48 protein-coding genes and 2 tRNA genes (2 of these 50 cut by a window edge) are annotated in these 57,671 nt (G+C 43.4%); 21 read left to right on the top strand and 29 right to left on the bottom strand.

Translation table 11 applies throughout. The features are described from left to right. Nucleotides 1-1,117, top strand: partial view of a DUF1887 family protein gene (locus BSR11_RS00425; RefSeq protein WP_072668554.1) — the 3' portion only. 44 nt of this gene lie to the left of the window's left edge; only the last 1,117 of its 1,161 coding nucleotides appear in the window; the start codon falls outside the window, past its left edge; it ends in the stop codon at nt 1,115-1,117. Nucleotides 1,118-1,263: 146 nt separating this feature from the next. Here BSR11_RS00425 and fadR read toward each other — a convergent pair whose 3' ends face one another. After that, complete coding sequence (fadR, locus tag BSR11_RS00430) at nt 1,264-2,103, bottom strand: fatty acid metabolism transcriptional regulator FadR (protein WP_072668555.1); 840 nt, start codon at nt 2,101-2,103, stop codon at nt 1,264-1,266. 339 nt (nt 2,104-2,442) lie between these two features. On the opposite strand from fadR, the gene nhaB reads away from it, so the two are divergent. Together nhaB and dsbB are read left to right on the top strand one after the other, a co-directional pair. Further along, on the top strand, nt 2,443-4,029 hold the full coding sequence (gene nhaB / locus BSR11_RS00435; RefSeq protein WP_072668556.1) for a Na(+)/H(+) antiporter NhaB: 1,587 nt from the start codon (nt 2,443-2,445) through the stop codon (nt 4,027-4,029). Nucleotides 4,030-4,126: 97 nt separating this feature from the next. Continuing rightward, a complete protein-coding gene (dsbB, locus tag BSR11_RS00440) occupies nt 4,127-4,645 on the top strand; it encodes a disulfide bond formation protein DsbB (RefSeq protein WP_040904492.1) in 519 nt (172 codons plus the stop codon). Nucleotides 4,646-4,694: 49 nt separating this feature from the next. Here the strand turns inward: dsbB and BSR11_RS00445 are convergent, their stop codons facing one another. After that, nucleotides 4,695-5,681: a carbohydrate porin gene (locus BSR11_RS00445; protein ID WP_072668557.1), complete on the bottom strand. Its 987-nt coding sequence runs from the start codon at nt 5,679-5,681 to the stop codon at nt 4,695-4,697. A 961-nt stretch (nt 5,682-6,642) separates the two neighbouring features. Between BSR11_RS00445 and cyoA the strand changes: the two genes are divergently transcribed. The 8 genes from cyoA to BSR11_RS00490 are packed head-to-tail and all read left to right on the top strand — an operon-like array spanning nt 6,643 to nt 13,175. Beyond that, a complete protein-coding gene (cyoA, locus tag BSR11_RS00455; protein WP_072668559.1) occupies nt 6,643-7,527 on the top strand; it encodes a ubiquinol oxidase subunit II in 885 nt (294 codons plus the stop codon). Further along, nucleotides 7,517-9,577, top strand: coding sequence for a cytochrome o ubiquinol oxidase subunit I (gene cyoB / locus BSR11_RS00460; protein ID WP_072668560.1), 2,061 nt, complete (start codon nt 7,517-7,519; stop codon nt 9,575-9,577). The genes cyoA and cyoB overlap by 11 nt, the downstream gene beginning before the upstream one ends. A gap of 16 nt (nt 9,578-9,593) precedes the next feature. After that, on the top strand, nt 9,594-10,202 hold the full coding sequence (gene cyoC / locus BSR11_RS00465) for a cytochrome o ubiquinol oxidase subunit III (protein WP_072668561.1): 609 nt from the start codon (nt 9,594-9,596) through the stop codon (nt 10,200-10,202). Further along, entirely contained in the window at nt 10,202-10,540 is a 339-nt protein-coding gene (gene cyoD / locus BSR11_RS00470; RefSeq protein ID WP_072668562.1) for a cytochrome o ubiquinol oxidase subunit IV, read from the top strand. Before cyoC ends, cyoD begins: the two co-directional genes overlap by 1 nt. A gap of 12 nt (nt 10,541-10,552) precedes the next feature. Beyond that, nucleotides 10,553-11,470 (top strand): heme o synthase, encoded by a 918-nt coding sequence (gene cyoE, locus BSR11_RS00475; protein WP_072668563.1) that lies wholly within the window; start codon nt 10,553-10,555, stop codon nt 11,468-11,470. Next, on the top strand, nt 11,467-12,093 hold the full coding sequence (locus BSR11_RS00480) for an SCO family protein (RefSeq protein ID WP_072668564.1): 627 nt from the start codon (nt 11,467-11,469) through the stop codon (nt 12,091-12,093). The genes cyoE and BSR11_RS00480 overlap by 4 nt, the downstream gene beginning before the upstream one ends. Before the next feature lie 2 nt (nt 12,094-12,095). After that, nucleotides 12,096-12,629 (top strand): copper chaperone PCu(A)C, encoded by a 534-nt coding sequence (locus tag BSR11_RS00485; RefSeq protein WP_072668565.1) that lies wholly within the window; start codon nt 12,096-12,098, stop codon nt 12,627-12,629. A gap of 18 nt (nt 12,630-12,647) precedes the next feature. Continuing rightward, nucleotides 12,648-13,175, top strand: a complete 528-nt coding sequence (locus tag BSR11_RS00490) for a hypothetical protein (RefSeq protein WP_240004025.1) — start codon at nt 12,648-12,650, stop codon at nt 13,173-13,175. 74 nt (nt 13,176-13,249) lie between these two features. Here BSR11_RS00490 and BSR11_RS00495 read toward each other — a convergent pair whose 3' ends face one another. Together BSR11_RS00495 and lrp are read right to left on the bottom strand one after the other, a co-directional pair. Next, complete coding sequence (locus BSR11_RS00495; RefSeq protein WP_072668566.1) at nt 13,250-16,066, bottom strand: DNA translocase FtsK; 2,817 nt, start codon at nt 16,064-16,066, stop codon at nt 13,250-13,252. 187 nt (nt 16,067-16,253) lie between these two features. Next, nucleotides 16,254-16,748: a leucine-responsive transcriptional regulator Lrp gene (gene lrp / locus BSR11_RS00500; protein ID WP_072668567.1), complete on the bottom strand. Its 495-nt coding sequence runs from the start codon at nt 16,746-16,748 to the stop codon at nt 16,254-16,256. A 155-nt stretch (nt 16,749-16,903) separates the two neighbouring features. Between lrp and ald the strand changes: the two genes are divergently transcribed. Next, entirely contained in the window at nt 16,904-18,028 is a 1,125-nt protein-coding gene (gene ald / locus BSR11_RS00505) for an alanine dehydrogenase (protein WP_072668568.1), read from the top strand. Between the two features lie 39 nt (nt 18,029-18,067). Here ald and BSR11_RS00510 read toward each other — a convergent pair whose 3' ends face one another. After that, nucleotides 18,068-19,324, bottom strand: a complete 1,257-nt coding sequence (locus BSR11_RS00510; RefSeq protein WP_072668569.1) for a methyltransferase — start codon at nt 19,322-19,324, stop codon at nt 18,068-18,070. 237 nt (nt 19,325-19,561) lie between these two features. On the opposite strand from BSR11_RS00510, the gene BSR11_RS00515 reads away from it, so the two are divergent. Together BSR11_RS00515 and miaE are read left to right on the top strand one after the other, a co-directional pair. Continuing rightward, the gene (locus tag BSR11_RS00515) at nt 19,562-20,326 is read left to right on the top strand and encodes a DNA repair protein (RefSeq protein ID WP_072668570.1); all 765 of its coding nucleotides are present in this window, start codon (nt 19,562-19,564) and stop codon (nt 20,324-20,326) included. Between the two features lie 217 nt (nt 20,327-20,543). Further along, the gene (gene miaE, locus BSR11_RS00520) at nt 20,544-21,317 is read left to right on the top strand and encodes a tRNA isopentenyl-2-thiomethyl-A-37 hydroxylase MiaE (protein WP_167363642.1); all 774 of its coding nucleotides are present in this window, start codon (nt 20,544-20,546) and stop codon (nt 21,315-21,317) included. A 17-nt stretch (nt 21,318-21,334) separates the two neighbouring features. Here miaE and pyrF read toward each other — a convergent pair whose 3' ends face one another. From pyrF to BSR11_RS00590, 14 genes are all read right to left on the bottom strand, one after another. Further along, on the bottom strand, nt 21,335-22,036 hold the full coding sequence (gene pyrF, locus BSR11_RS00525) for an orotidine-5'-phosphate decarboxylase (protein ID WP_072668571.1): 702 nt from the start codon (nt 22,034-22,036) through the stop codon (nt 21,335-21,337). A gap of 101 nt (nt 22,037-22,137) precedes the next feature. Then, a complete protein-coding gene (lapB, locus tag BSR11_RS00530) occupies nt 22,138-23,307 on the bottom strand; it encodes a lipopolysaccharide assembly protein LapB (RefSeq protein ID WP_072668572.1) in 1,170 nt (389 codons plus the stop codon). 3 nt (nt 23,308-23,310) lie between these two features. Further along, entirely contained in the window at nt 23,311-23,595 is a 285-nt protein-coding gene (locus BSR11_RS00535; RefSeq protein WP_072668573.1) for a LapA family protein, read from the bottom strand. A 158-nt stretch (nt 23,596-23,753) separates the two neighbouring features. Further along, complete coding sequence (gene ihfB / locus BSR11_RS00540; RefSeq protein ID WP_004395638.1) at nt 23,754-24,038, bottom strand: integration host factor subunit beta; 285 nt, start codon at nt 24,036-24,038, stop codon at nt 23,754-23,756. A 131-nt stretch (nt 24,039-24,169) separates the two neighbouring features. Next, complete coding sequence (rpsA, locus tag BSR11_RS00545) at nt 24,170-25,840, bottom strand: 30S ribosomal protein S1 (protein WP_072668574.1); 1,671 nt, start codon at nt 25,838-25,840, stop codon at nt 24,170-24,172. Nucleotides 25,841-25,944: 104 nt separating this feature from the next. Further along, entirely contained in the window at nt 25,945-26,625 is a 681-nt protein-coding gene (gene cmk, locus BSR11_RS00550; protein ID WP_040904501.1) for a (d)CMP kinase, read from the bottom strand. Nucleotides 26,626-26,782: 157 nt separating this feature from the next. Then, on the bottom strand, nt 26,783-27,076 hold the full coding sequence (locus BSR11_RS00555; RefSeq protein ID WP_072668575.1) for a ComEA family DNA-binding protein: 294 nt from the start codon (nt 27,074-27,076) through the stop codon (nt 26,783-26,785). 237 nt (nt 27,077-27,313) lie between these two features. Further along, entirely contained in the window at nt 27,314-29,173 is a 1,860-nt protein-coding gene (gene ppiD / locus BSR11_RS00560) for a peptidylprolyl isomerase (RefSeq protein WP_072668950.1), read from the bottom strand. A 153-nt stretch (nt 29,174-29,326) separates the two neighbouring features. Further along, the gene (hbs, locus tag BSR11_RS00565; RefSeq protein WP_004395643.1) at nt 29,327-29,599 is read right to left on the bottom strand and encodes a non-specific DNA-binding protein Hbs; all 273 of its coding nucleotides are present in this window, start codon (nt 29,597-29,599) and stop codon (nt 29,327-29,329) included. Nucleotides 29,600-29,793: 194 nt separating this feature from the next. Continuing rightward, on the bottom strand, nt 29,794-32,145 hold the full coding sequence (gene lon / locus BSR11_RS00570; RefSeq protein WP_072668576.1) for an endopeptidase La: 2,352 nt from the start codon (nt 32,143-32,145) through the stop codon (nt 29,794-29,796). A gap of 120 nt (nt 32,146-32,265) precedes the next feature. Continuing rightward, the gene (clpX, locus tag BSR11_RS00575; RefSeq protein ID WP_072668577.1) at nt 32,266-33,546 is read right to left on the bottom strand and encodes an ATP-dependent protease ATP-binding subunit ClpX; all 1,281 of its coding nucleotides are present in this window, start codon (nt 33,544-33,546) and stop codon (nt 32,266-32,268) included. Nucleotides 33,547-33,629: 83 nt separating this feature from the next. Continuing rightward, nucleotides 33,630-34,256, bottom strand: coding sequence for an ATP-dependent Clp endopeptidase proteolytic subunit ClpP (clpP, locus tag BSR11_RS00580; RefSeq protein ID WP_072668578.1), 627 nt, complete (start codon nt 34,254-34,256; stop codon nt 33,630-33,632). 111 nt (nt 34,257-34,367) lie between these two features. After that, the gene (gene tig, locus BSR11_RS00585) at nt 34,368-35,669 is read right to left on the bottom strand and encodes a trigger factor (protein WP_072668579.1); all 1,302 of its coding nucleotides are present in this window, start codon (nt 35,667-35,669) and stop codon (nt 34,368-34,370) included. Between the two features lie 576 nt (nt 35,670-36,245). Further along, the gene (locus tag BSR11_RS00590) at nt 36,246-37,715 is read right to left on the bottom strand and encodes a protein adenylyltransferase SelO (protein WP_072668580.1); all 1,470 of its coding nucleotides are present in this window, start codon (nt 37,713-37,715) and stop codon (nt 36,246-36,248) included. Nucleotides 37,716-38,045: 330 nt separating this feature from the next. Here BSR11_RS00590 and BSR11_RS00595 point away from each other — a divergent pair, with 330 nt between their 5' ends. Next, on the top strand, nt 38,046-39,413 hold the full coding sequence (locus tag BSR11_RS00595; protein WP_072668581.1) for an L-serine ammonia-lyase: 1,368 nt from the start codon (nt 38,046-38,048) through the stop codon (nt 39,411-39,413). Between the two features lie 79 nt (nt 39,414-39,492). Here BSR11_RS00595 and BSR11_RS00600 read toward each other — a convergent pair whose 3' ends face one another. Beyond that, the gene (locus tag BSR11_RS00600; RefSeq protein WP_072668582.1) at nt 39,493-40,266 is read right to left on the bottom strand and encodes a hypothetical protein; all 774 of its coding nucleotides are present in this window, start codon (nt 40,264-40,266) and stop codon (nt 39,493-39,495) included. Nucleotides 40,267-40,532: 266 nt separating this feature from the next. On the opposite strand from BSR11_RS00600, the gene BSR11_RS00605 reads away from it, so the two are divergent. The 3 genes from BSR11_RS00605 to BSR11_RS00615 all read left to right on the top strand — a co-directional run bounded on the left by BSR11_RS00605 (nt 40,533) and on the right by BSR11_RS00615 (nt 44,350). Continuing rightward, on the top strand, nt 40,533-42,065 hold the full coding sequence (locus tag BSR11_RS00605; RefSeq protein ID WP_072668583.1) for a bifunctional GNAT family N-acetyltransferase/carbon-nitrogen hydrolase family protein: 1,533 nt from the start codon (nt 40,533-40,535) through the stop codon (nt 42,063-42,065). A 176-nt stretch (nt 42,066-42,241) separates the two neighbouring features. After that, nucleotides 42,242-42,673, top strand: a complete 432-nt coding sequence (locus BSR11_RS00610; RefSeq protein WP_072668584.1) for an acyl-CoA thioesterase — start codon at nt 42,242-42,244, stop codon at nt 42,671-42,673. Between the two features lie 411 nt (nt 42,674-43,084). Beyond that, the gene (locus tag BSR11_RS00615) at nt 43,085-44,350 is read left to right on the top strand and encodes an SLC13 family permease (RefSeq protein WP_072668585.1); all 1,266 of its coding nucleotides are present in this window, start codon (nt 43,085-43,087) and stop codon (nt 44,348-44,350) included. 111 nt (nt 44,351-44,461) lie between these two features. On the opposite strand, the gene BSR11_RS00620 is transcribed toward BSR11_RS00615, so the two are convergent. Then, nucleotides 44,462-45,241, bottom strand: coding sequence for an EAL domain-containing protein (locus BSR11_RS00620; protein WP_072668586.1), 780 nt, complete (start codon nt 45,239-45,241; stop codon nt 44,462-44,464). A gap of 222 nt (nt 45,242-45,463) precedes the next feature. Between BSR11_RS00620 and BSR11_RS00625 the strand changes: the two genes are divergently transcribed. After that, nucleotides 45,464-47,020: a methyl-accepting chemotaxis protein gene (locus tag BSR11_RS00625; RefSeq protein WP_072668587.1), complete on the top strand. Its 1,557-nt coding sequence runs from the start codon at nt 45,464-45,466 to the stop codon at nt 47,018-47,020. Between the two features lie 43 nt (nt 47,021-47,063). Here BSR11_RS00625 and BSR11_RS00630 read toward each other — a convergent pair. Continuing rightward, nucleotides 47,064-47,140 (bottom strand) — tRNA-Arg (locus tag BSR11_RS00630). Between the two features lie 329 nt (nt 47,141-47,469). On the opposite strand from BSR11_RS00630, the gene folD reads away from it, so the two are divergent. Continuing rightward, a complete protein-coding gene (gene folD / locus BSR11_RS00635) occupies nt 47,470-48,342 on the top strand; it encodes a bifunctional methylenetetrahydrofolate dehydrogenase/methenyltetrahydrofolate cyclohydrolase FolD (RefSeq protein WP_072668588.1) in 873 nt (290 codons plus the stop codon). 90 nt (nt 48,343-48,432) lie between these two features. Here the strand turns inward: folD and BSR11_RS00640 are convergent, their stop codons facing one another. From BSR11_RS00640 to uvrB, 5 genes are all read right to left on the bottom strand, one after another. Next, on the bottom strand, nt 48,433-49,635 hold the full coding sequence (locus BSR11_RS00640; RefSeq protein WP_072668589.1) for a NupC/NupG family nucleoside CNT transporter: 1,203 nt from the start codon (nt 49,633-49,635) through the stop codon (nt 48,433-48,435). 301 nt (nt 49,636-49,936) lie between these two features. After that, entirely contained in the window at nt 49,937-50,890 is a 954-nt protein-coding gene (locus tag BSR11_RS00645) for a LysR family transcriptional regulator (protein WP_072668590.1), read from the bottom strand. A 51-nt stretch (nt 50,891-50,941) separates the two neighbouring features. After that, entirely contained in the window at nt 50,942-51,289 is a 348-nt protein-coding gene (gene luxU / locus BSR11_RS00650) for a quorum-sensing phosphorelay protein LuxU (protein ID WP_072668591.1), read from the bottom strand. 7 nt (nt 51,290-51,296) lie between these two features. Continuing rightward, a complete protein-coding gene (gene luxO / locus BSR11_RS00655) occupies nt 51,297-52,658 on the bottom strand; it encodes a quorum-sensing sigma-54 dependent transcriptional regulator LuxO (RefSeq protein ID WP_072668951.1) in 1,362 nt (453 codons plus the stop codon). Between the two features lie 144 nt (nt 52,659-52,802). Beyond that, nucleotides 52,803-54,833 (bottom strand): excinuclease ABC subunit UvrB, encoded by a 2,031-nt coding sequence (uvrB, locus tag BSR11_RS00660; RefSeq protein ID WP_072668592.1) that lies wholly within the window; start codon nt 54,831-54,833, stop codon nt 52,803-52,805. Nucleotides 54,834-55,314: 481 nt separating this feature from the next. On the opposite strand from uvrB, the gene BSR11_RS00665 reads away from it, so the two are divergent. Next, nucleotides 55,315-55,390: transfer RNA gene (locus tag BSR11_RS00665), tRNA-Asn, on the top strand. 101 nt (nt 55,391-55,491) lie between these two features. On the opposite strand, the gene BSR11_RS00670 is transcribed toward BSR11_RS00665, so the two are convergent. Together BSR11_RS00670 and BSR11_RS00675 are read right to left on the bottom strand one after the other, a co-directional pair. Continuing rightward, nucleotides 55,492-56,730 carry a dicarboxylate/amino acid:cation symporter gene (locus BSR11_RS00670; RefSeq protein ID WP_139299774.1) on the bottom strand — a complete coding sequence of 413 codons (1,239 nt, stop codon included), beginning with the start codon at nt 56,728-56,730 and terminating at the stop codon, nt 55,492-55,494. A gap of 253 nt (nt 56,731-56,983) precedes the next feature. Next, nucleotides 56,984-57,671: the 3' portion of a DsbA family protein gene (locus BSR11_RS00675; RefSeq protein WP_072668593.1), read on the bottom strand. 29 nt of this gene lie beyond the right edge of the window; 688 of the gene's 717 nt are visible here — the last part of the coding sequence; its start codon lies off the right edge, out of view — the gene reads right to left on this strand; the stop codon is at nt 56,984-56,986.

Raw genomic sequence — 57,671 nt, forward strand, 5'->3', positions numbered from 1 at the left:
AGTCACTCCCCTACTCGACAATCGCACTATCAGTCGTCACATTGTATTTATTGGTGATGACTCTCAGCGCAGCCTATTTTCTCGCTTAAGTTCTGTGCTAGATCGGCGTAAGATCACGTCAGAATTTTTTGAAATCCCTGCTGGCGCTGAAATTGCCAAAATAAAAGCCGCGATTCGACAACTGGCTGAAAAGCTCAAAAGCCGCAAAGAGGAAGTTAAACTGAATGCCAGTTGCGGACTTCGTCATCGCTTATTAGCGGTATACGAGGTATTTCGCACTCATCACTGGCCTATTTTTGTCGTTGAACCAAGTAGCGATCGACTTTGCTGGCTTTATCCAGATGACGCTGGCGATACGCAACTGCAAGACAATATTACCATTGCTGATTATCTGACTATTTTCGGTGCCCGAGGTGAGTTTAGTGAGTATCACTTGTCCCCTCAGCTTGATCAAAAACTCCATGCACTAGGACAGCGCTGGGCAAGTCATGCACTGGAACTCGGTCCTGGATTAGCTACGCTCAATTATCTGGCAACCACTTGCCGAAAAGAGCAACGCTTAGAGGTTGAATTATCCGAAAAACAACAAGGTTATCGAGAGTTGAACTTATTGATCGATGATTTGGTTGACAGCGGGATTGCCACTTATCAACAAGGAGTATTGACCTTTGCGAACGAAGATGCGCGCCGCTTTGCCAATGGCGAGTGGTTAGAAACCTTAGTCCACAGTACAGTAAAACAGATCCAAAACGACCTACCGACCATTCAAGACTGCTCTCTTAATGTACAAGTCTATCGTCAGCTTGGTGAGCGAGAGGTTCGTAATGAGCTGGACGTCGCCACCGTAGTCAACAACAAACTGCACATCATTGAATGCAAAACGAAAGGCATGCGCGATGATGGTGATGACACCCTTTATAAACTGGAATCTTTGCGTGATTTACTTGGCGGCTTACAAGCGAGAGCAATGTTGGTGAGTTTTCGTCCGTTACGCCATAATGATATTACTCGAGCAGAGGATTTAGGCTTGGCTCTTATCGGCCCAGATGAATTAAAAGACCTGAAAACTCATCTTACTCGCTGGTTTAAAGCCGCAGGTGGTGGAGAAGCGGTGTAACCATATTATCGATGATGATCAGCAAGCGTGAGATAATGAACCGTCAGGTACATCAACGCTCAGAAAGATGAGTACTCCTCGTTCAATAGCACATCATGAACGATTGAACGATTGAACGATTGAACGAGGAAAAGGATAGCTAATAGCTAGTGATCATCTTCGGTAAAGTTCGATGGCAACGTCATCTTCATTTGATTCCAAATCTGCGCACTCGCAATACCATAGTGGCGGATCACATGAGGTAATTGCTCAAAGTTTTCAGTCTGACACACATCCAGCAACTCACGATAAAACGCAAGGGCCAGTTGACGAGCCTCAGGATTAGAGAAATAGTAGCTACCAACACGGTCATACAGCTTCTTAACCCCATTAAAGATCAAGCCATAAATTTGATTACCCGAATGGAAGGCTAAACGTTGAAAAAGCATGTAATCATAGAAGTTGAACGTTTTAGCGATCAAGGCATCTTGGCGTTTTTCTTCATCTTTCTCACTATCTTCTTTGACGTGCTGTTTTATTTTTTCAGCATAAGGCGAAGAAGCAATAAACGCATCCCAACTCTCAGCATTCAGCAGTGCTTCAGTGCACTCAATCACATTACTGATGGTTCTTGCCGAGCTCTCTTGATTGTTTTTAAATGCGTAACGCATAAAAATTGGACTAATATTCGTCCGAGCGGCTAACAGATCCTCAACGATACTGGTGGCATTTTCCGCATCCAATGTCATCAAGGTATCTAATATATGCAAACCTGAGGTTTCCATAAATTGATTCACTTTGGTCGGCTTGCCATGTTGAATGGTTAACCATCCATCACGAGCCAAACGCTGTAATACTTCACGTAAAGTGGTTCGAGTAACGCCGATAAGTTCTGATAATTCACGTTCTGCGGGTAAAATTGACCCAGGAGCAAAGCGGCCATTCCAAATGCTTTCGATGATGTATTTTTCTGCAAAACCCGCTGGGCTTTTTGCCTTGATAACCATTAACTACTTATCCAGTGTCTGTTGATTTACGTCGAATAGCACTCATCATACCACCAGTTGTCATTCAGCGGAAACAAACCCTCAGTAAAGTTATGTGAGCTTTTTGTTGGAGTGATTACTCTATTTTTGGCGAGATTTTACTCGTCTCATCATATAACTACGATTTTTTCAATGTAACTTACCAAAAACAAAGCGTTAAAAGCCGTGCTACTATATTTACTCTCCCATCCCCATCCTCTACTCTTATCCGTCTCTATCCTCAACGACTGAGGAAGCCAGTAGCAGAGCTGCGGCTCATCTCATGTCATCAAGGTCGCTAACTAACTGAGAGAAATAACCATGCCGATGTCACTCGGAAGTGCCTTTATCAAAAACTTCTTAGGCAAAGCGCCTGATTGGTACAAAGTTGCCATTATTACCTTCCTTATTATCAATCCTATCGTTTTCTTTTTCATCGATCCTTTTGTTGCCGGATGGTTGTTAGTCGCGGAATTCATTTTCACTTTAGCTATGGCGCTGAAGTGTTATCCTCTCCAGCCCGGTGGATTACTAGCGATTGAAGCGATTGCGATAGGCATGACCAGCCCAGAACAGGTCAAACACGAGTTGGTCGCTAATATTGAGGTGCTACTTTTATTAATGTTTATGGTCGCAGGGATCTATTTTATGAAGAACTTGCTCCTATTCATTTTTACCAAAATCTTACTCGGCATCCGCTCCAAAATACTATTATCTGTCGCCTTTTGCCTGACTGCCGCCTTTCTTTCCGCTTTCCTTGATGCGTTAACCGTCATTGCCGTGATCATCAGTGTCGCGGTCGGGTTCTATGCCATTTATCATAAAGTGGCTTCTGGGCAGCCCATTCTCGCTACACACGATCATACTCACGATGGACAAATCTCAGAATTGACTCGCGATGACTTAGAAGATTATCGCGCCTTTCTCCGTTCATTATTAATGCACGCCGGTGTTGGTACTGCCTTAGGGGGCGTGATGACCATGGTTGGTGAGCCGCAAAATCTTATTATTGCTGATCACGCGGGTTGGCTATTTGGTGAGTTTTTCATCCGTATGGCGCCTATCACCGTTCCTGTCTTGCTTTGCGGTATTTTAACCTGCGTGATAATAGAAAAATTTCAGGTATTCGGCTACGGCGCTCCTCTGCCCGTCAATGTGCGACAAATACTCATGGATTTTGATAGTCAAGCTCGTCAAAACAGAACTAAGCAAGATATCGCTAAACTTTGGGTGCAAGCCTTGATCGCCGTTTGGCTGATTATAGGTTTAGCTTTACACCTTGCTGCGGTTGGTTTGATCGGTTTATCGGTGATCATTCTCGCCACCAGCTTTTCAGGTATCGTTGAAGAGCATGCAATGGGTAAAGCCTTTGAAGAAGCGCTACCCTTTACCGCGTTATTGGCGGTTTTTTTCTCGATTGTCGCCGTGATCATTGATCAGCAATTGTTTACACCTATTATCGATGCGGTGCTGCATATTGATGACAAAGGAAGTCAACTGGCTCTGTTTTATGTTGCCAATGGCTTGCTATCAATGGTTTCTGATAACGTATTTGTCGGTACGGTTTACATTAGCGAGGTTCAAGCAGCGTTGACTCACGGTATTATCTCAAGAGATCAATTCGATCTACTGGCCGTCGCTATTAATACTGGGACTAACCTACCTTCCGTAGCGACACCCAATGGCCAAGCCGCTTTCTTATTTTTACTCACTTCAGCGCTAGCACCATTAATTCGTTTATCGTATGGGCGCATGGTGTTGATGGCGCTACCCTATACTATTGTCATGACCTTAGTCGGGTTAGTCGGTGTGATTGTCTTCCTAGAACCAATGACTGGCTACTTTTATGATATTGGTTGGATCACTCACCATAGTCTCAAAGCCGGAGCCATACTCAGCGGCCATTAAAAATTGTATTGAATAAGAAACCAATCCAAGCTAAAAAGCTCTAATCGACGACGAAATGACTATTTCGTCGTCATGTTAATTTAGCAAGGACAGTCATGTGAACTTTATCTTTCAACTTCAACGCTTTTCCCGCTCTCGTCTATCATGGGCTTTACTGCTTGGCTTAGTGATTTTTTTTGAACTTTGCGCACTTTACTTCCAGCATGTTATGCTGCTTGCTCCCTGCGTAATGTGTATCTATGAACGTATCGCTATGCTCGGCATTGTCGGTGCCGCAGGTATCGGCTTAATTAACCCACAACGCGCTCTGTTAAGATGGCTTGGTTTTGCCGGTTGGGGTTACAGCGCTTATCAAGGCTTAAGACTGTCGATCCAACATGTGGATTATCAGTTGAATCCTTCCCCGTTCAACACCTGCGATCTGTTTGTTACTTTTCCAAGCTGGGCACCACTCAATCAATGGATGCCATGGATGTTTGAAGCCTATGGTGATTGTAGCCAAATCTCTTGGCAATTATTCAGCCTATCGATGCCGCAATGGTTAATAGTGATTTTTGCTGGTAATTTACTCGCGTTAAGCCTGATGGTGGCTGTGCAGTTTGTAAAACAGAAATAATAAAAATGCCCACCATCAGGTGGGCAAAATCAGCAGTGCGATTAATTACTTAGAAGAAATATTTGAAACGAACGCGAACACCTACATCTTGATCATCGGCAGCATTGTCAACTTTCGAGAAGTAAGAGCCCAAATAGATAGAGAAATCTTGTACATCCATTACGTTAGCAATTTCATAAGATGCCCAAGTTGTATTCATTTTCTCTTTGCTGCCAGTGTCTGCTTGTGAATAGATATGACCTAAACCAAAGCGCTTATACTGAATCACTGCACCAATGGAAGTATCTTCTTTGGTACCAGTGACATCAAAATCACGGTAGGCGTAACTCAAATCAAGGCTAAAGTCTTGTACTGAGTAGTTAACCGTTGCGCCGTAACCAAGATAATCATTAGCTGCATCGGCTTTATCTGCCGTTAAGTTTGCTTCCAATGCTGCAGCAAAACGTAAGTTATCTGTAGCTTGGAAAGCGACCACTGGGCGAACAAAGACTGCGTTTTTGTCAGCGCCATCATTTTGTTTAAACAGCGAGCCTAATTCAAAATAAAGACTATCGATCGATTTTGCATAGCTCACTTGACCATAGTCACCACGGCCACGAGCGTCTTTCATACGGTAGGGTTCAGCATCCGCAGCAAAATCCAGCATGGTATCTTGACCAACAGGGAACATATCAAAGCCTTCAAAGCGACCAATTTTTAATTCCCAGTCGGCTTGGCGACCAATAGCGAAGAAAGCATCATCCAGATCCACATCACCACTGGATTTTAGTAGCGGCTGAACTTGCACTCTTAGATAGTGATCATTGGCGACTTCACGTTCTGCAGCAATCTGCACCAAAATACGGCCACTTTGACTAAAGTCTTGAGTGCCTTGATTGTTTCTATCTTTATCGACGAAGTTAAGATCATACTCAACATCACCGCCAATCGTAAATAAACCCTGTTCATTTTCAACGCTGATCCCTGCATTCGCAGCCAGTGCAGCAGAGACCAAAACAGAAGCAAGCGAAAGTTTACCAAAGGTATTAAATTTCATTATTATCTCCATTGGCCTTAAGGCCATTGTGTTGATTTTATTAGTTTAGTGCTGTCCTTTGCTTTACCCAGACCCCAAGTGTGCGATTAGGGGGTACATCGTTTTCATGTGGTTATCGTTTTGAAGTCCGAGGTCAGTGACCACTGTGCATAAGAATCCCTTCGTGCCGCTGACGAGCTGAGTGTACATTTACCAAATACATAGAAACCATGAATCTGATCACAATGAAAACCGTTCCCAATTAATAAATTATGAATAATTTCCGTTTCGTCACGCTTATCAAATTAATTTGGATACGAAATTAATTACTGGCATGATTTTTAATGTTAATTTTTTTACTGAAAAAATCAATTAAGCTTAAGAATGTTATTGATTTGATAAGATAGGCAGAAATAGGCGAAGAGAAAATAATGAATGATGTAGACGAGAATGATATCGCTTATGTGTGCATGATAGTGTTGGATGCTAAATAATAGTCCCCTTCTCTCTGTCTGAAAATAATCTTACTTCTACCTCGAAATGATTAAGCTTGTCGTCAATTAAACCACACCATTATTGGGCCGGTTACCGCTAACTGACCAAAGTGACCATGGTAAACCGCCCTCAGCCAGCAATAAAAATTGCGCGCCATAGTAATGTGAAAAATAAATATAAAAATCCCCATGATCGAACCACACCCAGTATTCGTAAACCAGCTTAACTGACAACGAATTAATCGTTTTGGCACTTTTATTTGTTGACAAAATGAAAAACCGCAGTGAATCCGGTAGCTTTGTTGTGACGTAGAATGCCAAATGGCTACTTAGTTGTAACATAAGTGTATAATGTGTTGCAGACTGCTTTGTTTTCTTTAGAATAATGTGCCGAAGCAAACTAGTTGATAAATAATCCCTCATCACTGACTTAGTTTTGAAGTTTATTTATCCATTACATAAGACTCTATGGTTTCCTGGGAGGAAAAATGAAAACCAAAAGTAACATTAAAGTTACTTTGATATTGTTAGGGGTTGCGGTTTTAGGTCTTATTGGCGCCATCTTCAGCACTAATATGGTGTTGTTTGATCCTAAAGGCCCGATTGGTGAAGCACAAAAATCACTGATCATTACCGCCGTATTACTCATGGCAATTATCATTATCCCGGTCTTGTTTATGGCAATTTACTTTCCTTATAAGTATCGTCATAACAACACCAAGGCTGAGTACAAACCCAAGTGGGAACATTCAACGAAGATTGAAATCATCGTTTGGACGATTCCATGCTTGATCATTCTCGCGTTGGGCCGCATCACTTATCTTACTGCTTTTTCACTCGATCCGAGGCAAGCAATAGAGTCAGATAAGCCGCCATTGACCATTCAGGTCGTCGCGATGAACTGGAAATGGCTATTCATCTACCCAGAGAAAGGAATCGCCACCATCAACGAAATTTCATTTCCCGTTGATCGCCCAGTGCAGTTTCTCGTGACTTCAGATACGACGATGAACTCTTTCTTTATCCCGCAATTAGGTAGTCAAATCTATGCGATGGCAGGGATGGAAAACCGTTTGAGTTTAATGGCCTCTGAAGAGGGCGTTTATCGTGGTGTGTCAGCAAACTACAGTGGCTTAGGTTTTTCCAATATGCATTTTAAAGCTCATGCCGTCACTGATGAGCAGTTTGAGCAATGGGTTAACCAAGTGAAAAGCTCAGGCAACGTGCTTGATGATGCTAGCTACCAAGCGCTAGTGGATAATTCCCACGAGCAGATTCGAACTCAGCACCCGATTACCTACTTCTCTACGGTTAATCCTCTGCAATTTAAAGACATCATTGAGAAATATTCAGGAGTCCAAAATGGCTTATAAAGGCGATGTTTATGCCGAGCCGAATGCAGTCTTCGGTAAACTGAACTGGGATGTAATCCCGTATCATGATCCGGTTATTCTACCCGTCATGCTTGCGGTTGTTCTCGGCGGTTTAGCACTGCTCGGTTATATTACTTACGCAAAAAAATGGGCTTACTTATGGCACGAATGGTTTACTTCTGTCGACCATAAGAAGATTGGTCTGATGTACATCATCGTTGCTGGTGTGATGATGTTTCGTGGATTTGCGGATGCCGTCATGATGCGTTCGCATCAAGCAGCAGAAAGCGTCGGTCTTGGATACCTTCCACCAGAACATTATGACCAAGTCTTTACCGCTCACGGCGTGATCATGATTTTCTTTGTTGCGATGCCCTTTATCGTCGGCTTAATGAATATCATTGTTCCACTGCAGATCGGTGCTCGAGATGTTGCCTTTCCTTTCCTTAACTCCTTGAGTTTTTGGTTGTTTGTCTCTGGGGCAATTCTTGTCAATATCTCATTGTTTGTCGGTGAATTTGCGGCAACAGGTTGGTTGGCTTATCCCCCCCTTTCTGGCAGTGAATATAACCCTTGGGTCGGGGTCGACTACTGGCTATGGGCTCTGCAGATCTCCGGGATAGGTACCTTGTTAACTGGGGTAAACTTCATCGCGACGATATTACGTATGCGAGCGCCTGGAATGAAGCTGATGCAGATGCCGGTATTTACTTGGACATCGCTGTGTGCGAACGCTTTGATTGTCGTGGCATTCCCGATTCTAACCGTCACCATTACCCTACTTACCCTTGACCGTTATATCGGTACTCACTTCTTTACGAGTGATATGGGTGGTAACCCAATGATGTACGTAAACTTGATTTGGGCCTGGGGTCACCCTGAAGTTTATATCTTGATCTTACCTGCATTTGGTATTTTCTCAGAAGTAGTAGCGACGTTTTCACGCAAACGTCTTTTCGGTTACACCTCGTTAGTCCTTGCTACCGCCGTAATCATGCTGCTCTCTTTTGTCGTTTGGTTACACCATTTCTTCACTATGGGTGCTGGTGCGAGCGTCAATGCCTTCTTTGGTATAGCGACCATGATTATTTCCATTCCAACCGGGGTGAAAATATTCAACTGGCTATTTACCATGTACAAAGGGCGGGTCGAGTTTTCAGCCAGTATGTGGTGGACTTTCTCATTCCTTATCACCTTCACTATCGGTGGTATGACGGGAGTTATGCTGGCCGTTCCTGCGGCTAACTTTGTCCTACACAATAGCTTATTTGTTATCGCTCACTTCCATAACGTGATTATTGGTGGTGCGCTGTTCGGCTACTTTGCAGGTTTAACCTACTGGTTCCCGAAAGCAACCGGCTTTAAGCTCAACGAAAAATGGGGCAAAATCTCTTGTGTCCTATGGAGTGTCGGCTTCTTCGTTGCCTTTATGCCTGTCTATGTATTGGGCTTTAACGGCATGACTCGTCGTTTATCGAGCATAGAAAACCCAGAATGGGCACCACTGTTGTGGATTGCTGCTGCGGGTGTTGGTCTCGTCGCTCTTGGTGTGGCTGCGCAAGTATGGCAAATTTTCATCAGTATCCGTGATCGCAAAGATAATTTAGACACCACAGGTGATCCTTGGAATGGCCGTACTCTTGAGTGGGCAACCTCGTCACCACCGCCGTTCTATAACTTTGCAACATTACCAAAAATTCACGATCGTGATGAGCATCACTACCGTAAAGAACATGGTATGGCATACGTGAAACCTGAGCGTTACAAACAGATCCACATGCCAAAAAATACTTGGGCTGGCGTTGTTATCAGTGCCTTCTCATTGGTGTTCGGATTCGCTTTTGTTTGGCATATCTGGTGGATGGTGATTGTTGGCTTCGTGGGTATGATTGGTGCGTGGATTGCTTACAGCTTCGACCGCAACAAAGATTACTATGTGCCAGTATCGGAAGTTGAAGCGATTGAAACTCCGCATCTAGAACGCGTTTATCAAGACCATCCGCATTTCAACTCTCAACCAGAGCTTTCTGGCTCTAAACAAATGGTATGAGGATTGAGGAGTAATAATGAGCACAAATACTCAAATTAATGACTTGCATGATGATCATGATCATCATGATACCGCCGGTGACGATCTCTTTGGTTTTTGGGTTTACATCCTAAGTGACTGTTTGTTATTCGGTACTCTATTCGCTGTTTTTGCTGTTTTTTCGAACAGCTTTGCTGGAATGGTTGAACCGAGCGCTCTGTTTGACCTTTGGTTTGTTGCTGGTACAACAGCTTTACTATTGCTAAGTAGCTTGACCTTCGGGATGGCAATGCTGAAACAAAATGCCCATGATATGAAAGGCATGGCGACTTGGTTAGGCATTACTTTCGCGCTAGGCTTTGGCTTCTTGATCATGGAGCTCTATGAGTTCCATCATCTTAGCCTTGCTGGAGCGACCTTTAGCACGAGTGCGTATTGGTCATCCTTCTACGCACTCGTAGCCACTCACGGTCTACACGTGTTTGCCGGTTTAATTTGGATGATCGTGTTATTTTTCCATTTTAAACGTGATGGTTTTACCACGGCGAACAAGACTCGCTTAGCACTACTCAGCTTGTTCTGGCACTTCTTAGATATTATCTGGATCTGCGTATTCAGCGTGGTGTACTTAATGGGGGTAATGTAATGGAACACTCTTACGAACAGAACCATGGTGGTCAAGCGCACGGTAGCGTGAAAGAGTACTTACTGGGTTTCTTGTATTCGGTACTCCTGACCTTAATCCCATTTGCGATGGTGATGGCAGATATTGGATCGCCAACCACCAAAGTTGTGGTCATTATGATCTGTGCTGTGGCACAGATCCTAGTACAACTTGTGTTCTTTCTACATATGAACACCTCATCAGAGCAAGCTTGGAATGTGATTACCGCCGTCTTTTCTGTGGTAATTGTCGCTATCGTCTTAGTTGGCTCGATGTGGATCATGCAGCATCTTAACCACAATATGCTGATGGGACACTAACTGGAAGTAATGATGTTCAAGCACTATTTACAACTTACTAAACCAGGCATCATCCGCGGCAACCTTGTTGCCGCGGCGGGTGGTTTCTTTCTGGCCTCACAAGGCCAGATAGACTGGCAACTTTTTATTGCTGTTTGCCTTGGCACCAGTCTGGTCGTGGCTTCTGGCTGTGTCTTTAATAACTATATTGACATAGATATTGATGCAAAAATGCAGCGCACACGTAACCGTGAACTTGTACAAAAAATCGTGCCTGTTTCACACGCGCTGATGCAAGCTTGCTTACTGGGGCTGGCTGGTTTTGCAATTTTGTATTTTTTCACTTCAATACTTGCCTTTGCCTTTGGTCTCCTTGGCTTTGTCGTTTATGTCGGTTTTTACAGCCTTTATTATAAACGCCACTCTGTGCATGGTACTTTGATTGGTGGTTTATCTGGTGCTTGCCCTCCTGTTATTGGTTACTTTGCCGTCACTCATCAGCTCGATATTGGTGGCGCTATTTTATTTTTAACCTTCTGTATTTGGCAAATCCCCCATTCTTATGCGATTGCCATCTATCGATTTAATGATTACAAGGCAGCCAACATTCCCGTCCTTCCTATTCAAGAAGGTATTGCTAAAGCACGTTATCATATCATTGGCTATATTATTGCCTTTGCTGTGGCATGCTGGGCATTAACGTACCACGGTTATGCTGGAAGCTGGTTCGCTTTAGGTATGGGATTAATTAGCCTTTATTGGTTATATATCGCTAAGGTTGGCTTTCAAAAAATGCCAACTGAGCAATGGGGTAAACAATTAATGTTGTTGTCTATTGCTTGCATCATGCTGTTCTGCTTATTAATTTCAGTAGATTTTACCCATGTAACAGCGCATAACGATATCCAAGCCGCCCTGCCAACATTCAGTTTAGAAGGCCTATTTTCATGAGTTCAAAAGCGATTAAATATACCTTGATGACTGGGGCGATTTTTATCGCCATTGTTATTGGTTTGTATATTAACTATTCAACGGTTCCGATTGGAGAGCGCCCGGTACAACCTAATCAAATTGGCGGCAACTTTAGTCTTCATACCGCATTAGGTGATATTAATTTAGAGGATTATCAAGGAAAAGTCGTGGTACTTTACTTCGGTTATCTGAGCTGTGCCGAGGTATGCCCTGCATCAATGGGCGTCATGTCAGCGGCTTTTCGCATGCTGCCTGATGAGGTCGGTGATAATGTACAAGGGCTATTCATCAGCGTCGATCCCTCGCGTGATGATCTAACATCGTTGCACCAATTCGCACAGCATTTTGATCCTAGAATCAAAGGGGCAACAGGCAGTGCAGAAGACATTAATAAAATTACTAACCAATACGGTGTCTACTATGACATGGTTAATATGCAAAATTCAGCATTAAGTTACACCGTTGATCATGTCTCTCGATTTTTTGTGATTGCGCCTACAGGACAGTTTGTTACGTCGATGAGCTACAGCACAACACCGACAGAACTGGCTGCTCGTATCGAACGCACACTACAACGCTACCAAGAAACTAAACAAGGTTAATTATGAATCGTATTGTCCAACTTCTTATTGGAGTTCTATTGCTACTCGTATTAGCAACCATTGTTCGACATTTTACTGCTGACAGTGATTCTTCTGAGCATCACCATGCTCATCATCCTCTAAAAGATGAGCAACTGATCACTATCGGTGAAGGCTTATTGATCGCAGAGCCTAAAGCCAAAGCCACAATTCCTGGAACCAAAGTCAGTGCAGGCTATCTATCGCTGGTTAACCATTCTGATTCTGATATGGTTTTCGTTGCGGCACGTAGTGATGCGGCTGCACACACTGAGTTACATCATATGGTGATGGAAAACAGTCGTATGTCAATGCGCCAAGTTGACAGCATTACGGTACCAGCACATGGCCAGTTTGATCTGACTCCAGGTGGATACCATATTATGTTTATGGATATTGTCGCCCCCTTCGTTGCTGGACAAACCATTACTGTCGAATTGATTGATGAGGCACAACGTGCTTATCCTATAGAGCTACTAGTGGTGGATATGAGCAGTAATCACTCTCACGCCCACTAACCATCTCGGGAGAAAACAGTGCTTACCACTGCAAAAAAACTATCTGTTATTGCTCTAGCCAGTGCCATCTCTTACAGCGTAATGGCTGAGTCACCCACAAGACCGAGCACCTCAATGGATATTATTGCTGGGCAGCAAACACTGCCTTGCGAGAGCATGCTCACTGAGTTTGCGGCAGAAGTACTAAAACTCAATCCCCACCGGATGTTAGAGCAGATAACCCCTATCAGCGGTGATCAGTTATTTCATGCTTTTACCGTCACTGATTACCGAGATAGAGCAAGTCATATCACTTTTCATGCGGTAGAAAATGCAGCAGGACAATGTCAAGCAACCGCGATCGAAAGTTACTTGTTACAAACCAATTGTGCAGATGCAAGACACGAAGCGTTCAGTAAATGGACATTTCAAGGTAAATTGAATCAAGAAACAATGGTCCTCACTAGCGATCGTATTGTAGGTAAACAAGCTTTTCTGACTGATCAGAGCCCCGCCGTTTGCTTGGTGACGACCCGCTATCAAGTGATAAAACCAGCCAGTCACTAACCTTCTGTTTCTGCTTATAAAAAGGCCCTGTATGATTACAGGGCCTTTTTCTGTTCATGCATGTGATGGGTAGGCTAATCGCGACTGGGTGAAGGAGCCAACACCTCACGGTTACCATTATGACCTGGCGCACTGACAATACCTTGAGCCTCAAGCTGTTCAACAATCCTTGCCGCCCGATTATAGCCAATTTTAAATCGACGCTGGACTCCTGAGACCGAACCACGACGAGTTTCTACTACGTGTTCGACAACTTGATCGAATAGCGGATCCATGTCCTCATCATCGTCCATTTTCTCCCCCGGTAGCAGCGACTCTGGACCTTGATCTCCCGCGATAATATCACTGATATAGTTAGGCTTACCGCGAGCTTTCCAGTTGTTGACCACCGCATGCACATCATCATCTGACGCAAAAGCACCATGGACACGAATCGTATGACTTGAACCAGGGGGAAGATAGAGCATATCTCCCATTCCAAGTAACGATTCTGCACCACTTTGATCAAGAATAGTTCGAGAATCCGTTTTAGTTGATACGGTAAACGCTACTCGGGTTGGAATATTCGCTTTAATTAATCCGGTGATCACGTCCACTGAGGGGCGTTGAGTAGCAAGAATAAGGTGTATACCTGCCGCTCGCGCTTTTTGTGCTAAGCGAGCGATCAGCTCTTCTACTTTTTTACCAACCACCATCATTAAGTCTGCAAACTCATCCACGACAACAACAATATAAGGCAGTTTTTCTAAACGTGGGGGAGCGGTATCTATACTATCCCCTTCTCTCCAAAGTGGATCGTGGATCGGATGCCCAGCTTCCGCCGCCATTTTCAGTTTATCGTTAAATCCCTTAATGTTACGCACACCAAGTACCGACATTAATTTATAACGACGCTCCATCTCACCAACACACCAACGCAATGCATTAGAGGCATCTTTCATATCGGTCACGACCTCAGACAATAAATGCGGGATGCCTTCATATACCGATAACTCAAGCATTTTAGGGTCAATCATGATGAATCGGACATCTTCTGGGGTCGATTTGTAAAGCATACTGAGGATCATCACGTTCACCCCAACTGATTTACCGGAACCCGTGGTTCCTGCCACCAACACGTGTGGCATTTTGGCAAGATCCACGACAACAGCTTCACCAGCAATATCTTGTCCAAGAACCATGGTGGTCGGCGATTTCGCCTCTTTAAATTGTGTACTACTGACAACATCGGACAAAAACACCGTTTGCCGACTCATATTCGGCAGCTCTAGACCAACATAAGGTTTACCAGGGATCACCTCTACCACTCGTACAGCCATTGCAGATAAGGAACGAGCTAAATCCATCGATAAACTCGATATTCGGCTTACTTTAACTCCGGGGGCTAAATCTAATTCAAAGCGCGTGATAACTGGTCCAGGAAAAATCCCCACAACTTGAGCTTGGATTTTATAATCAGCCAATTTTGATTCGACTAGGCGAGCGATCTCTTCTAGTGCTTCTCGATCTATAAAGTTTTCACGCTTTTCAGGGTGGTACAGTAACTCCAAGGTTGGCATGGGTTCCGTGGGCTTTGGCAAATTGACGCTTTGCTGCATCAAAAATGGATTTTGAGTCGCCGCCATATTAGCTTGAGCATCAGACACCATCGCTTGAAATGCCTGTACATCATCATCAAAGGGTGATGGCTCATCATCCTCAGCACTTATTTCTATCGCCTGATCCAATGTATCGCTCGGCCCCGACGATGGGGTATGACTTAATGAGGGAGACTGCATCTCTTCTTCAACAATATCTAAACGAGAGATTGCAGGTTGAATAGCAGGCTCATCCCATTCTGTTTCCTCTAACGTTTGAGGATTAAAGATAGGCTCATCATCGGTCAACGCTTCACTCTGCACAGGTTCTATCTGTTCGGCTGGCTGATCATGATGATGTTGTTGATGGGGGAGATGGAAATCCGATGCTTCGGCAAAGTCATCGTATTGACGAGCCTGCTGCTCTAATTCTTCTATCGTGGCATCCAGCGAGACTTTTCGCTCAGGTTTCTCTGTGTTTTGGTTATCCGGAATGTGGATATTGAAACGTCGTGGGGTTTTCTCTTCTGCTATCGACTGGTGTTCAACCGTCTTATTAGTCGTATCAACCACACTCTCGGAAAGCGGATTGCCCGATGACGTACTTTCCAGCGTCATATCAGGTGATATCGGCTCAAGACGCTGGGGCTGAATTAACTCATCTTTGTCGCCACGGATACGGTTCATCAGCCATTGACAACCACGAATGCAATTACTACCAAGCCACTCGACGATCGTTAACCAAGAGATCCCTGTTAATAACGTTAGTCCTGCTCCCCATAAGAAGAGTAGCACTAAGGTGGTACCGAGTAAGTTTAAGGTAGGGAGGGCCAAACTGGTTAGGACGTCACCAATGACACCACCGGAAGAAAAATACCAAATATCATCAAAATTGATATCAGCTAAGCCACAACTGGTCAGGATCAAAATAACCAAACCGAGTAAACGGGTCCCCCACAGCATCAAATCGATACTTTCTTGCTCACCACGGCGACGTAATGTTACCCATGCCATGGCGGTAAAAATAATCGGTAATAGATAAGCTAGCGATCCAAAGACAAAAAAGAGTGTATCCGCGACCCAAGCGCCAACCATTCCTCCTGCATTTTGAATATCAGAGCCCCAAGCGGTTTGTGACCAAGAAGGATCCGCTGGATGAAAGGTCAGTAAAGCCACCGCAAGTAACACGGAACAGAGAACCGCTAAAATAAGCCCACACTCCTTTAAACGCTGCTTACCATTTAAACGAGAAGGCGGTAACTGCTCGGTGGTTTTGATGATCGTTTCGACTTTATTGTTACTGTGTTTGAACATATACCAACTTGACTATGATGATAATGGCCAATATGAACAATACTATAACTCATATTGGAGAGGAGAAAACAGTCTGAGCGGCCATCGCCGCTCAGACTGTTAGTAGATTTAACCATATCAAGGTAAAAAACCCAATGCATCAACGTCAGAATGTGGTAAGAAGTCTCTTCTTCACACCCTTATAGGTTTAGCGCGTTTTTATTACCAGTTGGTTAGTTTGTTTCACTTCTTCCATGACCACGTAGGTGCGCGTATCGTTAACGCCAGGCAATCGTAACAGAGTATCACCCAGAAGCTTACGATAAGCTCCCATATCGGATACTCGTGTTTTCAACAAATAATCGAAGTCCCCTGAAACGAGATGGCACTCTTGTATATCATCGAGTTTTTGCACTGCGACATTAAATTGCTCAAATACATCTGGCGCGCCACGATTAAGAGTTATCTCAACAAACACGAGCAATGAAGCATCAAGATACTGGGGGTTTAACAGGGCTGTATACCCTGTAATGTACCCTTGACGTTCAAGCCGTCTCACCCGCTCCAAACAGGGGGTCGGTGAAAGACCAACCCGTTTGGATAATTCTACATTCGAAATACGACCATCTTTTTGCAACTCATTTAAGATATTGCGATCAATACGGTCAAGATCCTTGGAGGGCCTTTTATAGTTCTCTGCCATTTTTTATTCCACCTTATTACTTCCTTGCAAAAAAATATATTACAACTTCTTCATATTCAGCATCAAACTTTATATACACACAACTATACTAGTCATAAACTCGACACAAAATTCCAACAAAAAACCAACATGAATGAGTCATGTAAGGAGTTAGAATGATTATTGGTGTACCTAAAGAGATCAAAAACCACGAATATCGCGTGGGCATGACTCCTGCCAGTGTAAGAGAGCTCACCTCACATGGCCACCAAGTGATTGTCGAAACCGAAGCAGGATCCGGTATCGGCTTTTCAGACGATGATTATATCGCTGCAGGGGCATCCATTGTTCCTAATGCAGCAAACGTATACTCGCAAGCCGAAATGATCGTTAAGGTCAAAGAACCTCAAGCCACAGAACGCGCTATGCTTAAAGAAGGGCAAATTTTATTTGCCTATTTACACCTTGCCCCAGATTTTCCACAAACTGAAGCACTTATCAAGAGTAATGCTATCTGTATTGCCTATGAAACTGTAACAGATAGTATGGGTCGATTACCACTATTAGCACCAATGTCAGAGGTCGCTGGCAGAATGTCAATCCAAGCCGGGGCTCGTATGTTAGAAAAGTCCCACGCAGGAATGGGAATGCTCCTAGGTGGTGTGCCCGGTGTCGCGCCAGCCAATGTATTGATATTGGGTGGTGGGGTTGTTGGCGCTAGCGCAGCAAGAATCGCCATAGGTTTACGGGCTAATGTCACCCTCCTTGACCGTAACCTAGACACTTTGCGCAAATTAGATGAAGAGTTCCAAGGGCGAGCAACTTTACTCTACTCCACTGCAGAAGTTATTGAACAGCAAATTATTCATGCCGACCTAGTGATTGGTGCTGTTTTGATCCCTGGAGCCAGCGCACCAAAACTGGTCAATGAACAGCACATCAAACGCATGAAACCCGGAGCGGTGGTCGTTGATGTCGCCATCGATCAAGGGGGATGCTTTGCTACTTCTCATCCAACTACCCACGATCAACCCAGTTATGTTCTACATGACGTCGTTCACTACTGTGTCGCGAATATGCCAGGAGCCGTGGCGCGAACCTCTACTTTTGCACTTAATAATGCCACCCTTCCCTACATTGTCAAACTCGCTAATCTTGGTTATCAACGAGCGCTGATCGAGGACGCAGGATTACGAGCTGGACTGAATATCATTAAAGGACAAGTAACTTGTAAAAAAGTCGCAGACAACTTTCACTTACCTTATATCCAAGCCATAGAGGCACTAAACCCTGCAGATTGAGCTTCAAGTTTCCTAAACTAACTAACACAACGGTAGTGTCTACTTGATACTACCACTTTCATCAACCACAGATACCTGCTTGGCATGAATGAGTAAATTTCTTGGCGTCACCTCTCGCGAACAAAATTCACTGACTGACACTTGATAGCCTTGCTCTTCTAAGAACAAAGCCTTATCGCAAACGAGCCACATTTCTAATAAGCGTTTAAAGCCTTGTTGAACAAGGCTCAATTTTTCCATACACCAATAACGCACTAGCCCTTGCTGTTCATAGTTGTCAAAATTAATCTTATCTAACGCTAACAAAAAGCCTTTTTGTTCTGCAGCCCAGAGACAAAACGCTTTAAAACCTTCAGAGAGCTGTGATTTTTTAATGCTCGGTGTCGGTTGATAGTCCATTAAACCTAATTCCGCTTTAAGTAACTCATCCCAGCCTAAACGGTAGCTCATCTCCTGTTGACGATGACGTTTCACTCGTTCACCTCCAGTAACCGTCTCTTGAACTGGGATACGTAACTCTTGACGGGTGAGATGTAAACTAGACTGTTTCCCTAAACTCGATAGTGGCTGGTAGTGCTCCGCTTCGATAAGGTGATAACAGCAAGGCGCAACACTCATTGCACGCACCGAAGCTTGCGCAGCGTATTGCATTAGCCGTACATGTAAATCGCCACAAGCGTGTAAAGCAACTGCATGTTGACAAGGTTTAAACAACTTTTGGCTACTCGGTTTAAAAGCATCGCCTTGCACAAACATCATCGCTAATTGGCGTTGATCCGCTTCAGCTTGTCCTTGCAGACATAAAGCCTCTTGATATTCAAAACTGAGCACTGGACTATCAGAATACGTTGCTAAAAAACGCCCCAGATAACCTTTACCCGCACACCACTCTAACCATGATTCACCTTGATGCTGGCGGATCAACTTCTGGCCTAACCGCTTAATTTGCTCAATTTTTCGCCCAGGCACTCCGCTATAAAGTGCATGACTCTCCTGAGTATTCTCTTTCACAGATAATGATAAACACACAGGTTGCAGTGTAATATGATCGTGAACCGAAGTTATCATCTCAGCTAACCCTTGGATATATTGCGACAAATGATAAAACAAATCGTCCGGTTGCTGTTTAAGTTGCACAATTTGCTCTGGCGATAAAGAATTTAGCCAGTCATCTAGATCAGAGTTGATATGCTGCCAATGCTCGACGTCATCGGCACTGCAGTGAAAAGGCTCAAAACGCCAAAATGACTCCGTTTGAATAAGAAAAGTGTTTAGCTGAGTAAAAAGAGTCTGCATTACGCCCCCGAATAAAGCGCTATTTTAGGGTCAAGTCGATTAGTAAGAAAGAAGACCGTTGGCCAAAAAAGCGTACTATACTGCCAATATATCGCCTATTCTCATCTAAAATGACGGCTCGGTTACACTTTTTTATGCATAACACATAAATAATTAAGATTGTCTATTTGTTGGTGATGTCGATACAGGTAGGATAGTGTATCCTTTATTATCGGGCTCTAAAAAGATACGGATTTTATGAATATAGGTTTACTTATCGCTCTCGGAGTCGTGCTTCTTGTTTTGATCTTAGGCTACAACATTATGTTGCAGTATCGATTGAAAATAGAAACGGCCAAGAAACAAGAATCTGCACGTTATCTGACGATTATTGATGCTACCGAAGATTTGATCGGTAACGCTCATCATATGCCATTTAGCAAAGATCTGCTGGTTTGTTTAAATAACCGCATTCTTGATGCTCTACAGAATATGCTTGATTTGGATCCCAAGAATAAACAATTGGCACAGCGTGTCGAAAATATGCAAGCACAAATTAAACACCTAAAAGAAAATCATCCTGGTGGAGAAAGTACCCCATTCAAGGTTCCAAGTAGTGATAAGCAAGCCATCGTTATGCTCAAACTGGTCAAACGGCTTAGAGATACCATACGCAGCGAACACAACAAAGGACGTTTTGATACGCAAGCTTTTGTGGCAGAAAATGCTCGGCTGGAAACCATTCAAATTCGAATTAACATTGAGAACGTGATTAAACGTGCCAATGATTCTATTGTTCGTGGGCAACCAGGCACCGCACTACAGCTCCTGCGCAAAGGAATTGATGTGCTAAATACCAAAAACGACAGCTATTCCACTCAAGCAAGAGAAAAGCTACAAACCATGCATGATGATATTGAACAACGCCGCCAAACTAAGAGCGCTGCTGATATCCAACAAATGGAAGAAAAAGAGCGCAATAGCGATATGGAAGCATTATTTGGTGAAAAGAAAAAGTGGTAACTACCTTCACTCGATACTTTTTCTACTTCAATTCTCGCCGCTGCTCAAATGCCACATAAAAAGCAGCCTCATTAAAAGCCTTTTACCCCGAAAAGGTAGTCAGATAGAGCATTATCATCGTTCCCCATGAATATCGACCAATGATATGATTGGGGTTCCACGTCAAGTTCATCTTATCACCACTAACCCGACTGATCATTTAGGCCGATACTTTTTAATGACTATGATACAGACAGCCATTCAACCATTACTCGCTCCCATTGAGCAATTCCTACTCTGCCCAACACCCGATTCATGGATAGATCAAGCCAAAAAACCTGAAAATTTAAACGTTATTTTACGAGATCATTTATTGTGTGAGCTAAAGGCTGCGCAAAGCGCCATCTTTTTACTCAAACGCTATGTGCTCACTGACGAGGCAGCTCAACAACTGACCGCCTTAATTCAACCTTATGAACGCTTTGCTTATCAATGCCAAGGCGATGTACTCGCCTTGAAAGGAACCGGCCAGTTATCAAAATCTATTCGTGCGAGAAACGACTGTGCCTATGGCGAAGAAATGATTGATAAAATGGTTTTATTGATCAAAGAAGAGTTGCATCATTTTTATCAAGTAGCTGAAATTATTGAACGACAAGATTTAGAATATCATCCAATCAATGCAAGTCGTTATGCCAAAGGCATGCTTAAACACGTTAAAACGTTCGAACCAGATGCCTTGATTGATAAATTGATCATCGGTGCGTTTATCGAGGCTCGCTCTTGCGAACGCTTTGCTAAGTTAGCTCCTCATTTACCTGAAGATATTGGGCGATTCTATCTCTCTTTATTACGATCTGAAGCTCGACACTATCAAGATTACCTAGCATTAGCGGAACAAATTGCAGCGAATGATATCCGTCAACGTATCAACGACTTTGCAACGATTGAAGCTGAGCTTATACAGAGCCCAGATAATGATTTTAAATTTCATAGCGGTGCGCCTATTTAGTAGGCGCACTCTCAATACTAAACAGGCATTAAGGAGGCATTAATCTCAGCGAGAACTTGATCAGGATTATTAGCTTGTGTGATAGGTCGTCCAATCACTAAATAGTCCGAGCCCGCTTCTAGCGCTTCAACAGGCGTCATAATCCGTTTTTGGTCACCAACATCAGCTCCAACCGGACGAATCCCCGGTGTAACCAACTTAAACGATGAGCCTAAATGCTGTTTTAATGCAGAGGCTTCTTGAGCAGAGCAGACCACCCCATCTAAGCCCGCATTTTTAGTTAAGGTCGCTAAACGTAGCACATGCTGCTCTGGCGCAAGGTTAATCCCTATCCCTGCCAGATCGACCTGCTCCATACTGGTTAGTACCGTCACCGCTATCAGTAACGGACGCTCGTTACCATAAGGTTCGAGTATTTCACGAGCGGCCAACATCATTCGCTCACCGCCACTAGCATGGACATTTACCATCCATACGCCGAGCTCTGCCGCTGCGCGAACCGCTTTCGCACAAGTATTCGGAATATCATGGAACTTTAAATCAAGAAAGACAGAGAAATCACGGCGATGCAATTCACGTATGAACTCTGGGCCAAAGAGGGTAAACATTTCCTTGCCTACTTTCAATCGACAACTCGATGGGTCAATTTTATCAACAAAGGCAAGCGCCTCTGAATGGGTATCATAATCCAAGGCAACAATGACTTTTTGGTCGTTCATTTTTACTCCTAATAGTGACCTATCGTTTTTACACTTAACCTTTATTCCATTTGATGCAGACCGCTACACCACCCATTTATCGCTAAACACCAATAAGAGAACTACTCACCATCCAAACCACGAATTGGCTTAATTGTTCCCCATCCCTTACATGATGGACAATGCCAATACAGCGAGTGAGTGGAAAATCCACAATGGCGACAACGATAGTGCGGTTTCGCTTTTAGCTGTTCTCCAACCAATTTTTGTAAGGTAGAAAGACTGGCTTTCGCTCTGCCTTCTTCCGCTTCAGCAATGTGATAACCAATTAAGCGATAAAAACCTTTCATGGTTGGATTTTTGACTAATTGACGAGTTAACAGCTCTTGAGCGCTGGCCACACCATCATGTTGAGCAACCAACTGCGCAAGCATTAATTCTGCAGAAACTCCAGCATTGTTATCAATACATTGGCGCAAAAACTCAACCAGAGCATCTTCTTGACCAAGGTGATGATAACATTCAGCCAAGGTTGGTAATACTTCACCAATGAAGTCAATATCTTGGTTTAGCACACGCTCTAAGTGACTGATCGTCTGCTGATATTGCTGATTAGCGAGACACAGCTTACCCAGTGCAATACTGGCGCGGACACATTTAGGATCTTCATGTAATGCACGTTTAAAAAACTGCATCGCTTTATTATCTTGGCCGTCTGATTGCTCTAGCATTGCCAACTCACACCAAAAATGAGCGATGCTATTTTTCATCCGCTTGCGCCCCAACTTCACTAACGCTTGTGCAGACTCAATCGCTTTATGCCATTCGCGTGTTTGTTGGTAAATCGCCGTTAATTGTTGCAAAGCAGATTCCCGGTGCTCAGGTTCATCAATCAATTGTTCAAATATTTTTTCTGCTCGATCGAGAAAGCCTGCCACCATATAGTCTTTGGCAAGTTGTTGTAGTGCTAGATTTTTTTGATCAATCGTTAAGCCTGATCGAGAAATAAGATTCTGGTGGATACGAATGGCGCGATCAACTTCACCACGGGAGCGAAACAGATTACCTAACGCGAGATGAGTATCAATCGTTTCATTATCAACTTGAAGTAATTCAATAAAATGGTCAACGGCTTTATCAGATTGATCAGAAAGTAATAAGTTCAACCCCGTAACGTATTGACGGGAGATTTGGTGAGAGTGCTTCTGCTTGTCTTGCTGAGCGCTACGATTACCCATATACCATCCGTAAGCGGCAGCAATGGGCAAGAGCAAGAAGAGAAGTTCTAACATTAATTATTCCAGATTAGCTTTTGGCTTGATTGGTGTTTGTGGCACAACTTGCTTGGCTATTTTACGATTAAGCTTACGTATCTCAAGCTTAGCTTTAAGGTATAAACTACCAAATAGAACCCAAGCCACTAAAAAACCTGTCACAAATACGCCACCCAATAAGGTTGATAAGTGAAACTCACCTTGGGCAAGCAGATAGTTAAACGTCACGATCGCTTGATTTTGAGCACCTAACGCTAACGCGATAAGAAATAAGGCCAATAACACGATAATTTTTATTATTTTCATAATACCTATCCTATTTAGGTTCATATTCACCAATTCGCTTGCTGATTATGCAGTAAATTCGTCTGACAAACCATGCTCAATCTAATAATCCAGCGACTTTTGAGACACAAAAAAGCGGCATACTGAAAAAGCATGCCGCTGATGTACTGGTCGTATTACTAAATGTTCTGATTAACCCGCTCACGTAATTCTTTACCCGGCTTAAAGTGAGGTACATATTTTCCCTCTAACTCTACCTTTTCGCCAGTCTTCGGATTACGCCCAATGCGAGGCTCACGATAGTGTAAAGAGAAACTACCGAAACCACGAATTTCGATTCTCTCTCCGTCTTCTAACGTTTTTGACATGTGTTCAAGAACATCTTTTACGGCATCTTCAATTTCTTTGGCTGACAGATGCGTTTGTACTGCACACAGCCTTTCTATCAATTCAGACTTAGTCATAGTTTCCCTCATTGAGTTTTTACCTTGATTATAGTCAGTAATAGCAGTTCCAACAAACACTTGCTTAATTTTGTAGAGAAAAGGCAAAAAAAAGGAACCTATACAGGTTCCTTTCTATTTACGAATTTAACTTATTCGCCTTTAGCAGCTTTGAAAGCGTCAGCCATTGCATTACCAAAAGCAGCTTCGTCTTGCTTGTTGATAGTTGCCATTGCTTCTTGCTCATCAGCTTCATCTTTCGCTTTGATAGATAGGTTGATTACGCGGTTTTTACGGTCAACACCAGTAAATTTCGCTTCAACTTTATCACCAACGCTTAGAAGAAGAGAGGCATCTTCAATGCGGTCACGAGCAATTTCAGAAGCGCGGATATAACCTTCTACGCCATCTTCAAGAGTGATCGTTGCGCCTTTAGCATCAACGGCTGTTACTGTACCGTTAACTAGAGTGCCTTTCTTGTTGTCTGCAACGTAAGCATTGAATGGGTCATTTTCCATTTGCTTAACGCCTAGAGAGATGCGCTCACGCTCTGCATCTACAGCTAGAACAACTGCTGAGATCTCATCGCCTTTCTTGTAATCACGTACCGCTTCTTCTCCAGGAACGTTCCAAGAGATGTCAGATAGGTGAACAAGACCGTCGATACCACCGTCAAGACCGATAAAGATACCGAAATCAGTGATAGACTTGATCTTACCAGTTACTTTGTCGCCTTTAGCTTGCGCTTCAGCGAATGACTGCCAAGGGTTAGCTTTACACTGTTTTAGACCTAGAGAGATACGACGACGCTCTTCATCGATATCAAGAACCATCACATCTACTTCGTCGCCAACATTAACAACTTTAGATGGGTGGATGTTCTTGTTAGTCCAATCCATTTCTGAAACGTGTACTAGACCTTCAACGCCTTCTTCGATTTCTACGAAGCAGCCGTAATCTGTTAGGTTAGTAACACGACCAGTTAGTCGGTGACCTTCTGGGTAACGCTTAGCGATAGCTACCCATGGATCTTCGCCTAGCTGTTTTAGACCTAGTGATACACGAGTGCGGTCACGGTCAAACTTAAGAACTTTAACTAGGATTTCGTCACCAACGTTAACGATCTCTGATGGGTGCTTAACACGTTTCCACGCCATATCTGTGATATGTAGTAGACCATCAACACCGCCAAGATCAACGAATGCACCGTAATCAGTAAGGTTCTTAACGATACCTTTAACTTCAGTACCTTCTTGTAGAGTTTCAAGAAGTTCGTCACGCTCAACACTGCTTTCTGATTCGATAACAGCACGACGAGAAACAACAACGTTGTTACGCTTCTGGTCTAGCTTGATAACTTTGAACTCTAGCTCTTTGTTTTCTAGGTGAGCAGTATCACGGATAGGACGTACGTCAACTAGAGAGCCTGGAAGGAATGCACGAATACCGTTCAATTCAACAGTGAAGCCACCTTTAACTTTACCATTGATGATACCGATAACCGTTTCAGCTTCTTCGTAAGCTTTCTCAAGAACGATCCAAGCTTCGTGACGCTTAGCTTTCTCACGAGAAAGTTGAGTTTCACCGAAACCGTCTTCAACAGCGTCAAGTGCTACGTCAACTTCTGAACCAACTTCTACTTCTAGTTCGCCCGTAGCGTTTTTGAACTGTTCTGCTGGAATAGCAGACTCAGACTTAAGGCCAGCATCAACAAGTACATAGCCATTTTCAATCGCAACTACAGTACCTTTAACGATAGTACCTTGTTGAAATTGGGTTTCGTTTAGAAACTCTTCAAAGAGTTGAGCAAAAGATTCAGTCATGTATTTAATCTTCAATAATTAAACGTCCACGGGTATCCTACCGCATGGGGTTGTTAAAATCGCCAGTCATCATCCTTGCGACCAACGTTCTTAGCTAACGTGGTTTATTCCGCTAACTTCGATTCGATGTATTGTAATGCTTGAGCCACAACCTCGTCGATAGACAAAGTCGTTGAATCTAATAATAGCGAACCTTCCGCTGGACGCAGTGGCGCCACTGAACGATTCCGATCTCTATCGTCACGTTCTTGAATTTCGCTTAAAAGGGCGTCAAATTTAACATCAAGGCCCTTCAGTTGCAACTGCTTATAGCGTCTACGCGCACGCTCTTCTGCACTTGCATCAAGAAAAATTTTCACCGCAGCTTCAGGAAAGACCACCGTTCCCATATCTCGCCCATCAGCCACTAAGCCTTTACCTTGCTCGAACGCACGCTGTCTACGCAATAATGCCTCACGGACACGAGGCAAAGCGGCAATTTTTGAGGCGGCCATACCCGTTTCTTCTTTACGTAAGGCCTTAGAAACGTCTTCACCTTCTAAAATTACTTTAACCAAGTCGCCTTCAGCAATGAACTCAACATCAAGGTGTGTGGCTAGAGGAACTAGTGCCTCTTCAGAATCAGGATCAACGCCATGATGAATTGCGGCTAAGGCGAGCACACGATAGATTGCCCCCGAATCCAGCAGTTGAAAACCGAGCTTTTTCGCCAACAACATACACAGAGTGCCTTTACCAGCACCACTGGGTCCATCCACGGTTATTACCGTTGTTTGCAAGGACATGCTTTACTCCATTCGTTTGGTTCACGACTCATCGCGTGATTGGTCAACGCTGAATTATATACTGAACTGGCAATAAGATGCGAGTTTCAGACTAGGAGTTCCCCTCATAAAAAACTCAGGACTTAGCCTGAGTTTTATCCTCTAAAGGTTATTCACTTCATAACAAAATACGTTTATCGTTTCTTGTCACAATTGCTGGCCCAATCCCCTTTACTTTGGTTAGGTCTTCTTTTGTTAAAAACTGACCATTTATTTCACGATATTCAACAATCGCCTGAGCTTTTTGCAAACCAATGCCTTGTAACAACGTCGCGATCTCTTCTGCAGAGGCGGTATTAACATTCACTGTGATCTCAAAGCCCTGATTGATGCTAACTGTTTCTTTGCTCATTGCTTGGCTAACGGGCAGACTTAAGCCCAACAACAGAGCAAGGAAATAATTCTTAACCATTGTTTCCTTCCTTATTTAAGTATTTATCACATCTCTATACCACCAGATAGCACAGGGTTCACCAGGCAAATAAACCTAGTTTTAGTGAACAACAACCTTGTGCTCTCTTATAGTACAGGGGTTAGACAAGACGATAATAAAGGATCAGTGGTATCGACTATTTGAGGGAAATAGGAAAATAAAATGGGCTGCAAATGCAGCCCAAAATGATAAACATGTTATTTACATAACAAGGAATTATTGCTCTAAACCATAATATTGGATTTTCGTATTTTGACGTAATACACCCAAAATACCTTCAACATTTTGTTGTAACCCAATGCGAGATAACTGAGCGCCAATTTGCTGATTTAACTGTGGGTCAACCTCTGTCGTTACAGCGGCCAGAGCGATAACAACAACATTGCCTTGTGCATCTTTGCCATGTGCATAAACATGGTGCTCACCTTCTGGCTTCGGCATAGAAAAGACGATTTCAGCCAATGGAGAACTTCTATCCATACGCTGAACCTCACTAAAGGCTAATTGATGAGCGTCTAATAAACTATTATCGCCAGCGTTTAAAGCAGTCACTAAATCATTCGCCAACTGCAGTGCTTGCTGTTCCGCTTTTAAACGCGATAACGTGGCAACGATTTGCTCACGTACCTCAGCTAATGGCAAAATAATTTCTGGTCGGGTTTGCTCAACACGGACAACCACAACATGTTCAGGGGCAATTTCAATCGCATCCGAGTTCAGTTGATCTTCTTTCACTTCTGGCTGGCGCAGCGCTTGTATAACCGCAGGAGCACTCAATACATCAGGTAATTCTGCAACCGAAGTAAAATCCGTGTGTTGAATAACTACGCCAATGGCCTTAGCGGCTTCATCTAGCGAGTCTGGTGACTCAAAAGCGATACGTTCTAGCTCAGTTTGTAGTTGATAAAACTGATCAACCGCTTGCTGATCTTGTAGCTCCGCTTTTATCTCAGCAGCAACTTGCTCATAAGGCTTAATCACCGGAGCCTTGAGTTCATCAAGTTTAATAATATGGTAGCCGAAATCCGATTTTACCAGTCCGCTAATTTCACCGACTTGTTGAAGAGCAAAAGCGGCACTTTCAAAAGCAGCGTCCATCGTATCACGTTCAATCCAACCTAGCTCACCACCTTCTTGTGAGCTACCAATGTCTTGTGATTTCTCTTTCGCCAATTGAGCAAAGTCCGCCCCATTGTGCAATTGTTCTAAAATCGCTTGAGCTGCTTGTTCATCATCCCCTTGGATCATGATATGGCTCACTTTACGCTGTTCTTTAGAAGCATATTTATCTTGATGTGCAGCATAGAATGCTTTGCTCTGCTCATCAGTGATAGTGATAGCTTCTTTCAACTGCTGAGCTGACAACTCGATATAAGAAAGTCTCATCTGTTCCGGACGAGTATATCGATCATCATTTTGTTGATAATATTGCTCAATCTCTTGATCCGTTAGCTGAACCTCTTTTGCGAAATCGGCAGTCGGTAGCGTGATGGTCCGTACCTCCCTCGTTTGAGCCACTAAAGCACTCAGCGCTTCGACTTCACCAGGCAAAGTAAACTCGCTGGTCTGTAAAGCCGCAACCAATTGATCACGAACCAAACTACGACGCATATATTCCGCAAATGCATCAGGGGTAAACCCTGCGCGACGCAGAGCCGATTGATAAATATTTTGATCAAATTGACCAGCCGACTGAAACTCTGGCATGGCAATAATGGCTTGACGAACTTGATTATCACTCACACGTAAACCGAGCGACTGTGCATGCTGTTCAATTAAAATATCATTGATCATGCTATCAAGCACTGAACGTCGTAGTGAAGCGACATAAGTAGGGTCTGCTAGTAATGTAGAAAAGTAATCGCCGAGTTGTGACTGCATGCGATTACGTTCATTTTGATACGCCTGTTCAAATTCGCCACGACTGATCTCTGTCTTGCCGACTTTAGCTGCTGCATTATTGCCACCGCCAACGATATAGTTACCCACGCCTGCAAAGATAAACGATAGGATGATGAGTCCTAGGATAATTTTCACCGCGATGCTGTTCACGCCTTCGCGTAATCGTTCCATCATAGTTGTACTGCTCTCCAGGTTTGAAGCTAGACGCTTCAGCCAAAAATTGAATAGCGCGATAATATCAGAAAAAGAAATGCGCATCAGTAGGATGCGCATAATTTCAAAAGGTTCGAATTATTTTTGCGTTAAAACGGCAAAAAACACCTTGTATTAGTTACAAGCGTCTTTTAAAGCTTTGCCAGCCTTAAACGCGGGTACTTTAGCTTCAGCAATTTGGATCTCTTCACCCGTTTTAGGGTTACGACCAGTACGAGCAGCGCGTGAGCGGACAGAGAAAGTACCGAAACCCACTAATGCTACTTGATCACCAGATTGAAGTGTATCAGTCACTGCTTCAATAAATGCATCCAATGCGCGACCTGCAGATGCTTTTGAGATATCCGCATTTTCTGCGATTTTTTCTACTAGTTGTGTCTTATTCACTGTAATTCCCCTTTGGTCACCAAGTTATTGTTTTGTTCGGTGCCGATTTCGTTCCATTAAGATTAAAAACAGGCTTAATGCCTTATTACAACAGGGCTTAAGCCATAGTTGGTAACGTTAGCTCCCAAAAAAAACGCTGACAAGCCTTTTTCGACCTATCAGCGTAATCTTTTAGTTATTTTTGCTACACATCACTATTTTACAACAGCAAAACTAACCCCGGCAGGGTCGTTCTCTAGAGCAAGCTGTAATACTTCATCGATCCACTGGACAGGGATCACTTGCAGATCCGCGATGACATTATCTGGGATCTCTTCCAAATCACGTTCATTGTCTTTTGGAATTAACACCATTTTTATGCCGCCACGATGCGCGGCTAACAACTTCTCTTTTAAGCCGCCGATAGGAAGAACTTCACCACGCAAAGTGATTTCTCCTGTCATTGCAACTTCAGCTTTAACAGGGTTACCTGTTAAACTAGATACCAGTGCGGTACACATTGCAATACCCGCACTTGGCCCATCCTTCGGAGTGGCGCCTTCAGGAACATGGACATGGATATCTTTTTTCTCGTAGAAATCGCTATTGATGCCTAATTTATCGGCTCGAGAACGAACAACGGTCATGGCGGCCTGAATCGATTCTTGCATTACATCGCCAAGCGAGCCTGTTTGAGTTAACTTACCCTTACCAGGCATCGATTGAGTCTCAATCGTCAGTAAGTCACCACCAACTTCTGTCCACGCTAATCCTGTCACCTGACCAATACGGTTGCTATCATCGGCTTTACCGTAATCAAACCGCTGTACCCCTAAAAACTCTTTTAAGTTTTCTTGGTTAACCGTAACGGTTTTCACCGAGGCATTAAGCAAGATCTTTTTCACCGCTTTACGACAAATTGTCGAAATTTCGCGTTCAAGTCCACGTACACCAGCTTCACGTGTGTAATAACGTATGATGCCGATGATGGCTGAATCCTCGATGATGATCTCGCTGGGTTTTAATCCATTACGCTCAATTTGCTTATTCACCAAATGGCGCTTAGCAATATTGAGTTTTTCATCTTCGGTATAGCCAGACAAACGAATCACTTCCATACGATCCAACAAGGGGCCAGGAATGTTCATCGAGTTTGATGTCGCCACAAACATTACGTCAGATAAGTCGTAATCCACTTCCAAATAATGATCATTAAACGAATTGTTCTGCTCTGGATCTAAGACTTCTAATAGCGCAGAAGCGGGATCGCCGCGCATATCTGAAGACATTTTATCAATCTCATCCAACAGGAAGAGTGGGTTTTTCACCCCAACCTTAGCCATTTTCTGGATTAATTTACCCGGCAGTGAACCAATGTAAGTACGACGGTGACCACGAATCTCCGCTTCATCACGTACTCCACCTAATGCCATACGCACATACTGGCGTCCCGTTGCAGATGCAATAGAACGACCTAATGACGTTTTACCAACCCCTGGAGGTCCAACCAAACATAGGATAGGACCTTTGAGTTTATTGATCCGAGTTTGCACCGCAAGATACTCTAAGATGCGCTCTTTAACCCGTTTTAAGCCGTAATGATCAGCATTAAGAATCTCTTCCGCTTTGGCGAGATCTTTTTTAACCTTAGAACGTTTAGTCCAAGGCACGCTGACCATCCAATCGATATAACTACGCACCACTGTGGCTTCTGCAGACATCGGTGACATCATTTTGAGTTTGTGTAGCTCTTGCTGGGTTTTATCGCGAGCTTCTTTAGGCATTTTTGAATCATCGATTTTCTTTTGCAGAGTTTCGAATTCATCAGGTGTGTCATCCATCTCACCGAGCTCTTTTTGAATGGCTTTCATTTGCTCATTCAAGTAGTACTCACGCTGAGATTTCTCCATCTGCTTTTTCACTCGAGTGCGAATACGCTTCTCAACCTGTAACAGATCGATCTCTGACTCCATTTGCCCCATTAAAAACTCTAAACGCTCAGAGATGTCTAAAATTTCTAATACTTTTTGCTTATCCACCAATTTTAAAGGCATGTGGGCCGCGATGGTATCAGCTAAGCGAGCCGCTTCATCAATCCCATTCAACGAAGTAAGTACTTCAGGTGGGATTTTCTTATTCAGTTTGATAAAACCTTCAAATTGATTGATCGCACTGCGAACAATCACTTCTTGTTCTTTTTCATCCAACTCTGATGTCAGCAGATACTCAGCCTCTGCTGAGAAGAAATCACCCTCATGAAATTGATTGATTTTTGCGCGCTGCTGACCTTCAACTAACACCTTGACCGTACCGTCTGGCAGTTTTAATAGTTGAAGAATGGTCGCTACCGTTCCCACTGTAAATAGATCGGAAACTTTAGGCTCATCGGTTTCAGCTTGTTTTTGAGCAACCAAGAGCACTTGTTTGTTGTTATCCATCGCTGCTTCTAAACATTGGATGGATTTTTCACGGCCAACAAACAGAGGAATGACCATATGTGGGTATACCACCACATCGCGCAGAGGTAGTACTGGGATCTCGATACGCTCGGAACGTTCCAAGTTCATATTATTCTCTCTTCCGCTTTTATGTATATCGGAGTATATGGGGCCTAACTAACTGGATTCAATGACGGAATTAAAAAAAGGAGGTATGACTACCTCCTTTTAAAAATGGTTGAACACTTTTTACTCAGCGCCTGCAGCCTGACTCTCATTTCCAGAGTAAATAAGTAGCGGCTCTGACTCACCATTAATCACTGACTCATCAATGACGACTTTTTCAACATCTGACATTGAAGGAAGTTCATACATGGTTTCTAACAGTACATTTTCAAGAATTGAACGTAAACCACGTGCACCCGTTTTACGTTTCATCGCTTTAGCCGCGATAGCCCGTAAAGCATCTTCACGAAATTCAAGTTCTGTTTTCTCCAGCTCAAAAAGAGCTGCGTACTGTTTAGTCAATGCGTTTTTAGGTTCACATAAGATTTGAATTAAGGCTTTCTCATCCAGCTCAGTCAGGGTGGCTGTCACTGGTAAACGGCCAATAAACTCTGGAATCAAACCGTATTTAACCAAATCTTCTGGCTCAACTTGGGTGAATAATTCACTCAATGATTTACTGCTGTCTTTTGAGCGGACTTCAGCACCAAAACCAATTCCAGTTCCTTTGGCCACACGTTGCTCAATGACTTTATCTAAACCAGAGAAAGCACCACCACAAATGAAGAGGATTTTTGAGGTATCAACCTGTAAAAACTCTTGTTGAGGATGCTTACGTCCACCTTGTGGCGGCACAGAAGCAACCGTACCTTCGACCAGTTTCAGCAGTGCTTGTTGAACGCCTTCACCAGAAACATCTCGAGTGATCGACGGATTTTCTGCTTTGCGTGAAATCTTATCGATTTCATCGATATACACGATCCCGCGCTCGGCTTTTGCCACGTCGTAATCGCATTTCTGTAGCAATTTTTGAATGATGTTTTCAACATCTTCGCCCACATAGCCTGCTTCAGTCAGGGTGGTAGCGTCGGCCATGGTAAATGGCACATCCAAAAAGCGAGCTAACGTTTCTGCCAACAGTGTTTTACCACTACCGGTTGGACCAATCAGTAGAATATTACTTTTACCGAGTTCCACACCGTCACTGGTTGTATCACCATTACGTAAACGCTTATAGTGGTTATATACCGCAACAGCGAGCACTTTTTTCGCGTGTTCTTGGCCAATCACATAGTCATCAAGATGTTCACGAATTTCACGCGGTGTTGGTAACGCCAACGACTCTTTCTTCGGTAATACATCTTTGATCTCTTCACGAATAATATCGTTACAAAGATCGACACATTCATCACAAATGTAGACTGAAGGACCTGCGATTAGCTTGCGAACTTCGTGCTGGCTTTTGCCACAGAAAGAGCAGTACAGTAGCTTACTGCTACTACCCTCTTTGCTTTTATCTGTCATTCGCTAACCTCTTAGCCTTTACTCTTGATAATTTGAGTGTATAACAATTTACCTCAAATTGCGTTAATCAATTATTACGATTGTTATTCACCGCGATGGGTCAGTATCGCGTCAACAAGACCGTAATCGACCGCTTGCTGAGCTGACATAAAGTTATCACGATCAGTATCACGTTCGATGACTTCTAATGGCTGTCCAGTATGCTCTGCAAGCAGTGTATTTAATTTGTTTTTGATGCTCAGAATTTCTTGTGCATGAATCTGAATATCCGATGCTTGTCCTTGGAATCCACCGAGTGGTTGGTGAATCATGACTCGTGAGTTAGGCAGAACGTAACGTTTACCTGGTGCTCCTCCTGCCAATAAAAACGCGCCCATAGAACAAGCTTGTCCAACGCACAGAGTGCTTACGTTTGGTTTAATAAACTGCATCGTGTCATAAATTGACATGCCTGCGGTTACGCTACCACCGGGTGAGTTGATGTACAGAAAAATATCTTTATCTGGGTTTTCAGATTCTAAGAAAAGCAGTTGAGCCACGACAAGATTTGCCATGTGATCTTCCACTTGACCCGTTAGAAAAATCACCCGGTCTTTCAATAAGCGAGAATAGATGTCGTATGAGCGCTCACCACGAGAAGTTTGTTCCACCACCATGGGTACTAGCGCGTCAATAATTGGCGACATTGCATTTTTTTCTTGGTAGCTCATAGTCTTTTTATATCCCTAAAATAAATGGCCCGAATGATGGGCATCACACGGACCATTGTTAGCAGAAGAGTCAAGGTTTCGTCAACCCTTCTTGCTGATCACCGACTAAAATTAAGCCGCTTCTGGGTTCATTAGCTCATTAAAGCTAACGGTTTTTTCAGTCACTTGTGCTTTAGCAATGATGGCATCGATCGCTTGCTCTTCTAGAGCAACATTGCGCATATTGTTCATCATTTGCTCATTTTGTTGATAGTAAGCAATCACTTCACTTGGGTCTTCATAAGCGGTTGCCATCTCTTCGATGATCGCTTTTACTTTCTCTTCATCCGCTTTCAGCTCTTGAGTACGGATCACTTCACCAAGTAGTAGACCAACAACAACACGGCGTTTCGCTTGTTCTTCAAATAGCTCACGTGGAAGTTGGTTAGCCGCTTCAGTGTTACCGCCAAAACGTTGTGCAGCTTGTTGACGTAGCACGTTGATCTCTTGATCAACCAAAGCAGAAGGAACCAGTAGTTCATTCTCTTTCACTAAACCTTCAATCGCTTGCTCTTTTACACGGTTTTTAATCGCTTGCTTTAGCTCACGTTCCATGTTTTTACGTACTTCAGCTTTAAGACCTTCAAGGCCGCCATCTGCAACGCCAAATTTAGCAACGAATTCATCGTTTAATTCTGGTAGCTCGCGCGCTTCAACTTTATTTACTTTGATAGCAAACTTGGCCGCTTTACCCTTTAGATTCTCCGCATGGTAATCTTCTGGGAAAGTCACGTCGATTTCAAATTCCATACCCTTAGTTTTGCCAGCAATACCGTCTTCAAAACCAGGGATCATACGGCCTGCGCCCATTTCTAGTGGGAAGTTTTCAGCTTTGCCACCTTCAAACTCTTCACCGTCAATCGAACCGATGAAATCGATAGAAACACGCTTACCTTCTTCAGCCGCTTCATCAACTTCTACCCAGCTCGCTTGCTGCTTACGAAGCGTTTCTAGCATTTCAGCGACATCAGCATCGGTCACTTCTGCGGCTGGTTTTTCTACTGTAATATTTTCTAGGCCTTTCAACTCAACTTCTGGATAAACTTCAAAAGTTGCAGTGAACACCAAATCTTGGCCTTCTTCCATTGAAACAGGAGCAAACGTTGGTGCGCCCGCTGGGTTGATTTTTTCTTTTACGATAGCTTCAATAAAGTGACGGTGCATCACTTCACCAAGCATATCTTGACGTACTGCTTTGCCGTACATCTTAGCAACCATCTTCATTGGCACTTTGCCTTTACGGAAACCATCGAAACGACGGTTTTTCGCGATGTTGCGTAGTTCCGCTGTCACCGCATCTTCGATGTTTGCAGCTGGAACAGTAATATTGAGACGGCGCTCTAGGCCTTCTAGCGTTTCAACAGTAACTTGCATTATTTATAAACCTCAAAACTGGCTCAGTATTACTGAGCATCATGAGCCAATACATTGACTGGCTGCATCCTTGTGTGGTGCTCGATTGAACACTTAGCGATAAAACATTGAGCATCGGCGTATCCAGTTAACTCACCTTCACGCCGGACTAATGAGTGATATCTTTGCCGATTTGCGCCGAATAAAGGTATCTCTGATTAGTCTCAGGACCAAAATTTAGACGCGACATTCTACCGACCCAAGCTTTTGCTGTCGAGTTAAACCCCAAGCCGGAATCTGTCAATCTAATAAAAACTCGCCTAAGTGCTAAAAAATTCATCACATCGTTTCAATGCGCTGTAATCGAAATGGGGACAATAAAGGCTTTTTCAAGAGAATCGAGGGCTTTTTTTCTCCAAATCAATAAAAAGAGATCTTGCTCTTACTTTTATACTTTAAAAAATCCAATACCCGACGGAGATCTCTCACGATGATAAATCTTAAGGTCACAAGACATTGTCGACATGAGATGAGAGTGGGATAAAGGTCCGACGTTGAAAGGCCCTATCGCAACGTCGAGGTGCAAGAAAACATCGTCTAAGAGGAGCAGCTTATCGACAGCGTCTTTCCCCAATCGGGAGGTAACTGAGCGTAATGCTCGTTCTCAACTTGTTCTGAAAAAGGATCGCGTAACACGTTGGTTAAGCGCTCCAGTTCACGATAGTCCCCCTGCTCAGCGCGTTCAATCGCAATCTGTGCCAAGTAATTTCGTAAAATGTATTTCGGATTATGCTTACGCATGGTTACACAACGCTCAGAAGCTGAGAGCGAATAGCCCTGAGCATCTCTCTCTTGCTGACAACGCTGCAAGTAACGCTCTAGCCACCGCTGACCAGCGTCTCTATCGGCAACGAGATCGATAACGCTTTGTTCATCAGCATGATCTAAACACGATAACTGACGCATAAAACGCGTGTAGTCGACTCGGTGTTTCGAAAGTAACGTAAATAGCTGTTCGAATAACTCTCTGTCCCCAGGTTGTGCCATCAATAAACCTAATTTTTGACGCATTAGCTCGCTAAAATATTGATTAAGTAATGGTTCATAACGGCTCAATGCTTGTTCTAAATCGGCACGATCAATAAGCGGTGATAAAGCGTGTGCTAAAGCAGATAGATTCCATAAACCTATTCTTGGTTGCTGATTAAACGCATAACGGCCTTGATAATCCGAGTGGTTACAAATAAAACTTGGGTCATAATCATCTAAAAACCCAAAAGGACCATAATCAAACGTTTGTCCAAGAATAGACATATTATCCGTATTCATTACCCCATGAGCAAAACCGACCGCTTGCCATTGAGCAATCATCTTTGCGGTTCGCTCAACAACCTGGGCAAACCAATCAGCATAAGGGTGCTCCGTTTGCAGACATTGTGGATAATGCCACTCGATAACCTTATCGGCTAATAAACGTAGTTCATTGATTTGATTAGTATAAAAGAAATGCTCAAAGTGGCCAAAACGCACATGGCTTTGGCTCATCCTGACTAATAAAGCGCCTTTTTCTGCTTGCTCACGATAGACTAATGTATCGCTTGCTATCATCCCCAAAGCTCGAGTAGTGGCCATGCCTAACCCAGCCATGGCTTCACTACATAAATATTCACGGATGGTCGAACGTAAGACCGCTCGCCCATCGCCCATCCGTGAATAAGGAGTAAGCCCAGCACCTTTTAAATGCAGATCAAAGACTTCCCCTGAGAGACTGGTTATTTCAGCTAATAGCAAACCTCGCCCATCGCCTAAATCTGGATTATAAACCCCGAATTGATGACCCGCGTATTTCATTGCCAGTGGTTTAAAACTCTCCGGCATCTGTTGCCCCGAGAAACAAACAAGCAGTTCTTGATCGGGTGTATCGGGTAAACCGAACTGAGTAGCAAACTTAGCATTCCATGCTACCCACTGCGGATTATCGAGTGGCTCAGGCGTAACTTCTCGATAAAAAACCTTGGGTAACGCATGGTAACGATTGGTCAGTGTCGTGTTTTGCCAGATGGACATCAATGCTGCTCTTTTGGTGGTATTTTGCGAAAAAATAGCAAATACCTGAGTAAAATACTAGGTTTTATATTATCCTCTGCGTACTCGGTTTTCGATAAATCATCGACTCATCCAAACCGTCTTTCATTGATTGCCACGTCGCTTTCGTACAACAAGAAAAAAAGTACTATCTCCTTAATGATTAGGAGGGCTGCGAGGTAGCAAATCCGTGAATCCTCATAACGATAAATTAGGATGAACAAACGCTGTCAATAGCGCAGTAGCTCCACACAGGAAGGGTATATACTTAATCAACCTAGCCAAATGCATTACACCAATAAAGGAAACATTATGTTGTCGATATTTGATATTTTTAAAGTTGGTGTCGGGCCATCCAGCTCTCATACCAACGGACCGATGATCGCTGGCTTTCAATTTTTATCCTTAATTGAAGATGTATCATTGGTGACAAGAATCCAGATTGATCTGTATGGCTCATTAGCACTCACAGGAAAAGGTCACCATACCGATCGCGCGGTATTGCTCGGACTACTCGGTAATCAGCCAGATACTATTGATATCACACAAGCGAATGCGGACTTACACACCATCCACCAAACCGCTACATTAAATTTAGCAGGTAAAAAAAATATCCCTTTTTCTCCTCAAGATGATCTCCTTTTCCATCCACAGAGCTTACCTTTACATGAAAATGGCCTAACGTTTAGCGCGTTTGATCAGCAACATCGTCTTATCGCTTTTGAAACTTACTACTCAATCGGTGGGGGATTTATTGCGACCGCCGCGCAACTTGAACACGGTCACGCCGCTTCTCCCATTAACGTTGAATTTCCCTTTACCTGCGCCGATGATTTGCTCAATAAAGCGCAGCGTAACGGGCTTAGTCTCGCTGGCCTTGTTCTTCGTAATGAGCTTGCTTTGCGTGATGGGCAAGAGATCGACCGAAAATCAGAACAGATTTGGCAAGTGATGTCCTCTTGCATGGAACGAGGATTTGAAACCGAAGGCATTTTAGAAGGCGGACTCAATGTGACTCGCCGAGCACCTGCGCTCTTGAAAAAACTCGAAGCTAATGCCTCCATAGAACAAGATCCATTAGAAGTTATGGATTGGATTAACTTATTTGCTTTTGCTGTCAGTGAAGAAAATGCCGCTGGAGGACAAGTCGTTACTTCCCCAACCAATGGCGCAGCCGGAGTCATTCCCGCAGTACTGATGTACTATCATCGCTTTATTCGCCCTTTGGATCTTAAACAGATTAAAGATTTTCTCGCCGTCGCGGGAGCAATTGGTATGCTGTATAAAATGAATGCCTCAATTTCAGGAGCCGAAGTCGGTTGCCAAGGAGAAATAGGCGTATCCTCTTCCATGGCAGCTGCAGGATTAACATCATTACGTGGCGGCAGTAATGAACAAATTTGTATGGCCGCAGAAATTGCTATGGAGCATTCTCTGGGCATGACATGCGACCCAATTGGTGGCTTAGTGCAAGTTCCTTGTATTGAACGTAATGCGATGGGGGCCGTTAAAGCAATTAATGCCTCTCGCATGGCACTGAAACGTACAAGTAAGTGCCTAATCTCTTTAGATAAAGTAATTGAAACCATGTTCCAGACAGGGAAAGACATGAATAAAAAATATCGTGAAACGGCGTTGGGAGGTTTAGCGTTAATTCACTTAGCTCCCCCTTGCGAATAATGCTTACCTTGACACGATAGATGTAGATGAGAACCAAGGAGGGCTCTTATCTATATGACGCTTCTAACCCATACCAACATTATTCTTTAATCAGTAAAGACGGTTTATTTGACGACGTATCAAGCATGCTATCGATCTGTTTTCGCTGTTTAATCCATCGGTAACTGAGCGACAATAGACATAGCTCATAGATCCAAAATGCATAACCCAAAAGACTAACCAACAATGACAAACTGACACTTTGATGCCATTGGGCTAACTGATAAGCCACGACTCCAACCCCTAGTGGTAACACACCGACGAGCAAAAACAGGGATATCTGATAAGGCTGAGACAAACGCCATGCGGTACTGAGCCCACGTGGTTCATCGTCGATCGATACCGCTGGAATAACTAACAGACAGCGAGAAAATACCCAAATAACCGCTACGGCCAACAGCAAAAATAGCAACACTAACCCAAAGAAAGAGAGTTCAAATAAAGCCATGACTGAAAAAATCAATAGAAAAATAAGGACCAGTAATCCCGAAAATAGTAATAACCAATAACCGATGACTCTCAATTTTCTTAGCCCAGAAACGGGTTGTTGATGATTCATCTCGAATGGATGGTCGAGTAAAATCGCTCTATGCATTCTCACTGTAACCCAAGCCGTCACAACAATCATCACTACCCCTGTTAGGAACACCAGAGGCATTTGCTCAGAGAAAAACGAATTGGAAAGAAGCCATCCCCCTAACTGAGTGATCATTAGGTGTGGCCAAGAAAGCCATAAAAATTTCCGCCATTGACGTTTAATCAGCTGTGCCGCGCTAACTAAAGTATATAAAAGCGGTAATGGGCAGGATTTCATGAACATGGCCTCAGCGAATGGTTAACCAATAGATGCCATCTATCAGTTAGCTAAAATAGGCTAGTACTATGGACCATGGCGGCTATTTTTTCATCGGCAATCGCGTGATTAGCATTCAGATTGTGCAACAAGTTACTGACACTTCTGTTATAAAATTAATCATATCCATACCATCTAATACGATAACGAATCGTTAGCTCACCATCTTTCAACTTGAATCACGCCAATAAATTCGCCAGTATGGTTAAAAAAGGAGTTAATAAAGTATGAGTAATATCGCGCCACGCTTAACTCTGCGTGTGATTGAAAAGAACGATTATCCTGAGTTGGCAGCATTAATGGATCTCGTTTTCCATGATGTGGGAGGAGCTTGGCCACGAATGACGATCATGGATCTCATTCATCAATTTCCCGACGGGCAGATTTGTATCGAAGACGATGGTAAGATCATCGGTGCCGCTCTCACCATTAAAGTAGATTACAACCGATTCTCTCTACCGCATGTCTACACTGACATTATCAGTGAGCATAATGTTATTCAGCATAAAACCAGCGGTGATGCTCTCTATGGCTTAGACGTGTTTGTCCATCCTGATTATCGTGGTTTACGTTTAGGACGACGGTTGTACGCGGCGAGAAAAGAGTTATGCCGCAGTAATAACCTTAAGGCAATTTTAGCGGGTGGACGTATACCAGGCTATGCTCAATACGCCGATCAAATGCCCGTTGCTAACTATATTGAGAAAGTAAAACGCCGTGAGTTGCACGATCCGATCCTCTCTTTTCAATTAGCGAACGATTTTGATGTTAAGCGTATCATGCGTCATTATCTCCCAGAAGACGATCAATCAAAAGGCTACGCAACATTATTAGAATGGGATAATTTTTTCTATGAAGAAGATATTCAATCGGTACACGACGTTGAAAAAACGCTAGTTCGTATTGGTATCATCCAGTGGCAAATGCGCGCCGTTGATGGCGTAGAGGATTTGCTCGATCAAGCTGAGTTTTTCATTGATTCATTAGCCAAATATCAAGCCGATTTTGCCCTGTTCCCAGAGTTTTTTAATGCACCACTGATGGGATTAAAACGTGAACAAAACAGCGTCGAAGCGATTCGTTTTCTTGCTTCTTTTAGTGAACAAATCAAACATCACTTCTCAAAGTTAGCCGTCACTTATAACATCAATATTATTGCTGGCAGCATGCCAGTGTTAGAAGATGGTCAATTGTATAACGTAGCGTATTTGCTGCATCGTGATGGTTCTATCGACGAACAATATAAAATACACATTACTCCCCATGAAAAACGTGATTGGGTGATTGATGGAGGCAATCAAGTCCGCGTATTTGAAACCGATGCCGGACGAGTGGGGATTTTAATTTGTTATGATAGTGAATTTCCAGAACTAGGAAGGATGCTAGCAGAGCAAGATGTGCAAATTATTTTTGTACCATTTTGGACAGATACCAAAAATGGCTATCAACGTGTGCGGCTTTGCTCGCAAGCCAGAGCGATTGAAAATGAGTGTTATGTAGCTATCGGGGGAAGCGTCGGTAACTTGCCACGGGTTGATAATGTCGATATTCAATATGCTCAATCGGCTGTATTTTCACCGTCCGATGTTTTTTTTCCACATGATGCAACAATCGCTGAAGCAAGCCCTAACACCGAAATGATCATTTTTGCCGATGTGGATCTCGATAAACTGAAGCAACTCAATACTGAAGGCTCGGTGACTAATTTACGCCACCGTCGTATGGATCTGTACGGTGGATTTACTCACCCTAAACATTAACCGCACCTTAATATATCCAAAGGCAACCCACTGTTAAAAATGAAATTATTCACCGTAGGTTGTCTTTAACTTTGCTACTCACCACTCAAAACGTTAATTTAATGTTAAAAACACAACCATCATCCATGTCGTTCACGCTAGAATAACCAGTCACACGAATACAGGAACTGACTTTTATGGAACATTTACTCGCTGATTTTCCGGTTATTACCGAAATTCCCGTAGCTTGGGGAGAAATGGATGCGCTACAGCATGTGAACAATGTGGTTTACTTTCGTTACTTTGAAACCGCGCGTATCGACTATTTCAAACAAGTCGCCCTAATGGAAGAAACGCAAAGTACAGGTATCGGACCAGTGCTAAGTGAAACCCAATGCCGTTACAAAATCCCGGTCACCTTTCCTGATACCTTACTGATTGGTTCACGCGTAGTTGATATTCAAAGCGATCGTTTTACTATGGAGTATCAAGCGGTCAGTAAAAAGATCGGCAAAGTGACCACAACAGGCTCGGCGACCGTAGTCATGTTTAACTTCACAAACGGACAAAAAGCTCACCTATCCGACAAACTGATCCACGCCATTAATACGATTGAAGCAACATCGTGATACCAACCACCTTCTCCCTGATATCGCTTGAAGATGATTTTGAGAGCTATTAGACAAAACGGCCTTTCTTCGAGAAAGGCCGTCTCTTTTCGGCAACAACCATGATCATTGTCATCATTACCCCCCTTTAATTCGGTATAGTTTCCTCATCTTACAGACTGAAACACTAGGTAATTACTTTTTATAACACTTTATACTCATTATCTAACTCTGAAGTGGTGATATTCTCTGCTCAAAATGGTTCATCATCAACATCGTCGATGCCCAGACAACATGAGATAGCGAGTCGGTGGTCAGTGAATCCGTGGCCTTAAGATTGGTAACATTATGATTAAGTGTCATTGATACATTCAATACCTCGGCAACGGCAAGTGAGAAGGGATCGTCAATTACTAAATTAAGAGAGGTACTATGTTACTTATTGCACAACTAGTTATCGGGCTTACCCTGATATTAATGATCAGTGGTCGAACGCCACTGTATATGACCGCGATTATCGGCTCGACATTGGCCGCTTTACTGGCTGGTTTCCCCGTCACCGGCGGTGCAGATATTACTATTTTGAAGATGGTCAACGGCAGTTTACACCCCGTGATTGCTGATATGGCAGGTGTATTACTTTTTATTGGTGTGATGGAAAAAACTGGTTTCCTCAATGTGATTATTCAACGCATCATTTTGTTGGGTAGCCGCTTTGGGGGAGGCCCTGGCATTGCCAGTGCAGGTACCGTTGCTGCTGGCGTGATTGGCGGTCTGACTGGCTTTACTCAACCCGCAATTACTGCGGTAATTACGGGTCCAGCCGCGATTAAACTCGGTGTTAATCCAGATAAAGTCGCTGGATTACAAGCCCATGCTGGTCATTTAGGTAACTTCGGTGGATTCACCCACCCAACCCTACTTGCTGTCATTGCGACTGCTGGTATTGGCTTTGGTATGATCAACGTCATTGGCGCAGTAACCGCTTTATCAATCATTGCGATCAGCTTTTGGCGTCTACGCGTTGAGCAAAAACGTAGTGGTGTTACTTATACCCAAGAGCAAATCAACGCCATTTTGCAAGACATTAAAGATAAATATGAAGACAAAAGCTTTTTAATCGCCATTTTACCTTTCATTGCCTTGGTGATTGGTTTTACTATCGGTTATCCAGTGTTTTTAGTTGGTGTGTTCTCTGCTTTGTTAGTCGCTATTTTAGCCAAAACACCACTGGGACAAGCTGAGTCAATGATGCTTGAAGGCGTACAACGAGTTGCTATCCCGCTCATTGCGACTATCGGCTTCTTATTTATGTCAACTGTCATTCGTAATGTTGGTGTCGTAGATATAGTCGCCAACTGGTTTGATCCTGCGCTTAACTACGCACCGATCGTGGTGATGCTGTTGGTGTCAGCGATTGCTGGTTTGATCACTCAATCAAACGCAGCATCAGCAGCCATTGTATTACCATTTCTGACTATTGTACTGAAATACGATGTTTCTCCACTTGCTGCCGCCGCGGCCGCGGCTGGTGGTTGTGCGGTCATGCAATACTTCTTAACGGGAGGACCTGTTGCAGCTCTTTCTACCACCGTACCCGTTGTTCCTGGTTCAGAGCTTAAAGCAGCTAACCGCTTCCAACGCCCTTCCATTTTAGGGGGATTGTTGGTGCTATTAGCGATTGTTGTCATTATTTAAAACGAAGCCTAACAGAATCCCTTTAAACGGATATCTGAGATAAAATAACAAAAAAACGCTAAGTAACTTTGTAACTTAGCGTTTTTATGCGATACGATTTCGTCTTCACCGCTATAGGCTATTCAATATATAATCTATATCCGGTTTAGGTAAGCGCTCAAAACCTGGTTCAGCAAAGACATAACCTTGAATCAGTGAAACACCAAGTGTCATTAAACAACTCAGCTCGCCGAGTGTTTCCACTCCCTCAGCTAATGGTGTGATATTCAACTCTTTAAACATAGTTAAACAGTTACGTACTATACTTTGTCGAGTCGGATCTGCATCAATACCACGAATCAATTGCATGTCTAATTTAACGATATTAGTTTGAAAGTCAGCCAAGAGATTCAAACCAGAATAGCCAGAACCAAAATCATCAATCGCGGTTAAAAAGCCCAACGATTTATAATATTCCACTACTCGTTTAACGTGTGTCGTATCTTCAAATTTTTCAACTTCAGTAAATTCAAATAAAATCCGTGAGATAGGAAAATCATAGCGTTGAGCAGCTTCTATCGTTGTTCGCAAGCAGCGTTCTGGTTGATAAATCGCATTCGGTAAAAAGTTGATACTCAACATCGAATCTAACTCTAGTTGGCTAGCGAGCTGAATCGCCTTCACTCGACAAGTTTGATCAAACAAATAACGGTTATACTCATTAATTTGAGAAATTATTGAGTAAGCAGACTGCTCCTGCTCGCCTCTGACCAATGCTTCATAGCCAAAAATCATTCGATTTTTAACATCAATGATCGGTTGAAACGCCATCGTAAATGAAAAGTCCAATCCTTCATGAGATTGGCAATGAGCACAACTGACACGAGAAATGGGATCAGAGCAAGAGGTCATAACTACGAGCCTTATCAAAATAACGAACATACCAGAAAATAGTAGCATAATAATCAAACAAAAAATGCGCCCCATTGAAAGTAAACCGAACCCATTTCAGTCTATATTTTTCAATAACGTCGTAGATTAACCTGCTTGCATCATAGCTGTTTATAAAATTTGTATTACTCTTATAAATAGAAAGGATTTGATTCACTGCATCCCCTTGCTTAGGATATCGTTATGCGTAATAACCAACCAACAACTAATAAAGAAAAAACCTTTGATCCCAAAACCAAATTGATCACGGTGACCGATACCCAAGGTATTATTTTGGAATGTAATGATGCCTTTCTCGACATCAGCGGTTTCAGCAAGAACGAACTGATTGGTCAACCACATAATATCGTCCGCCATCCCGACATGCCAGCTGAAGCGTTTGAGGTAATGTGGCAATATCTAAAAGCAGGAAAACCTTGGATGGGATTGGTGAAAAATCGCTGTAAAAATGGCGATTTTTACTGGGTAGATGCCTACGTTACTCCTATTACTAAAAATGGAAAAGTCGTCGGTTATGAATCCGTCCGCTCCAGTCCAGAGAGACAAGCAGTTGCCAGAGCAGAAAAATTTTATCAACGCATTAAGTCTGGAAAATCGACAAAACCACTCACTTTTATCGCAAACCCTGAATATTTATTGTTAAGCATCGCTTTCTTGTTCGCTATCGTACTATGGCATTTTGGTTATCCCCAACTCTCTGAGCGATTTCTTCTGCTCAGTGTTGTTATTTTCTCAGGCTGGGTATCATACGCACGCAAGAAAATGTTTGCATCACTCAGTGAGCTACTAAAAAGCTCCTTTAGCCACCCGTTAGCGGTCAGCACTTATACCAGCGATCGCGGCGATCTAGGAGCGATTAAAGTCTCCCTCTACAGTCAAGCCGCTCATCTCAGTACCATTTTGGCGCGAATTGAAAACGCGGCCAGTGACGTTTCATCAGGCATGAAGCGCGGACAAAGCTTAACTCAAAGCGCCCGTAAAGAAATCACGCGTCAACAGGCTGAAACCGAGACTGTCGCTGCGGCGATGAACCAAATGAGTACTTCAATCAACGATGTTTCAGAACATGTTAATAATACGGCGGGGCAAGCATCAACAGCCAATACTCTGACCCAACATGGTGTCACAACGGCTCACATTACTCGAGATTCGATTGAAAAGCTTAAACAAACAGTGCAACAAATTGGCCACTCTGTTGAAAGTGTTTCTGAGCAGACCACTAAAATTGCTCAAGTTGCGCAAATCATTGAAAATATTGCTGAGCAAACGAATCTCTTAGCACTGAATGCGGCTATCGAAGCCGCGAGAGCCGGAGAACAAGGGCGAGGTTTCGCCGTCGTAGCTGATGAAGTTCGTGTATTAGCCACTCGAACTCAGCAATCAACTCAAGATATCCACAATATTATTTCTGAACTGACTGGTCGAGCTCAGCAAGCGGTAAAAGTGTCCAAAGTTGGCGTTGAAAATGCTGAAGAAGGATTAAGCTATGTACTCAAAAGTAGTGAAGTATTAGAAGGTATTTCACAAGCCGTTGAGCAAATTGCTGAAATGTCAGCACAAATTGCTACTGCGGTTGAGCAGCAAGCCCATGTCGCCGAAGACGTTAATCAGCAAATCGTCAATATTTCCAACTTAGCGGAATCCACCCAACGGAGCGCAAATCAGTTGAATGATTGTATTAATGATGTCGACAAGGTTTCAGACGATCTACACGAACTTGTCGTGCGCTTCAAACAATAACGCCGATCAAAAAGCCCCAGTACAAGTACTGGGGCTTAAGATATGGCACGCCCTACAGGATTCGAACCTGTGACCACCTGCTTAGAAGGCAGGTGCTCTATCCAGCTGAGCTAAGGGCGCTTTATGGGAGAGGATTATACGAGTTCAACCGCGTAAATCAACGCTTTTGACCGTTATTTTCTATCAAGTGCCTAAATATAAAGCAAAAGTACTATTTTAAAACGGGTTAACGTGTACATAACTCACGATGTCGTCGTCAGCCAACCGCATAACGTCTTATTAAAATAGCATGACTCATCACTATTTAGCTGATCACCTTTACCGAATTTGAAACAGAAAAATCCGCATAAACATTAAAAATCAAAAAGCAAACGTTTGCTTATGGATATTTTGCTTGCCATCTGCCACAATGCGCGGAAAATTTTGTGCTTTGCAGTGTAAGGAATGTTATGACGGCTCAATATATTGATGGAAAGTTAATCTCGCAAACGGTGCGATCTGAAGTCGCAGCACGAGTAAAAGCCCGCACCGATTTGGGACTACGGGCTCCTGGACTTGCGGTTGTTCTTGTCGGCGAAGATCCGGCTTCGCAAGTCTATGTCGGCAGTAAACGCCGCGCCTGTGAAGAAGTCGGATTTGTCTCGAAATCTTATGATCTGCCGGCAACAACGAGCGAAGCTGAGCTCTTAGCGTTAATTGATACGTTGAATCAAGACGACACTATTGACGGTATTCTTGTTCAACTTCCTCTACCTGCTGGCATTGATACGACCCAAGTACTAGAACGTATTGTACCAGATAAAGATGTCGATGGATTTCATCCTTATAATCTCGGTCGCTTAGCTCAGCGTATCCCTAAACTGCGCTCTTGCACCCCTAAGGGGATCATTACCTTATTAGAACGTTACAATATCGAATTGCGGAGTAAGCATGCCGTTGTCGTCGGTGCATCGAATATTGTAGGGCGTCCAATGAGTCTGGAATTACTGCTAGCAGGATGCACAACGACAACCTGCCATCGTTTCACTAAAGATCTCGAACACCATGTTCGTCAAGCCGACATTTTAGTCGTCGCGGTCGGTAAGCCTAATTTTATTCCCGGATCTTGGGTGAAAGAAGGGGCAGTAGTGATTGATGTCGGTATCAATCGTCTTGCTTCTGGACAGTTGATTGGTGATGTCGATTTTGAAGTCGCACGCACACGAGCCAGTTTTATCACTCCCGTTCCTGGTGGGGTTGGCCCGATGACGGTAGCAAGTTTAATTGAAAACACTATGATGGCGTGCGAACAGTTCCATACCCAAGATAAAACGCAACATTAACCACTCGCATTAATTATCTCTAATTAACAATGAGAAGTAACATGTGAGACAAAAACGGGGCGAGCAATAATCTCTCTCGCCCGTTTATATTTATAGTGATAAGATAACACCCGCTAGCGCTGCGCTCATTAAATTAGCCAAAACGCCAGCCCCAATCGCTCTAAAACCATATTGAGAGATAAAACTGCGCCGCTCTGGTACTAAACTCCCCAAGCCACCAATCAAGACCGCCATCGTCGAAATATTAGCAAAACCACATAAAGCAAACGTTATGATCGCTTGCGAATGTTGACTCAATTGTGATTGTACGTTGATGAATTGAATAAAAGCGACAAATTCATTGATAACAATTTTATTACCAATCAGCGATCCGGCGGTAATCGCCTCGTGCCATGGAATACCTAGTAACCATGCAATAGGTGCAAATACATACCCCAGTATCAACTCAAAACTTAATGTGATACCGAACCAGCCCCCTAGCCAGCCTAATAAACCGTTCAGCAACGCAATCACACTGACAAAAGCAAGCAGTGTCGCGCCAACCGCAACAGCAATTCGTAGCCCCGACATCGCGCCATCAGCCATCGCCTCGACGACATTGGTTGCCTTTGGGATATCAATATCGATTTCAGCCTTTTGTTGGTGAGTCTGTGTTTCTGGAAACAGCATTTTTGCCATTAGCAAACCAGCCGGTGCAGACATAAATGCGGCAGCAATTAGATAGTTCAAATTGACACCCAATGACGCATAACCGACTAAAGTACCTCCAGCAACCGACGCCAAACCACAAGTCATTACTGCAAAAAACTGTGAATCACTCATCTGCTTTAAATAAGGCTTAACGACAAGAGGAGCTTCAATCATACCAACAAAAATATTGGCGGTTGCTGACAGTGATTCTGCTCGACCTGTGCCCAATAATTTTTGTAGCGCTCCGCCAATCAAGTTAATCACTTTCGGCATTAAGCCAATATGATATAATCCAGAAATTAACGCAGAAAAAAAGATAATGATACCAAGGACATGAATGGCAAATACAAATCCTACTTTCTCACTGGCTAATCCACCAAAGATAAAGCTGATCCCTTCTTGGCCATAATCGATCAAATGAGCAACAGCGCCTGTTACCCCATTGAGTATATCTTTACCGGCTGGCACATAGAGCACCAACAGGGCAAAACCTACTTGCAACAAAAAAGCCAAGCCGACCGTTCTAAGTCGAATATTTTTTCTATCTGCAGAAAATAGCCAAGCCACACTTAAAATGGTGATTACACCGAGCAATGAGATCATATATCTAATCCGAAAAGTTACTAATAATGCAAGGCGAGGCATTCTATAGTGCAAAAGTAGATGCGCAAGCCACAAATGTTAACGGAGTAGATCAAAAAAATATCACGCAACAATCGATCATTTAAGCCATTGAATTTCAACAAAACAAACGTTTGCCTTTTCAAATTATTTCCATATGGAAATAATATTTCTAACCATGGAAAGAATCTCTTACCTAAAATGATCAAACGTATTCATAGACGACGAATGTTGCCAAACGAGTAAAACAGAGGGAGAGATTGAAAACATTAAGTAGGCGAACTTAGCATCCTGTCGATGCAAAGCGTACATAAGGCTCTAAGCGACTATCCCAATAACAAGGACTCGCTAATTTGTCTTTGATAAAATCGATCACCGCCGACGTTTTCTTAGGCATATGCTGACGGCTAGGATAAACCGCATAAAACGGCATATTTTGGTTGGCGTGCCAATCTGGTAGTAATTGAATCAATTGTCCGTGACGAAATTCATCTTTAAGCAGATACGTCGCTAGATACGCCACCCCCCATCCAGCTACTGCCGCATCACGCACGGCTTCCGCCAAATCAACCGAGTAGTTACCAGAAACTTGTACAGTCAATTTGTGATCCGATTTGGCAAAAGACCAACGGGTATAGTCACGATCCCAACTGCGATAAATCAAACAATTGTGCTCTAATAATGCTTCTGGAGTATGCGGCGTACCGTGTTGAAGTAAATAGTCCGGAGAAGCAACCACGACAAAACGACTGTCTGCTAGACGCTGAGCAATATATCCCTGTGGCAAATGCTCATTACTGGTTATCCACAAATCAAGCCCCTCTTGTAGCATGTCGACGCGATGATCAAACAGGTGCACCTCGACTTGTAACTCAGGATAACGTTGACGCAATGCTTCTAGCGCAGGCAAAATATGTAAAGTTCCAAAAGATTGCGATAAACCCAAACGAAGCAGCCCTGAGACTTCATCACGTTGACTCTCAACCTCAGCTTGCGCTTCATCAACCAAACAAAGTAACTGAGCGCAATACTGATAGAAACCTTGCCCCGCTTCGGTAATGGTGACACTCCGCGTTGTACGTTGTACTAACTTAATTCCCAAAGACGCTTCAAGCAAAGCCAACTGTTTACTGACATGAGAGACCGATACGCCCAATTGCTTGGCGGCAGCGGTAAAGCCTTTTTGCTGTACCAAAGTAGCAAAAATGACCATTTGCCCAGCTCGCTCTGCTAACACTGATTTTCCTTCTAGTATAATGTGCCTTGTGAGAAGATGGTCTTAATGCGGTTAATGCGCCGTACCTTGTAACTGAGCATAACATTCGGCGGTTTCGCTAAGTATCTCTAACATCTTTGCTGTTTCCGTTTCTTCATTCATCACGATCCCCTGCTTGGCGTTGCTATCGACCTGTGTTGCAAAAGCACACAACTTATCGGCACCAAAACTGGCGGCGCTGCTTTTTAGTGCATGGCTGATTTCAATTAAATAAGTCATGTTACCACCATCAGCACCTTGAGTAAGTTGCTGATGATAAAGGTGAAGTTCACCTAAAAAAATATCCATTAGAATAGGAATATTCTCTTTGCCAATCTCTTTAGCCAACGCATCAATTTTTTCGATATTCATCCACTGCATAACGTCTCTAGCGCTCCTTTTCCTGCTCTTTTTCATTCCAGGTTTGCAGCTTGCGATAAATCGTTGAGGGACTGACATCCAAATAACTCGCCGCTCTTGGAATATTACCATCACATACTTCGATGGCTTTTTCTATCGCTTGTTTTTCCGTTAGCCATAACGGGAAGATATCATGTACCGACAATACCTTCTCATTGGGAGACAAAAAGGTAGGTTCTGCCATTCTTGGTGCATTGAGTGGTGGAGGTAACATTGATAAGGTAATTTCTTGTCCATCATTCAATACCACGACATTACGTAGGACGTTTTGTAACTGACGCACATTACCTGGCCATTCATAATGTTTGAAGCGCTCTGTCACTTCTGAAGAGAGACGAACAAATCCTTTGCCTTCCTCTTTCGCCATATGACCTAATAGTGAATAAGCAATTTCAATCACATCATCGCCACGTTCTCGTAGTGGCGGTAAATGTAATGGAATGACGTATAAACGGTAATATAAGTCTTCGCGAAAACGACCTTGTTGAACTTCTTTCCAAGGATCACGGTTCGTGGCACAGACAAAGCGCACATCGACACTGTGTAGCTTAGAAGAGCCGACTTTTTGAAAAGTACCCGTTTGGATAAAACGTAATAATTTGGTTTGCAGGTCAAGATCCATCTCGCACAACTCATCCAAAAAGAGCGTCCCACCATCAGCTAACTCCGCTGCGCCCTGTCTATCTGAGGCGGCTCCGGTAAAGGCACCTTTGACGTGGCCAAAAAGCTCACTTTCAATCAAGTCCTTTGGAATCGCAGCACAGTTGATGGCGATAAACGGTTTGTCGCCTCGCTTGCTGGCAGCATGAATCGCTTCAGCGCACACTTCTTTACCTGTACCACTCTCACCAGTAATAAAAATACTGGCTTTACTGCTCGCTGCGGAATCAATCGTGCGATATACCGCCTGCATCGTTTGGCTACTGCCAATAAAACCTTGATAGTTTTGATTATTCGGATCGTAATTTTCGCTTTTAAGCTTATTCGCTTTGCGCATCGCATTATTGACGGTAATACGTAGCCGGTCAGCCTCACACGGCTTAATCAGAAAGTCTTGTGCACCTTGACGCATCGCCTCGACCGCAGTATCGATAGAGCCGTGCGCGGTCATAAAGATGATCGGTACATCAGGAGATTGTTTTTTTACTGCAGCAAGCACATCCATCCCGGTCATATCAGGCAAACGCAAATCTAATAGGATTAAATCTGGTGTTCGCCGGCTAAGGCTCTCTATCGCATCGCGCCCAGTGCTGACAATATTAATATCAATCTCTAGCGGAGTTAGATAAGATCGGTACAATGCTGCCACAGAAGCCGTATCCTCAACCATCAACAGATACTTAGTTTTAACGTTATTTTCGCTCAATTGCCTACCCAGCCATTTTATTTTTGCATTTTGCTTAATTGTTGCATCAAGAGTCGCATTTTGCAAACTCCTTGTTATAATTAACCCATATACAAAAACCCACATACCCTAGCTATTAGTAATAAACTGCTGACGTAACTGCGTAATTTGATCGCGCTTTTGAGCCGCTAATTCAAATTCGAGATCTTGTGCGTGTTTGTACATTTCCGATTCGAGCTTCATGATCTGCTTTTCTAACTGCTGGGGAGTGAGTAAGTCATAACTCGCACCGGGCTCGGCAACCTTAGCGAGAGGCACAACTTTGCTGGCTTTCTGTTGTTTCGGCTTCGTCGCATCGCCTAATTCCATAATGTCTTTGATGCTGCGTCTTAGTGCTTGAGGTTCTATTCCCCGCTTTTGGTTATACGCTTGCTGTTTCTCGCGGCGACGCTCGGTTTCATCAATCGCTTTACGCATTGATTTGGTGATATTGTCTCCATACAAGATCGCTTTTCCATGCAAATGGCGCGCAGCACGGCCTATCGTCTGAATTAATGAACGCTCTGAACGTAAAAAACCTTCTTTATCAGCATCTAAAATCGCGACTAAGGATACTTCTGGCATATCCAGCCCTTCACGTAATAAGTTGATCCCAACTAAAACATCAAACACTCCTAGTCGCAAATCACGAATAATTTCCACCCGTTCCACGGTATCAATATCCGAGTGTAAATAGCGCACTTTTACCCCATGTTCATGCAAATACTCGGTCAAGTCTTCCGCCATGCGCTTAGTGAGTGTTGTCACAAGCACTCTTTCCTCTTTGGCGGCCCGACTGCGTATTTCTGATAATAGGTCGTCGACCTGAGTAGCCACGGGGCGTACTTCAATCTCAGGATCGAGTAATCCGGTTGGCCGGACAACCTGTTCAACCACATCTCCTGCTGATTTTTCCAGTTCATATTGACTGGGAGTGGCAGAAACAAAAATTGTTTGTGGCGCAAGCGCTTCAAACTCTTCAAATTTTAAAGGTCGATTATCCAACGCTGAAGGTAAACGAAACCCAAACTCAACCAAGGTTTCTTTACGAGAACGGTCACCTTTATACATGGCGCCAATTTGCGGCACCGTCACGTGTGATTCATCAATCACCAATAAACCATCGTGAGGCAAGTAATCAAATAAGGTCGGTGGCGGTTCACCAGCGCTGCGGCCACTTAAATATCGAGAATAGTTTTCAATACCTGAACAGAAGCCCAGCTCATTCATCATTTCGATATCAAATTGCGTTCGTTGTGAGATGCGTTGCTCTTCCAGTAACTTGTTATTGTCTAATAAGGTTTGACGCCGAAGTTGTAACTCTTGTTTGATCTGTTCAATCGCATCAAGAATCCGCTCGCGAGATGTTACATAGTGGGTTTTAGGGTAAACGGTAAAACGCGCTAAATCACGCTGACGAATCGCACCAGTTAAAGGGTCAAACAGGCTGATGCACTCAATTTCATCGTCGAACATTTCAACCCGAACCGCTTCTTGCTCTGATTCTGCTGGGAAAATATCAATCACTTCACCACGAACCCGAAACTGACCGCGCTCAAAAGCAATATCATTACGGCTGTATTGTAATTCGGCTAAGCGCCGTAACATGTCACGTTGGTTAAGCACATCGCCGCGTCTTAGATGCAACATCATTTTTAGGTAAGAATCGGGGTCGCCCAAGCCATAAATTGCCGATACCGAAGCGACGATGATCGCATCTTTACGCTCTAATAGCGCTTTGGTCGCCGATAGGCGCATCTGTTCAATATGAGAGTTAACCGAGGCATCTTTTTCGATAAAAGTATCGGTAGTTGGAACATACGCTTCCGGCTGATAGTAATCATAGTATGAGACAAAATACTCGACCGCATTGTGAGGAAAAAAACTTTTCATCTCCCCATAAAGCTGGGCCGCTAATGTTTTATTCGGCGCTAACAAAATGGTCGGGCGTTGGGCTTGAGCAATCACATTCGCTAACGTGAAGGTTTTTCCCGATCCCGTTACTCCCAATAAGGTTTGGTGCGCCAATCCCGCATCAATGCCTGCCAATAATCGTTCAATTGCCTCCGGCTGGTCGCCAGAAGGTTGGTATTCAGAGACCAGTTCAAACGTTTTGCTCATTACCTATACTCTACTACATTCATTGGTTTGATTGAGTATTGTCCGGTCAGCGCAACGAACTCGCAAGTACTTTAGGTGTTAACACTAAAAACGTATAACGATCATCCCTTCCGTACAAAAAACATCCCATTACTTATCCACACAAACGCTCTCAACCTTATCTGTACATGATTACCACGAACAAGATAATCACACCTGAACAATCTGTGGGTAAAACAAAAAAAACCTATAAAATCAAAATACTAGCCACAGAAAGCAATCGATTACACTATTAGAAAGAGGATAATGGTTAGAAACGTAGTTAATTTCACAGACTTCCTTATACACTTATCCACAAAATTGGTGGATAAGTAAATGCAACGCATGCCCGATAAGGAGTACAGAAAAGTAAAGTCTCTACCGGCAAAAATATCTATGATTTTTTAACGGGTAGATGTTGACAGAAAAAGGGGGGATAAGTACCATTCTTGCCGCAAACCATTCCCCCTTAGTTCAGTTGGTAGAACGGCGGACTGTTAATCCGTATGTCGCAGGTTCGAGTCCCGCAGGGGGAGCCAAATTCCAGAAGAAAGACGTCCTAGGACGTCTTTTTTGCTTGCAGTCGACTGATATTTCTCACAACTGAGAAGGCAACAACATCTCTCGATTAACCTGGCGGTTAAGCCACATTTTCTTCAAGCGGAGCTTCATTACCCTCTTCACTTTTCGCCACGACACCAGCAGCAATCGCATTACCCAATACGTTAGTCGCTGAACGTCCCATATCTAGGAAGTGATCAATGCCGAGTAGTAACAATATGCCCGCATCAGGGATGTGAAATTGATGGAGCGTGGCGGCGATCACCACTAATGACGCACGAGGCACTCCTGCCATACCTTTAGAAGTGACCATTAAAATGAGTAACATGGTCACTTGTTGTGCCATGGTTAACTCAATCCCATAAGCTTGAGCGATAAACATAACGGCAAAGGTGCAGTACATCATCGAACCATCAAGATTAAATGAGTAGCCCATCGGTAATACAAAACTAGAAATTCGCTTAGGAGTACCAAAAGCACTTAAACTTTCTAGCGTTTTGGGATAAGCAGATTCTGAACTTGCCGTTGAAAATGCTAATAGTATTGGCTCGCGTATCATGCGAAACAGGGTAAACACGCGTCGTCCGAGCACCAACGCGCCCATTAGTAGCAAAGCTCCCCACAAGACACTAAGCGAGAAATAAAATTGCCCCATGAAAGCACCATAGGTACTCAAAATCCCCATTCCTTCTTTAGCCACCATGGCACTGATTGCAGCAAAAACGGCAAATGGAGCAAAGTTCATCACATAAGCGGTTACCTTCAGCATGATCTCTGACACGCTTTTTAGCATATCAATCACTGGATAGGCCGGATCACCAATGGCAGCGGCAGCTAAGCCAAAGAATAGAGAAAACACCACAATTTGCAGAATTTGATTACTGGCCATGGCTTCAATCACACTTCTTGGTACGGCATGAATGACAAAGTCACGGAAGCTCAGTGCTTGTGCATCAACCCCACTGGCCAAAGAGCTCGAAGGGATATCTAAATGTAGGCCAACACCTGGAGATAGAATGGTCACCATCACCAAGCCAAGAATTAATGACATCATTGACGCCATCATAAACCACAGTAAAGTTTTAATGCCTATACGGCCAACCGTCGTTGTATCGCCCATTTTAGCAATACCAACCGTTAACGTGGTAAACACTAAAGGGGCAATGATCATGTTGATCAACCGTAAAAACACATCCGTGATTAGGGTGATGTTATTAGCAAACTCTTCTGGCTGAACAGGGGCATACCAGCGAATAGCTTGTCCGGTAGCAATCCCCAGCAACATAGCAATAATAATAGCTCTCGTTAACCTATTCATCTCAATGATCACTCCATGTATACAGCTTCAATTAGCTGCGTGTCGTAGCAGATGTTATTCCTGCGGAAAGCGAGGTGAGCAGCAGATTAGCAGAGAGGTATTGGCCTAAAGTCAATTTTTGTTCTGTCAACGTGAGCGCAATGTTAAGGAAATGTCATTTTTACTTGCAAATTCTTACATAATAAAAACAAAAAATAGATCGGCACCTATTGCATTTCCTCAACAAATAGAAAGCCACTTGAATAGTGAAAAATTATTTCGCAAGTATTTCACGAATTAATGGCTCTAACTTATCTAGCGGTAGATAGCCGGGAATAATTTGCTGGCCAATTAACAGCGCCGGCGTACCGTTTAGCCCTAATTCACTAAATAACTGATAGTTTTTCGCCAGTTGTTGTTGTGTTTTTTCCTGTGTATTCAGCGCTTGGCTAGTGTCGGTTTTTTGAGCCACTTGCAGCAACGACTGTGGATTATGCGCACCCGGCTTTTTGACCAACAATTCATCCGCTTGAGTAAATTTTTCTTGATCCATCTGCCATAGGTTTAATGCATAACTGGCCGAATTAACTGGACTATCGAGTTCTTTTAGCGGCACCAGCACACTCACCACTTTAATCGTCGGGTAACGCTTGACCAACTCATGCAATACCGGATCGAGTTTTTTACACCAAGGGCAGCTGTAATCGGTGAAAAAAACCAGCGTTAATTCAGGGTTTTGGGCACCAAAACTGGGGTGATCAGGATTGTTGTATAAATAAGCTTGATTATCCTTTAATACCTGCTCAAACCGATTCACTTGTTGCTCGTACATACGTAACGTGCTGTGTAAATTCTCAATCACTTGCGGGTTACGTTGCAAAATTTGTTCTATATCCGCCAACTGTTTCGTTTGCTCTACCGTCAATGCAGCAGCACAACTCAGTGAAAAGGTGGCTAATAAG

The sequence above is a fragment of the Vibrio injensis genome, from assembly GCF_001895205.1.
Classification (GTDB): domain Bacteria; phylum Pseudomonadota; class Gammaproteobacteria; order Enterobacterales; family Vibrionaceae; genus Vibrio; species Vibrio injensis.

Excerpts from the sequence above, each read along its gene's own strand:
- fadR (WP_072668555.1), bottom strand. The coding sequence starts at position 2,103 with ATGGTTATCAAGGCAAAAAGCCCAGCGGGTTTTGCAGAAAAATACATC.
- nhaB (WP_072668556.1), top strand. The coding sequence starts at position 2,443 with ATGCCGATGTCACTCGGAAGTGCCTTTATCAAAAACTTCTTAGGCAAA.
- BSR11_RS00445 (WP_072668557.1), bottom strand. The coding sequence starts at position 5,681 with ATGAAATTTAATACCTTTGGTAAACTTTCGCTTGCTTCTGTTTTGGTC.
- cyoA (WP_072668559.1), top strand. The coding sequence starts at position 6,643 with ATGAAAACCAAAAGTAACATTAAAGTTACTTTGATATTGTTAGGGGTT.
- cyoB (WP_072668560.1), top strand. The coding sequence starts at position 7,517 with ATGGCTTATAAAGGCGATGTTTATGCCGAGCCGAATGCAGTCTTCGGT.
- cyoC (WP_072668561.1), top strand. The coding sequence starts at position 9,594 with ATGAGCACAAATACTCAAATTAATGACTTGCATGATGATCATGATCAT.
- cyoD (WP_072668562.1), top strand. The coding sequence starts at position 10,202 with ATGGAACACTCTTACGAACAGAACCATGGTGGTCAAGCGCACGGTAGC.
- cyoE (WP_072668563.1), top strand. The coding sequence starts at position 10,553 with ATGTTCAAGCACTATTTACAACTTACTAAACCAGGCATCATCCGCGGC.
- BSR11_RS00480 (WP_072668564.1), top strand. The coding sequence starts at position 11,467 with ATGAGTTCAAAAGCGATTAAATATACCTTGATGACTGGGGCGATTTTT.
- BSR11_RS00485 (WP_072668565.1), top strand. The coding sequence starts at position 12,096 with ATGAATCGTATTGTCCAACTTCTTATTGGAGTTCTATTGCTACTCGTA.
- BSR11_RS00495 (WP_072668566.1), bottom strand. The coding sequence starts at position 16,066 with ATGTTCAAACACAGTAACAATAAAGTCGAAACGATCATCAAAACCACC.
- lrp (WP_072668567.1), bottom strand. The coding sequence starts at position 16,748 with ATGGCAGAGAACTATAAAAGGCCCTCCAAGGATCTTGACCGTATTGAT.
- ald (WP_072668568.1), top strand. The coding sequence starts at position 16,904 with ATGATTATTGGTGTACCTAAAGAGATCAAAAACCACGAATATCGCGTG.
- BSR11_RS00510 (WP_072668569.1), bottom strand. The coding sequence starts at position 19,324 with ATGCAGACTCTTTTTACTCAGCTAAACACTTTTCTTATTCAAACGGAG.
- BSR11_RS00515 (WP_072668570.1), top strand. The coding sequence starts at position 19,562 with ATGAATATAGGTTTACTTATCGCTCTCGGAGTCGTGCTTCTTGTTTTG.
- miaE (WP_167363642.1), top strand. The coding sequence starts at position 20,544 with ATGACTATGATACAGACAGCCATTCAACCATTACTCGCTCCCATTGAG.
- pyrF (WP_072668571.1), bottom strand. The coding sequence starts at position 22,036 with ATGAACGACCAAAAAGTCATTGTTGCCTTGGATTATGATACCCATTCA.
- lapB (WP_072668572.1), bottom strand. The coding sequence starts at position 23,307 with ATGTTAGAACTTCTCTTCTTGCTCTTGCCCATTGCTGCCGCTTACGGA.
- BSR11_RS00535 (WP_072668573.1), bottom strand. The coding sequence starts at position 23,595 with ATGAAAATAATAAAAATTATCGTGTTATTGGCCTTATTTCTTATCGCG.
- ihfB (WP_004395638.1), bottom strand. The coding sequence starts at position 24,038 with ATGACTAAGTCTGAATTGATAGAAAGGCTGTGTGCAGTACAAACGCAT.
- rpsA (WP_072668574.1), bottom strand. The coding sequence starts at position 25,840 with ATGACTGAATCTTTTGCTCAACTCTTTGAAGAGTTTCTAAACGAAACC.
- cmk (WP_040904501.1), bottom strand. The coding sequence starts at position 26,625 with ATGTCCTTGCAAACAACGGTAATAACCGTGGATGGACCCAGTGGTGCT.
- BSR11_RS00555 (WP_072668575.1), bottom strand. The coding sequence starts at position 27,076 with ATGGTTAAGAATTATTTCCTTGCTCTGTTGTTGGGCTTAAGTCTGCCC.
- ppiD (WP_072668950.1), bottom strand. The coding sequence starts at position 29,173 with ATGATGGAACGATTACGCGAAGGCGTGAACAGCATCGCGGTGAAAATT.
- lon (WP_072668576.1), bottom strand. The coding sequence starts at position 32,145 with ATGAACTTGGAACGTTCCGAGCGTATCGAGATCCCAGTACTACCTCTG.
- clpX (WP_072668577.1), bottom strand. The coding sequence starts at position 33,546 with ATGACAGATAAAAGCAAAGAGGGTAGTAGCAGTAAGCTACTGTACTGC.
- clpP (WP_072668578.1), bottom strand. The coding sequence starts at position 34,256 with ATGAGCTACCAAGAAAAAAATGCAATGTCGCCAATTATTGACGCGCTA.
- tig (WP_072668579.1), bottom strand. The coding sequence starts at position 35,669 with ATGCAAGTTACTGTTGAAACGCTAGAAGGCCTAGAGCGCCGTCTCAAT.
- BSR11_RS00590 (WP_072668580.1), bottom strand. The coding sequence starts at position 37,715 with ATGTCCATCTGGCAAAACACGACACTGACCAATCGTTACCATGCGTTA.
- BSR11_RS00595 (WP_072668581.1), top strand. The coding sequence starts at position 38,046 with ATGTTGTCGATATTTGATATTTTTAAAGTTGGTGTCGGGCCATCCAGC.
- BSR11_RS00600 (WP_072668582.1), bottom strand. The coding sequence starts at position 40,266 with ATGAAATCCTGCCCATTACCGCTTTTATATACTTTAGTTAGCGCGGCA.
- BSR11_RS00605 (WP_072668583.1), top strand. The coding sequence starts at position 40,533 with ATGAGTAATATCGCGCCACGCTTAACTCTGCGTGTGATTGAAAAGAAC.
- BSR11_RS00610 (WP_072668584.1), top strand. The coding sequence starts at position 42,242 with ATGGAACATTTACTCGCTGATTTTCCGGTTATTACCGAAATTCCCGTA.
- BSR11_RS00615 (WP_072668585.1), top strand. The coding sequence starts at position 43,085 with ATGTTACTTATTGCACAACTAGTTATCGGGCTTACCCTGATATTAATG.
- BSR11_RS00620 (WP_072668586.1), bottom strand. The coding sequence starts at position 45,241 with ATGACCTCTTGCTCTGATCCCATTTCTCGTGTCAGTTGTGCTCATTGC.
- BSR11_RS00625 (WP_072668587.1), top strand. The coding sequence starts at position 45,464 with ATGCGTAATAACCAACCAACAACTAATAAAGAAAAAACCTTTGATCCC.
- folD (WP_072668588.1), top strand. The coding sequence starts at position 47,470 with ATGACGGCTCAATATATTGATGGAAAGTTAATCTCGCAAACGGTGCGA.
- BSR11_RS00640 (WP_072668589.1), bottom strand. The coding sequence starts at position 49,635 with ATGATCTCATTGCTCGGTGTAATCACCATTTTAAGTGTGGCTTGGCTA.
- luxU (WP_072668591.1), bottom strand. The coding sequence starts at position 51,289 with ATGCAGTGGATGAATATCGAAAAAATTGATGCGTTGGCTAAAGAGATT.
- luxO (WP_072668951.1), bottom strand. The coding sequence starts at position 52,658 with ATGGTTGAGGATACGGCTTCTGTGGCAGCATTGTACCGATCTTATCTA.
- uvrB (WP_072668592.1), bottom strand. The coding sequence starts at position 54,833 with ATGAGCAAAACGTTTGAACTGGTCTCTGAATACCAACCTTCTGGCGAC.
- BSR11_RS00670 (WP_139299774.1), bottom strand. The coding sequence starts at position 56,730 with ATGAATAGGTTAACGAGAGCTATTATTATTGCTATGTTGCTGGGGATT.